Consider the following 57,671-nt stretch of genomic DNA (forward strand, 5'->3'; position numbering starts at 1 on the left):
TGAGAGTAGCACACTGCCAGGCTCCCATTAGAAGAAAGGCTACCTATTTAGGTAGCCTTTTTTTATGCCTGCGATTTACCTAACGAAGCGCCTTTATCGTTACCTGCATAGGTAGCCTTCCTCCTAAAGCCCAGCTTCGCTGTGCAAACCCACAAGAGAAACCATACCCATCGGGGTGTCATGCAATGCCTGTCCATGTAATCAGTGGCTAGGTGTCACACATCCCTGTGGCTTCATCCAGCCCGACATCCATGTCGGTCGTGCGCTCGGGCGGAGCTTCGCTCCTAAAACATCCTCGCTTACCCCCATGTGAGAGTAAAAAGTAATGGCAAAGAAATGTCATCCCCACAACGCATACAACTACCGTCATCCCCACAGTGCTCTTGGGTGGGGACCTCGTTAGCTGTTATCGAGGAGTTAAAAACACGTAGGCTCTTTGTATTAAACGGTACAAAACCTAAAATGAACTCATCCCTGATAACGCACCCAGCCACCGTCATCCCCACAGTGCTCTTGGGTGGGGACCTCATTAGCTGTTATCGAGTAGTTAAAAGAACCGTCATCCCCACAGTGCTCTTGGGTGGGGACCTCATTAGCTGTTATCGAGTAGTTAAAAGAACCGTCATCCCCACAATGCTCTTGGGTGGGGACCTCATTAGCTATTATCGACGCGTTAAAAAAATGCTTTTTAAAGCCACTGATAGCTAAAAAGTATTAATGAAATTTTACGATATTTATAAAAAAATCAGTATGTAACCGTTTATACTGTTCTCAATTGGTGACTAACTATGTATGCAAAAAATCATAGTTATTCCAAACTATTGAATATTTTATTTAAAATGTATATAAATTTGGTCTAGATCGTAATTTAATCATTGAGATCGTTTTTTGGATACATTATTATCCACCACTAGGTGTCATATTTTTTAAGGAATGATGATGAGAAAAAGTTTGATTGGATTAGCAGTAGCAGCATCTGTTGCATCTGTTAGCCTACAAGCGCAAGAACAAGCTGGCGGAGCCGGTTCTGCTGGTGCTGCTAAGGGCGGCGTAACTGCTGGTCTAGTAACTGCCGGTGTAGTTGGCGCCGTAATCGTTGGAGCTGTTGTTTCTAACAGTAGCGGTTCAGCCCCAGCGCGTCCAGTACCACCACCACCGCCACCACCACCGCCACCACCACCAGAGTGTAACGGTGATGATGCGTTGGTTGATGGTGTTTGTATCGGTACTACCGTTACAGTAACAACTTCTGGTCCTGGTACGGTTACTGTTCCAGTTACCTTTACTTACTTGCCTACCAACTAAGTAAGCCGATGTTTTTGAAAGCCGCCTAAATTTGGCGGCTTTTTTATTGGATGTTCATTTCAAGCGGGTCCTTATGAAGCTCTCTAAAGGCTGTTTTCTACTATTTACTATTTCTGTTTTACTGATATCGGCGTGCTCCTCAACGCAACAAGCGTATTTACAAAATGTTGAGATGTATTTTGATAATGATATTGATATCAGCCTTTCTGATGACGAGGTGCGACAATCACCTGTCGATTTGGTCTATGTAAGAAATGGCGATAGGCCCATAGCAACAATGGCATTAGCCTTTATTGAAGAGGGCCGTTACAAATGGCTATCAAAAGATAAGGCAATGTTTATCACTGAAAATGGCCGCTTAGTGCGTACCCATGGTCTAGAGCATAATCTTATTTATGTCAGCAACCTTAGCGCAGACCCCTTGAAATCATTATCAGAAGGGAACGATTTGTCTAGCTGGACTCGCGTGATTGATACCGAACATCAAGACTATGGGGTTGAATTGTCATCACTATTTTCTGCTACATCTGACGAAATTATTTCTATACACAGTCACAACTTCAAGGTGAGCAAATACGTCGAATCTATCAATTACCATAGTGCCAAACACAGTAACGCCAGTTGGATTAATACCTATTGGATACATCAAGCGTCGGGTCAACTTCTAAAATCAACGCAAAAGGTGTCAGCCTTAAGCGAGACGGTCGAGATAACCTACGTTAGTCGTGCTTTAAGACTGGTGGAGCAGTAATATGATCAGTCGATTAATAAAAATTCTATTAACCATCAATATTATGGTGCTCTCGATGTCTAGCAACGCAGCCGTCGAGGTGACACTGAATGAAACTGATTATTCGTTTGGTGTAAATCCTAGGCTAAGTGACGTACTTGCACCAGTAGCATTTGAAGAGGACTGGTATTGGCCTGCCAGCAGGCTGTTTAAACGCTCGTCAAACGCATCAGAAGCAATGCGCAGCCAAGTAATAGCCTTACTTGCAGAGAACGGCATAAGTGAAAGTAAGTATAAAGCGACCTACCAAAGCATTATTAATCAAATTAAAAACTGGCAACTTGCAGATCGAATAACTATCACTATTGATTATGAGTTAGCTCGGATATCTGCAAAACACAATCCGCGTGTTGAAAGTGGTCAGTATCAGCTGATATTGTCTAAAAGACCAAGCACGTTACATGTATTTGGTGCAGTGGAAACACCGGTTGAGATAATCTATCAAAATAACACCTGTATTGAAGATGTGGTGTCCCAAATGAAATTAGCTGAACATGCAGATCCCAGTTTTGTTTATCTGATTTCCCCTCAAGGAAAGGTACAAAAAACGCCGGTAGCCTACTGGAATAAAACATGTGTCTTAGCCATGCCCGGTTCCATGGTGTATGTGCCACTACAAGAAAGTGCTTTTTTTCCATCAAATAACGACGTTAATCAAAAAGTAGCGGAACTCGCAGTAAATAGGATAGCAATACCATGAGGTCTTTCGGTTTTCTAACTCAGCTAATTTTGTTATCGAGTTTTTACACTGCACTTGTCCAAAGCACTGAAAGTGAGGTTGCTATCGATGATGATAATGGCAATTTGTCACAAACGGTGAGAGGGGGGGTAGGCTTAATCCAAACGCCCACAGCACGCATGGCCAAAGAGGGCTCGTTTACGGTTAATTATAATGATATTGATCAATACCGTTTCTGGACTGCCAGTCTTCAACTGTTCCCTTGGATGGAATCCACGGTTCGCTATACGGACGTTCGCACGCGACTTTACAGTCAATCGGAAAGCTTTAGTGGCAATCAAACGTTAAAAGACAAAGGTATTGACGTTAAATTTAGACTCCTACAAGAAAGTTATTACTTACCTGAGGTATCTGTTGGATTTATGGATATAGGCGGCACCGGGTTCTTTAGCAGCGAGTTTATTAACTTTAGTAAAGGGGTTGGTCCGCTTGATTTTCATATCGGACTCGGCTCTGGTTATTTGGGTGCCGGCGGTAATATAAGCAATCCATTATGTGAGCTAAAAGACTCCTTTTGTGAACGTCCTGGCGGGTTTACTGGGCGCGGTGGCAAGGTAGACTACAACGAATTCTTTAAAGGGCCAGCGTCCATATTCGGAGGCATTGAGTATCAAACGCCGATTGAAGGCCTAACTCTAAAGCTTGAATATGACGGCAACGATTATGTGAACGACAGAGCCGGACAGCTCAAGCAAGATAGTAAATGGAATTTTGGGGCGGTGTATAAATATAATGACTGGGATTTTAATCTCAATTATCAACGTGGCAATACCATCGGTTTTGGTGTGTCATATAATTTTAATATGCACACGGTTAAACAGGTTAAATTTGACCGTCCTCCGCGCCCAATCGAAAACGCCACACCTGCAGAGTCCATTGAAACCTTGAATCGAGACCGTTTATATGCGGATTTAGCTAATGAAGGTAGCTTCTTAATCAATGCGACTCATCAAGAAGGTGATGAAATGACATTCTACGGTACGCAATTAGGGTATCGAGATCATGACGAAGCCACGCAAAGGGTTGGCCGTATTCTAGCTTCCGAATTACCTGAGTCGATTAGTACCTATAAAATAGTCGAAAACGTAGCTCATACGCCTATGGTGGAAACTACTATCGATGCGCAAGAGTTCAAAGTTGCCGCAGCTTATGAGCAGCTTGAAACCGATATCAAGTCCAGCTATGAGCGCCAAGATCCTTCTGAGCAAACAATGGATAACTACAAACCCAAAGAGCTATCAGGATTTTTGTTTGGAGCAGAGGCATTTTGGATCCAAACCTTTGGTAACCCAGAAGACTTTTATCTTTATCAGGGCGGCGCATTTGTAAACACCGGTTATGCGTTTAATCCAAACTTCTCAGTACGTGGGGGTCTAAAAGTAACTCTTTTAGAGAATTTTGATAAATTTAACTTTTTGGTTGATAACGAACAAACCGCATTGCCCCGAGTCCGTACTCAAGTGCGCGAATATGTTACGCGTGGAGCGGTAACCTTGGAAAATGCCTATGTGCATTGGTTTAATCGAATTGCGCCAAATTTGTACGCGCAAGCTTATGGCGGCTATTTAGAAACCATGTTTGGTGGGGTCGGCGGAGAAGTGCTGTACCGTCCTGTTGATAGTAGTTTGTCCTTTGGACTCGATTTGAATTATGTAAAACAGCGTGATTTTGATAGTGAAACCGCATTCTTTGATTACACCGCGTTTACCGGTCATGCCAGCGTCTATTGGCAACCCGAATTCTTACCCGATATGCAACTCACCATTAATGCCGGTCAGTTTCTTGCCAAAGACAAGGGCGTAAATATTGATTTTGCTAAGCGATTCGAAAGCGGCATTATTGTTGGCGCTTACGCGGCGTTTACCAATGTATCGGCTGAAGAATACGGCGAAGGTAGCTTCACTAAAGGCTTCTATATTTCGATTCCGTTTGACTTGTTTTCGTTCGCACCAGCCAAAGGGCGGGGACGTATTCCATGGATCCCAATCGGACGTGACGGTGGGCAGATGTTACAACGTCCAGTTAAATTAAGGAGTTTGACCGAGATCCGTTCGCCGTTTTATGACTAATTAGCCCGAGTTAAGGTTACTTTCAGTTATTCCTTGGGTTAGCCTATGCGTTGCTAGGTTAACCCTGTGACTGATTAAGGATTAAATGTGCAACCATTTCAGTTTGCCTCTGTACCTTCGATTATTTTTGGTCAGTCTGTGGCGGACGCAATAAGCAATTTCTGCCAAATACGTCAGATATCCCGAGTATTGCTAATAACGGACGCTAATATCGTTGGGTTAGGACTCGCTTCAGCACTATTAGCCCAGCTAGAAAGTATCAATGTCTCGGTTGTTGTTTTCGCCGATGTCGAGGCGGACCCATGTGAAACGACGGTGCTTAGAGCGACTGAAACAGCAACAGTCCATAAAGCGCAATTGGTTGTAGGGTTTGGTGGAGGCAGCTCCATGGATGTGGCTAAGGTTGTGGCGGTGCTATCTTTGTCATCGTGCGAGCAGACATTAGCGAATTTGTACGGTGTCGATAATGTGCTGGGTGGTCGATTACCGCTTATCCTTGTTCCAACTACGGCAGGTACTGGTTCAGAAGTGACTCCTATTTCGATTATTACAACTGGGGGCACGACTAAAGCAGGTATTGTTTCTAATAAGTTGCTAGCGGATGCCGCCATTCTCGATCCACAACTTACTATTGGTTTACCTCCTGCCATTAGCGCAGCGACCGGCATTGATGCCATGGTGCATGCTATCGAAGCGTTTACTAGTCGCATCAAGAAGAATCCTATATCTGATGGCTTAGCGCTAAACGCTCTTACGAAACTGTCAAAAAATATCAGAACGGTTGTTCTAAAAGGTGATGATCTTTCGGCAAGAGGTGCAATGTTGCTTGGTTCACTGCTTGCAGGACAAGCTTTTGCCAATGCGCCTGTCGGTGGTGTGCACGCCTTAGCTTATCCGCTCGGTGGTCATTTCCATATTCCGCATGGTTTGAGTAATGCGTTGATGCTGCCTCATGTGTTGTCCTTCAATTTAGACTCCGCAGTAGATTTATACGCTCAACTTGCTGATGTGGTATGCGATGATTTAGAACGAAATTTCACTCGCCAACAAAAAGCGCAACACTTGATCCATCACTTGCGTAGCTTGATCGTTGACTTAGGATTGCCCACCCGTCTCCGTGAGTGTGGCGTTGGGTTGGATAGTCTGCCGCAACTAGCAAAAGATGCGATGGCGCAACAACGTTTACTAATTAACAATCCAATAGAAATCGATTATCAAGCTGCATTGTCGATCTACCAAAAAGCATTCTAGGAGAGGTAATGCAAGACAAATTAACGCGTTCTGATTTTTCTGTGTTTTATACAATGGAAACCCGTTGGAGTGACAATGATATCTATGGCCATGTAAATAATGTCGAATACTATGGTTACTTCGACAGTGCAGTGAATCGCTATCTCATCGAGCAAGGTCAACTACAAATCCACATCGCTAATGTGGTTGGTTTTGTGGTCGAGTCTAAATGTCAGTACTTCTCGCCTATTGCCTACCCTGAGACAATTGATATTGGGCTGCGAGTCTCTCGGTTAAGTCAACGCTCTGTGACCTATGAGCTTGGTATTTTTCAGCAAGACAGTGAAATACCTAGCGCACAGGGATATTTTGTTCACGTATTTGTGAATAGAAACACCAATCAAGCTGTGGCGATCCCCGATATCATTCGTCAGGCGCTTGAGGCGATTAAGAGTAATCGCTAAAGCGGATTAATGAAAGTCTCTTGAATGCGTATTAAGGGCTTCCAACAGATGACTCAAATCAGTAATACGCCCTGCAATGATATGGGTAACACCAGCATCTCCCCGCTCTAAAATGCCGCTCACCTTGACTATTTTTGACTTCAGAAACGCTTTCTTTTGCGCTCGTGCAGTTGCCTGCCACACCACAACATTACTACAACCCGTATCGTCTTCTAGGGTCATGAAGGTAACGCCCGCTGCAGTACCAGGTGCCTGACGACCTATGACTAAACCAATAACCGTCACCACTGATTTATGCTGCTTCTGGTGCAATTGACTGGCTGGTGTATATCTTCCGAGTTGATTAGCTTGGCGCAAAAGCTGAATGGGATGATGCGATAATGACAGGCTAGTCGCGGCATAATCTTCCATCATTACATCGACCTTTGAGGGCGATTTTTCATAAGAGAATGACTGTTCCTGTTCTTTTAGTAAGGGTAAGTCGGTTTCAGACTCCATTAAAGCCCAGCGTGCTTTATATCGGTTATCCGCCAGTTGAAATAACGCACTAGCACTGGCTAGCGCTTCTAACTGATCCCGTGCGATACCTACATTTTTCAACTCTACCATTGAGTGATAACCACAAGCGGGGCGATTGTTCACTATGTTTTCGGCACTAGGCACAGACAGGCCTTTTATCATGCGCAAACCCAAGCGTATGGCAAAACCACCTGGGACTTTTTCCATAAGGTGATCATAGTCAGAGCGATTAACGCAAATAGGTAAAATGTCGATTTGATGACGTTTGGCATCCTGTACTAGTTGCGCAGGAGGGTAAAAGCCCATCGGCCAGCTGTTAAGTAATCCCACATAAAACGCGGCAGGGTAATAATACTTTAGCCAAGATGAGACATAGGCCAGTACGGCAAAGGATGCCGAATGGGATTCTGGAAAGCCATACTCACCAAAACCGCATATTTGATTGAAGATACGCTCTGCATATTCTTGGGTATAGCCGCGCGCCAACATGCCGCTGATCAGTTTGTCTTGGAATTGCATTAACTGACCATTTTTTTTCCAACTGGCCATGGCTCTGCGAAGTTGATCCGCTTCACCGCCGCTAAATCCGGCTGCAACCATGGCCAATTGGATCACCTGCTCTTGGAATATCGGGACACCCATAGTCCGACTTAACACGTTCGCGACTTCTTCTGAGGGATAGGAGATCGGCTCCTTGCCGTCTCGGCGGCGCAAAAATGGATGTACCATGTCGCCTTGGATGGGACCAGGTCGGACGATGGCGATCTGGATCACCAAATCATAATACGTTTGTGGTTTTAAACGCGGTAGCATGCTCATTTGCGCCCGTGATTCAATCTGGAATACGCCTACGGTATCAGCGCGTTGGATCATGTTATACACCTGCGGGTCGTCTTCAAGCTTGGTGATCTGGGCGATGCTCAGCGCGTGCCCATAATGCTGTTGGATAAGCTGAAATGACTTACGAATTGCCGTGAGCATGCCCAGTGCCAGTACATCCACTTTCAATAACCCCAGACTCTCCAAATCGTCTTTATCCCACTGGATCACGCTTCTATCTTTCATCGCGGCATTTTCAATTGGCACCATTTGATACAGTGGACCAGAGGAGATAATAAAGCCCCCCACGTGTTGAGACAGGTGCCTCGGGAAGCCCATGATCTCGTTGGTCAAAGAGATAAATTGCTGTCCTTTTTCAGATGCCGGATCCAGTCCAAGCTCAGCAATTTGCGCCTGCCAGTTCAAACCGCTATCGCGTCGATTGATATTTTTGATAAAAAAATCTAACTGAGTTTCGTTGATTCCTAATGCTTTACCGACTTCTCGTAATGCACTTTTAAAACGGTAACTGGTGACCGTTGCCGCAATAGCAGTGCGTTCGCGACCATATTTGTTGTAGATGTACTGGATCACCTCTTCGCGCCGCTGATGTTCAAAGTCCACATCAATATCAGGTGGTTCATCTCGCTCTTTGGATATAAAACGCTCAAATAGCACGTTAATTTGACGAGGATCCACTGAGGTAATTTCAAGGCAATAACAGACCACAGAATTGGCGGCTGAGCCGCGCCCTTGATATAAAATTTGCTGACGCTGTGCGAATTGGACAATGTCGAATATGGTTAAAAAGAAGAATTCATATTGTTGTTCGGCAATAAGTATTAATTCTTTTTCGATAATCGCTCTGATCGGTGCTTTGATGCCTTCAGGAAAACGCTTCTTAATCCCTAATTCCACTAATTCGCGCAAATAGCCTGTTGGTGTTTTCCCTTTAGGGATCAGCTCCGCCGGATATTCGTACTTCAGCTCCCGCATATTAAAGGTGCATTGCTGTGCAATACTGACCGCTTCATCGACATACTGGCGTTTAAACAGTCGATTCAGTTTGTCTTGACTACGTAAACAGCGCTCGGCATTGGGCTGCAAGGCTCTGCCTAGCTGGGCAACAGTGGTGCGATGTTTAATGGCGGTTAATAGGTGTTGTAGTGGTTGGCGATTAGCACTATGCATCAATGCACCACCGCAGGCTGTGATAGGAAGTTCGAACAGGTTACTGAGTTTTTGACAATGGCTAAGGTAAGCCTGTTCATTGGCCACCAGATGTCGCTGCAGCCCTATCCATAAACGGCCAGCATAGTGTTTTTTTAACCAAAGCGCCCATTCCTCATCAGCTTCTTTTTCACCTATGGGTAGCCATAGCATTAAGCAATGTTTGACGGTTTTCAGATCCCACTGAGCTAAACTATATTGTCCTTTGGGGGAGCGGCGTCGGGCGTTGGTAATGATCCGGCACAGTTCTCCATAAGCGGTGCGATTTGGGCAAATCAACACACATCTAAGCGTATCGCCAAGCTCAAAGTAGCTACCTACGATAAGCTTGATGGGCAGAGCATGATCTTTGATTTCGGTATATGCCCTTACCACACCGGCAACCGAACATTCATCGGTAATTGCAATCGCTTGATAACCTAGAAAATGCGCTTGTCTTACCATCTCTTGAGGGTGAGACGCACCTGTCAAAAAGCTAAAATTGGTTTGGCAGAAAAGTTCAGCGTAAGCCATTCATCCCCCTTAACTAAACAAACCGTGCACAAACCATTTTTTATTGGGGGTTCGGAAGATCCACAGCCACTGCTGTTGGGAGTTTTGCGCAATAAAATAGTCTCGAGTCATGGCCTGATTATCCCACCAACCTGTGCTGATCCGTTCCGGCCCATGTATCACGGTGACCTTTTCGGTTAAGGGTTGGGCGGTATTTAACAAAAAACTCGGACGCAGTGCTTGTAATCGAAAATCGATTGGCTGATGTTGTGATTGGGGGAGTTGATAGTGGTTAACTTTATCAGGACGAAAATCGTCTGTTAAACAAACTTGTTTCACCGCTTGCTCTCCCAGTCGAGCTTGCAATATAGAGATAAGCTGCAAGTAAGAAAGGGCGCCTTTACGAGCAGAGAATAAATCGGCCTTATCTGGGCAGCGCTCCTGCGTGCTGCCTGTGGTTAGGGTTAACGCAAATACCGGAGCTTGGAGTTTAAGTTGGGCTAGCTTAAGTTCAATCAGCTGCAGCCACTTGGCTGCTTGATACTCGTCTTGTGCAGAACCTACTTCCAGAGTTAATGAGTCAGCGTCACGCTGGTGTAAGGTAAAGATAATTTTCTGGGTGAGCCGGTCACGTACTTTTAAGAATTGTTCAAGCGCCTGTAACTGATGCTTCATAGGGGGTAACAGACTATCGGTATAGCTGATTTCATACAGCAGCTCTAGGTAATGTTGGAAGCGCGACTGAGGGTGAAAAAACGCGATAGGGTGGTGGAACTCACCACTAAGACGTCCTAAATAAGTAACCAGTTCAATATCGAATCGTTTGGCGATGTCTTTTAGCGAAATTGCCATCAGATCGGCGATGGTGTGAATACCCACACGATTCAGTTTACTCACCGTTTTAGCCGATAACTCGGAATCACTGAGCTGACGCACACCAATTTGATGTTGCAGCATCGGGAGATGATCACTGATCTGGTCCCATTGGGTTCTAGCTAACATCCGTGCTGCATAAGGTGATTGGCCAGTAGCGTAATGATAACTGACCCTAAAATGGCTGAGCTGCCCTTTCAACACCCGCCAATATGCGGCTAAGCCGCCGTAGAGGGTTAACATGTTATGGATCCGTAACAGCAGTCCATCCGGGGGAAACAAGCAGATATCTGAGGTGACCAAATACAAATGCTCGGCAATCTCGGTCAGCTTTTTTTGCTCAACATCAGCACGGTAGGCTACTACTTGTAAATGCTGATCCAGTGCAGCTGCGGTTCCCAAGCCCATGCCTTTTTGAATACCAGCGGCTAGCGCTAACTGGTTCAACTGGATCACGGTGTTGGACTTTGCGTGTAAAATAACGATAGGCTTAGCACCTTGGTGAGCATCATTGTCCTTAGCTAAATCATCGGTCGTTGGCGCTAATGCACCAAGGTCACACAAACTGTCTAGCTGCAAGTTTGGAAAATGCAGATAAAGCCACAGCGACTGCATCGCTAACTCACTTTAGATTGAGGAAGCTGAATGACGTTATCGGCATGACGGACACGCGTCAGTGTGGGCCAGGCCTTTGTCATATCGACTTGGAAAGGATTATCAGGCCAACCTCCTTTACGTTTGGTGATTTGTACCGACAAACCTTGCGCGTGGGGACTCAATTTCATGGCTAAATTGACCGGTAGCGACATGCTCAGCTGACGCTTGTGTCGGAACAGTAGATGTAATGCATCACCTTGCTCTGCCGCCAGTTGTAAACGCTTCGCTTGGGCGACCTCGAGTTGTTGATGCCACAACAACACACTATGACAACAGCCGCTTTTCAGGCATTGTTCGGCACTCCACAATGCATGCTCTGGGGTCTCGGGCTGTATGATCAGTATGTGCTCTAAAGACAAGCCTGCTTGAGCAAACATCTCACCATTGATTTGCATGGGAGCGGCAATGAACACGAGTTGCCGCTGAGTCTGTTGTTGTCTGGCTCGCAAAGCGGGCAATAGCAGACGAATTTCGCCAATACCCACAGCGCTATCTATATCGATAACGCCTTGCTGAGGGAACCCTCCATGCAGCGCCACATCCAGCTCTTGATAGCCGGTGCTGTCGGTATTGGCGATGGCATTTTGCTGATTTGCCTGCCATACCAATCGCTTATTTTTCAATTGTTCAAGTAAGGTATTCATAGTTAAATTTATACTGTGTTTATATACAGTATATTGATCAATTTAGCAGATGCAAGTGTTGCGCTGAGCTGAGATTATTCAGATTGATCATACTAAAGAGGCTTAAAGCAGTGCTTTAGTCTATATTTCAATGAGTTCGGGTTAGTGAAACGTCCTTAACTTAAGGTAAAATTTAGTCTAACAAATGTCATTATAAAACAGAGTAGAGAATGATGAATTACTGGTTATTCAAAACGGAGCCAGACGCCTTTAGTGTCGATGATCTGGCCAACCGCCCCGGCCAAACTGAACATTGGGATGGGATCCGTAATTATCAGGCGCGTAATTTCTTACGGGATAAAGTGCAAGTCGGTGATGCGGTCTTTATTTATCATTCGAGCTGTAAAGAGGTTGGTATAGCAGGATTGGCTGAAGTGGTAAAAGCAGGCTATCCCGATCACTCCCAGTTTGATCCAGAAAGCAAATACTATGATCCTAAGTCATCTGTGGATGCGCCGCGCTGGTACATGGTGGATGTAAAGCTAACCCGCAAATTCAAGCAGGTACTGACGCTCAAGACAATTAAACAAATGCAGCAAATCACTGACATTGGCTTAGTCAAAAAAGGTCATCGACTGTCGATTATGCCAGTTGAAGAACAAGAATTCTTATATCTATTAGAGCAATGTGATGGATTGTAGCTATCTCAACTAGAGTACACCTCAATGCCCAGAGTTCGCGCTAATATCGGGCTCTGCTGAAGTTCTTTGTCGGGTATGCTCAGAGGTGAGGTTATGACAGGCAGTGACAAACCCACCAATTGTATTCTTGCACCAAGGAATGCGGATATCAGAAGGCTGTTTGGCAATATACTGGCTGATCTGTGGCATTTCCATTTCGGTTTTTTTTAACGCCTTTGTGATCACTTCCTCTACGGTGAAACGCTTCTCACAACATTGCATGATCACGTTCTCAACTTGACCAACAATAAAACTGGCAAATTTATGATCTTCAGAACTGATAAGTGCGTGCTTTTGTAAATATTCTAAACGCATTAAATACATATTCTGTAGTTGGCCAGAGGCAATGATTAAAGCATTCAACGAAAAGCGGTGCTGGCTATCTAATGATTTAACTCTGAGCTTGAGTTTACTTAACTCAGCTTGCATAGATTGCCTACTTACCATTAAGTAAATCAATATCAGAACTAAAAAACCAATTATCCCAAATTCGATCATCAAATCACTCTTATGGTAGGAAGAAATACAACTTTTGCACAGTAGCTACTGAGCCTGCTGCTCTATAAACAAGGCAATATTTTCGCGTAATACCGATAAAGGAATAGAGCCATATTCCAACACAGCGTCATGGAATTCACGTACATCAAATTTGTCGCCTAATGCGTTTTGCGCCTGAGCCCGCAATTTCTTTATTTCTATTTCGCCAATCTTGTAAGACAAGGCTTGAGCTGGCCAAGAAATATAGCGATCAATCTCAGTAGTGACATTGTGTTCAGATAAAGCGGTATTCTCGAGCATATAGTCCATGGCTTTTTGTCTCGACCAGCCTTTCAAATGCATACCGGTGTCGACCACAAGACGACAGGCTCGCCACATTTCATAACTAAGACGACCAAATTCATCATAAGGAGTCTCATAAATACCCACTTCTTTACCTAAAAATTCGGAGTACAACCCCCAGCCTTCACCAAATGCTGAGATATAGGTATAGCGACGCACGTTCGGCAGATCGTCCATCTCTCGTGCCAGCGAAATTTGCAAATGATGGCCCGGTACAGCTTCATGAAGCGTCAACGCAGGTATGGCGTACAAAGGACGCTTATCTAACGCATAGGTATTAACCCAATAGTAACCAGGCTGGTCGTCACGACTTGGCGAGATATAGCGCCCTGTGGTGTATTTAGGTGCGATACTATTGGGCACAGGTGCAACGCCATAAGGTGTTCTGGGTAATTTCTTAAATAATTTAGGCAATTGCGCATCCATCTTTTTAGCAATAAAAGAAGCATGCTTTAACAGCTCTTCAGGCGTAGTTGCATAAAATTGCGGATCGGTGCGCAAAAACTGAATGAAGGCATTGATATCCCCTTCGAATTTCAATTCATCCACTATTTTTTGCATCTCACTGCGGATCCGAGCGACTTCCTGTAATCCTATATCGTGGATCTCATCCGCCGACAAATCGGTCGTGGTATAATATTTCGCTCTATTTTGATAATACAGAGCACCCTGCGGCCAAGTCTTGGAGGCGATATCAGCCTTGGCATTAGGAATATAGTCGTTGGTTAGAAAGTCATAAAACTGGCGATAAGCTGTGAAAACCTGATCCTTGATGATCGTTTTGGCTTGACGTGTCAGTTGTTCTTGTTGCTCTTCATCTATAGACAGTGACGACAATTTTTGGAATGGCCCGAAAAATACGCTGTCCTCGACGGCACCGGAGAAATAACCTTCCACTGACTTCTCAAACCCTTGCATCACTACTTTAGGTTGCACCATGCCTACTTGCATGCCCTTTTTCATCCAGCCGATTTGTTGCTTGAATAAGGTCGGGATTTTTTGCAAGCGAGATAAATAATTCTGATAGTCAGTTAAATTGCGGAATTTCGCAGACTTTGGCAATCCTGCAATACTGCTGTGAAATCCATACTCCGATGTCAAAGGAACATAATGGGCATTGAATTTATATTCATCCACATCATTCTGTGTGCGGTATAGCTGCATCAATAAATTGATTTGTTGCGTTCTGGGTAAAGCCGACTTATCGATGGCATTCAAACGTGCTAGAAACCCTTCAAACTGTGCATTTCTTTGCTCCAGCGCCTGTGCAGACATGTCAGTCAACTGGTCATCGTAGTCGTGCAAGCCTTGAGACGTGGCAAAGGTTGGGTAGCTTTTTAACTCGAACTGCCAAATTTCTTCCATCAAATCATTAAGCTTTTGCTCTTCTGAGGCGAACGAAACCGTGGCGACGATACTAAAAATACCAATAACAAAGGAACGAGTAAGTGCACGCATATTAAGATTCTTCTTATTTTTAAGACCATCACAGCTTAAGGTAAAATAGCGTTACAACACAACTATCTACAAAACTACCCTTGCAACTGGTCATTCAGTGAAAACGCTAACTTTTAGGTGTATAGATTGGGCTAGGGAAAGCGGTCACTTTGTCAGATAGCTGAGAAATTTTTGCCGTTCCCTGCTTTTTAACTTCATCGATACGTAAAACAGAATGCATCGGAACGTAGGTGCTTGTCACATCAGCAAACTCTGATTTCAATTTTTCATGACTGGGGTCCAATACCAAACTGGTGTGGGTATCCCATACGAAATCGCCAATTTCAATAAAGCCAAATAGACTACCCTGACTAACTTCTCTTACATACAATTCGTAGCGCTCGCCATTACTGACAAACTGCACTCTAAATAAGTGTTTATTGTCCGCCATACATCTTGCTCAAACTCATATCAAAGGGGCTCAGATTTTAACGATAACAGATACAAACGCCAAGCCATTTCACCGTTTAACGTAAATGACATGGCTTTACGCCAAAAATGGTTAATTAGAATAGACATTCCTTTATTCTAGCTGACCGCTGAGATGATTAAGGTTAAATGCTCAGTGGGCCAAGTAATGCCCTGGTTGCAAGAGTCAGCTCGTCAGTGTCACCTGCTAAAATGCCATTTACAGCAAAGCCTTGAACATAACTACAAAGCTGCAGGCCCGTGGATTCAATATTGATATCACGTCTAACCTGTCCAGATTGTTGTGCTTTTTCCAAACAGCCAATAAAGTCTATCTGTAATCTGTCTAAATAATGACGACCAATATCACGAATTTTTTGATCATCAAAGCCAAGCTCGGTAATGATGTTGATCAGTAGGCATCCTCGACCTTTCACTAGCTTAACGTATTCATCAAAAAATCCCTGAATAGAAGGCATGCCTTGATTATGTTCTAAGTGAACAAAGGCTTTGGATAGATGTTTTTCTTGATAATACGCTAGCACAACATACAGAAATTTCTGTTTTGAACCGAACTCGAGATAAAATCCACGTCGATTAAAATCGGTTCGGGCAATGATTTCATCCATGATAGCGCCGTGGTAGCCATGCTCTAAAAACACGGCAATGGCCTGCTCTAGTACTTCTTCAACATTGTACAAAGCTTTGCGAGGCATGCTTTCTCCCTATTGATTACGAACTGTGCGTAATCGGTAAAGTGTCTTCAAAGAACACATATTCTTACAGGTTAGCTGAGTATATTTTTGTGTCAAGCTGGAAAACCGTGGCGTAATCGCATAATGTGAGCTGCTTCCTTAGCCGCGACACTCCTGAATTGCCAGAAAAAAGGCAACTGACAGAATTTGGAACATCACCATGAACAAAACCTTGCTACTTTTCCCTTTACTGTGCGTGAGTATTTTAGCCGCATGCCAGTACACACCATCAAACACCAAGGCAACCGGCGCTTATGCCCCAACTGCCGATGTAAACAGAGTGCAAGCGCACTTGTATTTCCTCGCCGATGATTTATTAGAGGGGCGAGATACCGGCTCAACAGGACATGAAATTGCCTCTAAATATATTGAGTCAGCATTCAAACAGTATGGGCTTGAACCTGCAGGAGAAGGCGGGAGTTATTTTCAGCGCATCACATTCAGGCAGGCTTTTCTGGATCAAAACTCACCTAGCATGGTGATAAAAACCGCCGCTGGTGAGAGAACTTATCAGTACCCAAAAGACTATTTAGTGTCTCCGAATGCCGCTCTTGAACAGTCGCATGTGAAGGGTCAACTTGTGTTTGCAGGTTACGGAATTACCGCGCCAGAGCTTAACCATGATGACTATGCTGGGCTAGATGTTAAAGGCAAAGTCGTGGTTATTTTGTCCGGTAAGCCGACTTCTTTTCCTAGTGAAGAAGGGGCTCATTTTGGTTCAGGAAATGAAAAAAGAAAACATGCAATACGAAACGGAGCAGTGGGTTTTATTACCATTAGCACCCCCTTATCTGAAAAAGTTCGACCTTATCAGAATTCACTTAACTATCTGCATGTCCCCACTGTGCGCTTCCTTGATAAAAGCGGCAATCCCGTTGATGCTTCGCCCGAATTAGGAACCACCGCGCAGTTGCATAAAGACGTCGCCGCGACCTTGTTTGAAGGGGCACCTAAGAGTCTGCAAGAAATCTATACGTTACTCGAAAACAATCAAACCCCGAAAGGATTTGAGTTAGCCGCGAGTATTGAACTAAGCAGTACCAGTAGATTTGAGCAAGTTACCAGTCCCAATGTTGTGGGAGTAATAGAGGGCTCGGATCCCAAATTAAAAAACCAGTATGTAGTGTATAGCGCTCATTCTGATCACATTGGATTTGCCAAAACCGTTAAACAAGACAAAATCAACAATGGCGCTATGGATAATGCTAGTGGCACAGCCGTAATGCTCGAAACTGCCCGAATGTTTAGTTTGCTTGACGTTAAACCAAAGCGATCGATTATGTTTCTGGCGGTTACCGGTGAAGAAAAAGGCTTGTTAGGTTCGAAGTATTTCGCCCAAAACCCCACAGTGCCAATTCAAGATATTGTCGCCAACGTGAATCTAGATATGCCGATTTTGACTTATGAGTTTGGTGATGTTATTGCCTTTGGCGCAAACCACAGCGATATGCAAACGTCGGTTGCTGCAGCTGCAAACAATGTCGGAATTGAATTGAGCCCAGATCCTTGGCCTGAGCTAGCCTTGTTTACTCGCTCTGATCATTATAGCTTTGTGCAACAAGGAGTTCCGTCGGTATTTTTAGTGCCAGGGTTAACCTCAGCAGATCCAAATGTCGATGGCAGTAAAAAATTCAGCGGCTTTCTTGCTACTCACTATCACAAACCTACAGATGATTTGAATCAGACCTTCAATTGGCAGGCGGCAAAGAAATTCACTGAAGTCAATTTTCAAATCGGCCTGACCTTGGGTAATCAACCGCAACGCTCAAAATGGAACCAAGGTGACTTCTTTGGTGATGTTTTTGGGCAACGCTAGGATAGTGTCATCTCGGTAGTGCTCTTACCCATAACGTCATCCCGGCGACGCTTTTAAGTGCGCCCACGCAGTGCGGGATCTTCCAGACTCCTGTTGGTAGCTAACGACGGAGGGCTTTTAAGGAGATCCCCGATAAGAGCACTCGGGGATGACGGTGTGTTGTCATCCCGGCGGCGCTCTTTGGCCGGGATCTTCCAGACTCCTGTTTGCAGCTAACTACAGAGGACTATTAAGGAGATCCCCGATAAGAGCACTCGGGGATGACAATGTTTAAGACCTCGGGGATGACGGTGTTTAAGCACTCGGGGATGACGGTGTGTTGTCATCCCGGCGACGCTCTTTGGCCGGGATCTTCCAGACTCCTGTTTGCAGCTAACTACAGAGGACTATTAAGGAGATCCCCGATAAGAGACCTCGGGGATGACGGTGTGTTGTCATCCCGGTAGTGCTCTTACCCATAACGTCATCCCGGCGGCGCTCTTTGGCCGGGATCTTCCAGACTCCTGTTGGTAGTTAACGACGGAGGACTTTTAAGGAGCCCCCCGATAAGACACCTCGGGGATGACGGTGTTTAAGACCTCGGGGATGACGAAAAGTGTTGTCATCCCGGCAGTGCTCTTAAGGCCGGGATCTTCCAGACTCCTGTTTGCAGCTAACTACAGAGGACTATTAAGGAGATCCCCGATAAGAGACCTCGGGGATGACGGTGTTTAAGACCTCGGGGATGACAGTGTTTAAGCACTCGGGGATGACGGAGTTTAAGCACTCGGCGATGACGAAAAGTGTTGTCATCCCGGTAGGGCTCTTACCCATAACGTCATCCCGGCAGTGCTCTTAAGGCCGGGATCTTCCAGACTTCTGTTTGCAGCTAACTACAGAGGACTTTTAAGGAGATCCCCGATAAGAGCACTCGGGGATGACAATGTTTAAGACCTCGGGGATGACAGTGTTTGATACCTCGGGGGTGACGGTGTCTAAGCACTCGGCGATGACGAAATTTTTACTTCCGCAGATGACGGATATTAAGCGAAAAACTGCTTTGCAATAAACTGCCAGCTTTCTTTAAACTGCTCAGTAGGACGTCGCGTAAATCCACTACGAATAAACAAATTAATTCTACCGTCGGTGTAACAAATCAGCATATTAGCGATCACACCTTCATCAGCAGGTAAGGCTTTCCCTTCTCGCAGTTTACGTTCACGTAAAACCTGTTTGAGCTGAGTTTCTAAACGTTCAAATATCTGCGCTACTCTGCCGCGCAGTCTCTCTTGCTCACCCATCAGAGCGTCACCATTTAGGATCCGCGTGATCCCAGGGTTCTTTTCAGAAAAACCTAGGATGAGATGTAAAATGAGTTGTATGCGCACGGCACTGTCTTTTTCTTCACTGATGATTTTGTTGATCCGTGAAAATAAAGTTTCTTCAATAAACTCTATTAAGCCTTCAAACATTCTCGCTTTGCTTGGAAAATGTCGGTACAAGGCTGCCTCAGATACGCCAACCTCAGCAGCTAATTTTGCCGTTGTGATACGCTGCCCTGGGTTTGATTCCAGCATACTCGCTAAGCATTGTAATATTTGTGCGCGGCGGTTAGGGCGTTTTGTGGTAGGCATTATTGATGTCTCCCTGTCTTTAAGACCATCATTCTATTTGAGTCGTGTTTATGCATGTTTTTGTGTCAATTGTTCTGAAATTAGCTGCATTAATTGCAGCGCGAGTTGATACTTATCGGCAATTTCCAAGGTTTTTTCACCTTTTGCCCAAAAAACGCTAAGCGCATTCTGATCGCTATTAAAACCAATTCGGTCATCTGACACGTCATTAGCTGCAATCATATCTAAATTTTTGCGCGTTAACTTGTCTTTGGCGTAGAAACTCACATCTTGTGTCTCTGCGGCAAATCCAACAGTAAATGGCGCACGTTCAAGTTTAGCAACGTCGGCCAGAATATCAGGGTTTTTAGTAAAAGTAAGCGTTAACTTTTCGTCATGCTTTTTGATTTTTTGTTCGACCACTTGTTCAGGACGATAGTCGGCTACCGCCGCACAACCAATAAAAACAGTAGCATCGTCGATATTACTCATTACTGCGTCGCGCATTTGCTCAGCGCTTTGGACATTGATAAGGGTGACGCCGCTGGGGGCACAGACTGTTACAGGACCACTCACCAGGGTCACTCGGGCTCCCATCGCTAATGCTGCTTCGGCAAGGGCATAGCCCATTTTGCCAGAGCTGTGGTTACTGATGTATCTCACAGGATCAATTGCTTCTCGTGTCGGTCCTGCGGTGATCACGACATGCTCATTGGTTAAACTTAAGGAAGCTGGTGGACGAGTAATAATATCGGCTAAACCTTGTGGCTCTGGCATTCGCCCCGGACCAATATCTCCACAGGCTTGTTCTCCTGAGTCAGGAGAAATAATGGTCACACCGTGACGTTGCAACAATGCAAGGTTGGCCTGTGTCGCAGGGGCTTGCCACATCTGTTGATTCATCGCTGGAGCTATGAAGATTTTTGCTGTGGTGGCCAAACATAAGGTTGAGAGTAAATCGTCAGCTAAACCGTGTGCCATCTTAGCAATGAAGTTAGCGGTGGCAGGAGCTATCAATATGGTATCAGCCCATTTAGCCAATTCAATATGGCCCATGGCGGCTTCCGCCGCAGGATCCAGTAGGTCATTAGATACCGGATTGCCAGACACCGCTTGTAGCGCTAAAGGGCTAACAAAGTGCTCAGCAGAAGCAGTGGTTACCACTCGAACCTGTGCACCTTTAGCGGTCAACTTTCTGACTAAATCTGGTGTTTTGTAAGCAGCTATGCCACCGGTAACACCAAGCAAAATTTTTTGTTTATTTACACTCATATTCTCTTATTCATCACGCATGCCGATGGAGTTTTACCTCTAGAAACCCTGATAAGTCGAGTTTTCGGCTTTGAACTTAGTTAATATTGGCCTGATCAGCAATCATTTGCTAGGTTTAATTAATCGATTAACCAGACTTAGATCATAAAATTACCATTATTCAGGCAAGGATGCATGAAACTATCACAATGGCCCAAAATGGAGCGACCAAGAGAAAAACTCCTATCGCAGGGCAGCGCCTCGCTTTCTGATGCTGAACTTCTCGCGATTTTTTTACGCACTGGCGTCAACGGTTGCAGTGCGGTGGATTTAGCCAGAGCCATACTTAATCAATATGGTTCATTGCGGCATCTACTCAGTGCGACAAAAAGTGACTTCTGCAAAGGCAAAGGACTAGGCGAAGTCAAATACGTACAACTTCAAGCTACCTTGGAATTGGCTCGACGATATTTTGCTCAAACCTTATCGAAAACTCACACCTTTGGCAGTGCAGAAAAAACCAAGCAGTTTTTAACGAGTCAACTGAGAGACGAGATGAACGAAGTCTTTGCGGTATTGTTTCTGGACAGCCAACACCGTTTGATCCGTTTCAAAAAGCTATTTTTCGGTACCATCAATGCCGCGAGCGTGCATCCACGTGTTGTGCTTCAACAAGCACTGAAGTGCAATGCAGCCGCAATCATATTGAGTCACAATCACCCTTCTGGGGTTGCAGAGCCGAGTCATGCCGATAAGCACATTACGCGGCGTATTGTGCAAACATTGGAGTTAATTGATGTAACTGTTTTGGATCATATTGTGGTCGGCGACGGTGAATGTGTGTCTTTTGCCGAGCGGGGATTGATGTGAACACACGATACTCATAGGTTCAATATTGATTTGATCGAGACGCAGTCGCGAACAATCTAATCTCAAAAATTAGACACGCTAGACTATTTATAAAACCACATTTTCGTCCTCATCAACATTCTAATATGGCGCTAACGTATTGAAATGTAGATAATATAATCTTCGCGATAGGTAAAGTGTTGGGCCATTTACCATGAGATCTTTTCTGACAAAAACCTTGATCCTAGGGTCTATATACTGTATAAAGTGCGCCCTCTTGTCACTACCGCTATGCGTTTAGTGTGATTTATTGCTTTTCTAAAAGATAGCAAAGCAGATTGTTAAAAGTTGTTCTGGAGACAAATACGATGTCCAAAGTATGTCAAGTAACTGGCAAGCGTCCAGCGGTAGGTAACAACCGCTCTCACGCGAAAAACGCGACCCGTCGTCGCTTTTTGCCAAACCTTCAAACCCACCGTTTTTGGGTTGAAAGTGAAAATCGTTTCGTTAAATTGCGCTTAACGCCGAAAGGCATGCGTATCATCGACAAAAACGGCATAGATTCAGTATTAACTGATATGCGTGCCCGTGGCGAGAAAGTTTAAGGAGCTCTATCATGCGTGATAAAATCAAATTAGTATCATCAGCGGGTACGGGCTACTACTACACCACTGATAAAAATAAACGTAACATGCCTGGCAAAATGGAGATCAAAAAGTTTGATCCTAAAATTCGTCAGCACGTGATGTTTAAAGAAGCCAAAATCAAGTAACAAATTCTTGTTTTTGTCTCCCGAAAAGCCCGGTTTTAGCCGGGCTTTTTGCGTTATTCAATTGTACAGCCGTTTAGTGACTATCAACCAATGGCTTTTCTAGTATGATATAGATAATTTCAACAACCTATAATTCCCCTATGATCCGCATGTCCCGTAAAGCTTGGAATAATGTCCTTATCTTCAGCGTGTTGATAATGATCCTATTGTTCAATACCACCAATAATATTTTGACTGGCTCGTTAGACGAGGATGCCCCCGTGCCTTTGCTACCTGATGGCGCGATATTGATGACGCTGCAAATGCCCGACCTGACATTAGAGCGAATAGGGCAGGGCTGGCGCACGTCTAAGCCTTCTGCACTCTCAGAGTCTCAATTGCAAGCGTTGACACAGCGTTGGCAAACTAGCCAAATGGTAAAATATCAAGAAGGTACCCCAAAAGACATGCCCTTGGTGGTGATTGCTTGGTTGGCGGGTGAAAATAGCGGACGTGTCTATCAATTGTATGGTGCTGGGGAACATACGTTGGTGCTTTATGAGCAACAATTATTTAAAATTTCCAATGTTGCTGTGGAACAATTTATCGCTGCCGGGAAGTCTTGATGCCAGAGTTACCAGAAGTCGAAGTGAGCCGCTTAGGGATCACGCCTTTGATGTTAGGCAAGAAGATCGAAAAAGTAGTAGTGCGTAATCGTCAATTGCGTTGGCCTGTGCCTCAAGAAGTGCATCTAACCGAAGGGCTAACGATAGACAGCATTCGGCGTCGTGCTAAGTATCTACTAATCGACACCCCTGCCGGAAGTATCATTCTGCACTTAGGCATGTCCGGACGACTTTGTGTGGTGCCCACTACAACCCCTTTACAAAAACATGATCACATTGATATTCAACTTAGCAACGGTAGCTGTTTGCGACTCAATGATGCACGGCGTTTCGGTGCTTGTCTGTGGTTAGATAAATCAGAACCGTCACATCCCTTGTTCAACGCCTTAGGGCCTGAACCGCTGACCGACGAATTTGACGGAGAACGTTTATTCTCGTTATCTCGCAACAAACAAGTGGCAGTGAAAAATTTCATTATGGACAATAAAATTGTGGTCGGTGTAGGGAATATTTATGCCAATGAATCGCTTTTCATTGCCGGTATTGATCCACGAAGAGCTGCTGGAAAAGTCAGTAAAAAACGCTACTTAGCACTGGCGCCAATTATTAAGCAAGTGCTTGCCAAAGCCATCGCTCAAGGCGGAACGACGTTGAAGGATTTCGCTCAGGCAGATGGAAAACCGGGGTATTTTGCTCAAGAGTTATTGGTTTACGGTAGAGCCAAGCAGCCCTGCGTAAAATGTGAATCGGAAATTAAGTCCGTCACTATTGGTCAACGCAATACCTTCTTTTGCCCCGAGTGCCAGTCATAAGGTGTCATCCCGGCAGGGCTCTTTCATATCAGTCATCCCGGTGGGGCTCTTTCATATCAGTCATCCCGGTAGGGTTCTTTCATATCGGTCATCCCGGTAGGGTTCTTTCATCTCAGTCATCCCGGTAGGGCTCTTTCATATCAGTCATCCCGGTAGGGCTTTTAAGCCGGGATCTTCCAGACGCCTGCTTGTAATTAACTACGGAGGAGGTTTGAGGAGATCCCCGATAACAACATTCGGGGATGACGGTAGTGAAGCATTCGGGGATGACAGTAGTGAAACATTCGGGGATGACGGTAGTGAAACATTCGGGGATGACAGTGTGTTGTCATCCCGGTAGGGCTCTTTCATATCAGTCATCCCGGTAGGGCTCTTAAGCCGGGATCTTCCAGACGCCTGCTTGTAATTAACTACGGAGGAGGTTTGAGGAGATCCCCGATAACAACATTCGGGGATGACAGTGTGTTGTCATCCCGGTAAGGCTCTTTCATATCAGTCATCCCGACAGGGTTCTTTCATATCAGTCATCCCGACAGGGTTCTTTCATATCAGTCATCCCGGTAGGGCTCTTAAGCCGGGATCTTCCATACGCCTGATTGTAATTAACTACGGAGGAGGATTGAGGAGATCCCCGATAACAACATTCGGGGATGACAGTAGTGAAACATTCGGGGATGACGGTAGTGAAACATTCGGGGATGACAGTGTGTTGTCATCCCGGTACGGCTCTTTCATATCAGTCATCCCGACAGGGTTCTTTCATATCAGTCATCCCGGTAGGGCTCTTAAGCCGGGATCTTCCAGACGCCTGTTTGTAATTAACTACGGAGGAGGATTGAGGAGATCCCCGATAACAACATTCGGGGATGACGGTAGTGAAGCATTCGGGGATGACAGTAGTGAAACATTCGGGGATGACAGTAGTGAAACATTCGGGGATGACAGTGTGTTGTCATCCCGTTAGGGCTCTTTCATATCAGTCATCCCGACAGGGTTCTTTCATATCAGTCATCCCGGTAGGGCTCTTAAGCCGGGATCTTCCAGACGCCTGCTTGTAATTAACTACGGAGGAGGATTGAGGAGATCCCCGATAACAACATTCGGGGATGACGGTAGTGAAGCATTCGGGGATGACAGTAGTGAAACATTCGGGGATGACAGTGTGTTGTCATCCCGTTAGGGCTCTTTCATATCAGTCATCCCGACAGGGCTCTTAAGCCGGGATCTTCCAGACGCCTGATTGTAATTAACTACGGAGGAGGTTTGAGGAGATCCCCGATAACAACATTCGGGGATGACAGTTTGTTGTCATCCCGGTAGGGCTCTTAAGCCGGGATCTTCCAGACGCCTGATTGTAATTAACTACGGAGGAGGATTGAGGAGATCCCCGATAACAACATTCGGGGATGACGGTAGTGAAGCATTCGGGGATGACAGTTTGTTGTCATCCCGGTAGGGCTCTTAAGCCGGGATCTTCTAAACTCCCACTCGTACTAATCTTTATGAAATTTTTCGCGCAGGGCTTTTTGCACCACTGGGTGACAAAAACCATCAACTTGACCACGGTGCATGGCCACTTCTTTAACCAAAGTGGAAGAAATAAACGAATTTTCTTCAGCGGGCGTTAAAAACACACTTTCCAGTTTAGGATTCAATCGACGGTTCATATTGGCGAGTTGAAACTCATATTCGAAATCGGATACTGCGCGTAATCCTCTAATTAAAATAGTGGCATTCAAAGTGTCGGCAAAATCTGCCAGTAAGCCTGTAAAGCCAATAACTTCAACATTGTCTAAATCTGCAGTGACCTGCTTTATTAGATCCACTCGCTCGTCTAGGGTGAACAAGGGCTTCTTACTTGGATTGGAGGCGATACACACGGTTACCGATGAAAACATTTTTGCCGCTCGTTCAATCAGATCGGCGTGCCCATTAGTGATAGGATCAAATGTGCCCGGGTAAATGGCTTTTTTATGCATATAACGACTCAGCGCAGTTCTATAATAAGGTCACACAGCTTATAATAGACCCGTGAAGAATACCAATCAGCATACTCGGCAACATAAATTTTTTAATCCGTGATGCGCTTTTGCAATTATCGAAGTGGAATAAAATAGGTAAAAGGATTTTTTAATGGGCTATCTAACTAATAAAATTAACAGGGAGACCTACTGAGTGCTTAGTCGTGTAGTTCATTGTTGTATCCTCATCGTCTCAGTATTATCTTTCAATGCCAAGAGCTCCCCTTGGATTGGAACAACCGATCCGCAACTTCATTATGATGTTCAAATATTGACAGATCATGGGTATTTACACGCTGTCGCCAATACCTTTCCGATCCCATGGAAAGGTATTTCATCGCAAATTAAAGCGCTAAACCCCGCTGAGATGCCTGAGGTTGCCGCAGTGTCAGCTCGTCGTTTGAGTCATTATCTGATCTTGCAAAAACGCAATGAAACTCTTGCTACAGTCACTGCTTATGGCGCTAATGAGCGCAGTCGGTTTGCCAGTTTTGACGGCCAGCAAGGTGAAAAAGGGCGATTAAACTTCAGCACCGAAACGCGGTTTGAGCGATTAGCGATGAAAATATCGGTCAATTTTGAGCCTGGCGGCGAAAAAAACTATGACCAGAGTTTTGTGGCCTATCAATTTGGTAATTGGAATCTACGGTTAGGCTCTATTGACCAGTGGTGGGGACCGGCCCATGCCAACAGCCTGATCTTATCGAATAATGCTCGGCCTATCCCCACTTTGGCACTATCTCGCTCCAGTACCGTTACGTCATCATCACCCTGGTTATCGTTCTTAGGGCCTTGGTACGCGACGGCGCAAGTGGGTCAGTTAGAAGACAGCCGAGACGTGCCTGATGCAAAAATTTGGGCAAGCCGATTTAGTGCCAATCCCATCGAGGGGTTAGAGCTTGGTTTGTCATGGTTGGCAGTATGGGGCGGAGATGGACAGCCGGACCGCTTCAGTGATTTTTTCAAGGTGCTAACTTTCCATAAACGCTGCTCAGATGGCCAAGATAATTGTGACCAGTCGCGCCAAACTCATGTTGGTAGTCACCTCGCTGGTCTTGATTTTAAATACACTTTCAGCGCCATGAACCACCCGGTGAGTGTTTATGGACAATTTGTTGATGAGGGCGACTCAAGTGAATTTAACGTTAGCAACAATGCCAGTAGCATCGGCGTGTCTTCTTATCTGATGGGCGCAAAAGTTTACTTAGAAGCAAGTGATACGAATGTGTCTTGTGATAATGCCATAGTGGATGTGACTAATTGTTTTTACGAAAGTGGTACTTATTCATCTGGCTATCGTTACTACACTCGTGAATTAGGTGATAACAGCGAAAGTGACGCTAAGATGCTCTCATTAGGTTACTTAAAACATTTCGCTAACGGTGACGTAATAGAGGCAGCCATTCGTCGTATTGATATTGATGATGGCAACCTAAGTAGTGAAAGTCAGTTTGGATTGACGGAGAAGATCACCCAAATTAGCGGCTACTACCAGACCGTTTGGGGCAACTGGCAGCTCAAATTTGGTGGCGTGCTTGACTCCAGTAAAGTTAACCAGCAAGGTACAGATCACGACGTTTCGATCTTTACTGAGCTAAAATACAGTCTCCAATAGGTGAATCTGACTATGCCACGACGCAAAATTTCATGTTTTTTGATTGTTAAGGATGAAGCCGATCGCATAGAGGCGAGTTTAAAACCGCTTGCTGGTTGGGTTGATCAACTGATTGTGCTCGATTCTGGCAGCACCGATGGCACCGTTGAAATCGCAGAAAAATACGCTGATAAAGTATATCAAACTGACTGGCCTGGCTATGGCCCACAGCGCAACCGCGCATTGGCCTATTGTGAGCACGATTGGGTGCTTTCCCTTGACGCAGACGAAGTTGTAACTGATGAGTTAAAACGTGATGTAGACCAAGCACTTTCTGACCCAGACCTAAAAGCTAATTTTATTAAATTTCCGTGGCACACATATTTATTCGGTAAACCACTCAAATATGGACGATATTCTACTCCCCAGGGTAAGCTATTCTTGAAGACTGGCGCAAAATTTAAAGACAGAAGTGTGCACGAAACGCTTTTAATGCCAGAGTTCAGATCAATAACCCTCAAGGGACCACTTCTCCATTATTCATGGAGAGATTATCAGCACGTCATGGATAAGCATCTGAAATACGGGGTCTTAGGTGCAAAAGACAAAGCTGAAAACGGAAAAAAAGGGTCGATTGTTTACGCTTTTTTTAGATCTTTCGTTGATTTTTTCCAACAATATATTTTACGTTTAGGCTTTCTTGATGGGCAACGTGGCCTACTGATGGCCGTTATACTGAGTCAGTATGCGTTTCACAAATATGCAGCGCTATGGACTTTTACTGCCGAAAGTAGCCCGAATAAGATAGGCCAGACAGATAATGAAAAATAACCTGCAAGTTTTTGAATCACTCAATACTTTTTTTGATCATGTTTACGTTTTAACGCTAGACGATGCTACCGACCGTCAAGAGAACATAAAGCAGGTTCTAGAGGGCTTAAACTGGTCTTTTTTTAAGGCTACAGATAAGCGAAACCTCAAACCTGAGACGTTTGAGCAAGATAATATTTACGATGATACCTTACACAAAAACACTAAACGCACAACACGTTCCATGAAGACGGGTGAGGTCGCCTGTTCACTGTCACATGTCAGAATGTATCAAGACATGTTAGATAATAACTATAAAAGAATATTGATTCTTGAAGACGATGTTTTGCCTGAGTACGACGAATTGAAAAACTTTAATGCAATAATTAAAGAGCTTCCTGACAATTGGGAGGTATTGATGATGGGATATTATGGAGAGAAACCACCAACGTTTAAATACCGTTTACAGCAATCCGTTTATCGACTATTCCATCATTTGCATCTATTCAATTGGCATAAAGTTCCAATGAAGTGGATTGATGAAATTTGCCTTTCAGATTACTCACCTAATCTGTACGAGATTGGCAAAGTTTTGGGAACTCACGCATACGCTATTAATCAATCTGCAGCTAAAAAATTCATCGAGTATCAAACACCAGTGATTCTGCAAGCAGACAGAATATTCAATTATTATAAATCGGAAAACGAACTGCATGCTTTTGCGTTGAAAAAAACAATGTTTACTTTGTCGGAGTTGAGTAAAGAGTCTTCTATTCAGTAAAAACGGCTCGGATTAAAATCGAACCGTTTTATTTGTCTAGTCCTTAATATTCTTCACCTGGGCTCGGAGGGGGTGAAGGAAACGTTGAGGGAGGTCCTGATCCATCACTCCCCCTGGAGTGACCCCGTGAGCAATAATAAATTGCTTAGTCTGACCTTCGATAGCCACTAAATTTCCGTTATTGCTTGGTGAGCCAAAACCTCCATACCCTAAAACTAGAAACTCACTATTTCTGTATATTTTACCACCGAACTCAACGTGACACTCGCCATTAATAACCTCACCAGGAACTCTCCTCCATGTATTGTCTGCACATGGGATATGGTTGTTTGAATAAACAATCCCATTAACTCGAAAATTGTTCCCCTCTTTTTGCGCTAAGTCGTAGGTTCCTGCGACTGCTCCATAAGAACTTGACATAGTCAGTGCTGAAACAAGTGAAAAAATGCTTAATATTTTGAGTTTCATATTCTTCCTTAACCGTTACAAAATAAATTAGTACCAACCGTGTGGGTACTTTATTACTCTATGGTGGGAAAATAATTTGGTCAATAAAGAGTGGGTGGAACTGCAAAATAGTTAAAAATGAAAGAGTGATATTAACTCTTGTATCCTTTGATAACCTGAACCCAATCCACCGATTGAAAGTTGTAATCAATACATTTTTGCTGTTCTTTGCGCAAAGACCGCAACAATCTATCCAAATTATCTTGCTTCCAGCTGTCACCCGCTTTCACTGAACATTTATCAAAATCGATTAGCCAAACCTTGTTGTTTTTGTCGAGCATGATGTTGTGGATATTTAAGTCGTGATGATAAATCTGCTGCTGGTGGAAGCGAGCAATGGTAGTGCCAATTTGCTGCCACACGTCATCTGGTAGCGCGCGTTCTAGCAAGATATGGTGAATATCGGTGGCGTCGGGGATTTTTACTGTGATCAGATCAGCTTGGTAATAAAAGCCATTTTTCACCACTCTAGACGCGGCCGGAATGGGAGCGGGTAAGCCTAGCTCTTGCAGGTGTTGCAGTAATTTACGTTCTTGCTCTGCGCGGGTTTTTGCCAAGCCAGTGTAAAGATATTGATCACTAAGCAGCTTGCCAATCATACCGCCACGGCGATAATGGCGAAGTACAAATTGGCGATCATTGTGCTGAAAAAAATAGGTCGTACCTCGACCCACTGATGTGCCGATAAGCGCACCTTTGGACTGCCAATACTGGCCGTCAAAATAATTATGAGTCTGGCCCTTAATTAAATCCGGCAACAGGTCGTTATCGACCCATATAAATTGGTTTTTATCACTAAATTCGTGTTGGTTTGCCATTTATCAATGCTTGGCCACTTGTTAATTGGTCTAAAGTGTAATGAAATTAACCGCATATTGCAGCCCAACACGAAAACTTATCTATTGAATACTTTACCGTCAAACATTTCTAAGCTCTGTATTTTACGACTTTCTGCGATTGGCGATGTCTGTCATGCCGCGGCTATGGTTGAACGCATTGTTACTCACGCACCGCATATTCAAGTAACCTGGATTGTCGGCAAGGTCGAATATCAACTGCTTAAAGGCATGCCAAACGTGCGCTTTATCGTGTTTGATAAGCGTCAAGGCAAACAAGCTGAAGTGCAGTTGCTCAACGACTTGGACAATGAAAAGTTTGATGCTTTGTTACTAATGCAGGTTGCGTTTCGGGCCAACTGGGTATCTCGACTTATTCAAGCAAAAGTAAAAATTGGCTTTGACTGGCAACGCAGCAAAGAAATGCATTGGTTATTTGCCAATAAGCGTATTGCGCCTCGGGCTCATGCTCACGTGCTAGAGGGTTTTATGGGCTTTGCCGATGCCTTAGGCGTGCCAAAAGTGGATAAACCGAGCTGGTCTATTCCAATGTCAAAAGAAGACATTGAATTCGCCGATGCGCTGCACCACCGTCTTGGCAAATACGTGGTGATCAGTCCCGCTGCCAGTAAAGCCGAGCGCAATTGGTCATCGGAAGGTTATGCGCAAGCGGCAGACTACGCTAGAACAAAAGGCTATCAGGTTGTGTTGTGCGGCGGTCCAAGTGCGCTTGATAAACAGTTAGGGCAGGAGATCACAGAGTCAGCGGAGCAGATTGATGAAAACCTGATTGGTAAAACCTCGCTCAAACAAATGCTGGCGGTTTTGCAGCGAGCTAGCTTGGTGATCGCGCCTGATACGGGACCCGCTCACATGGCCACCACTGTGGGTACGCCGGTGATTGGCCTTTACGCTCACAGTAATCCTAGACGCACTGGTCCTTACAATAATCTGCAAAATGTGGTGTCAGTGTACGATCAGGTGATCAAACGTCAAACAGGAAAAGATTGGCAAGAATTGCCTTGGGGTAAGCGTGCTAAAGGTGACACCCTGATGTCACAAATCAGCATAGAGGATGTGACTGCGCAGATGGATGCCTTACTTGAATGAAGCGAATTCCCATTCAAACAGCAACATTATTTGTCTAAGCCGACAGCGTGCAATGTTTTTTGAATGGCGCCACGGTTTTGTTCGATAACCTGCGCACCGGCTTTTCCCGCTGAGCGTCTTTGCTCATCATCGGATAACCATTCACTGACGTATTTGGCTACGTCTTCGGCATTGTCTACCAACACCAAATTACCTTCTTGCTCCAATACATCGCAGATACCTGGATTATTGTATCGGTGCGGTCCCATCATCACGGGCACGCCCTCGGCGGCAGGCTCTAATGCATTGTGACCACCACGGTCGGCGATACTGCCGCCGACAAAAGCGATGCTGGCAAAGGAATAAAGTCCTCCTAACACGCCCATTTCATCAACCAGAACCATTTCTACCGGATTTCTCGGCGGCTTGTTTCGTGAGCTTTTAACGACCCCTAATCCACTGCGCTTTATTAAAGAATAAACCTTCTCAAACCTTTGAGGATGCCGTGGCACGATGATCCACACGATATCAGGGAAGCGTAGGCTGAGTATTTTCGCCGCTTCAATAATCACCTCCTCTTCGGGATCATGGGTACTACCAGCCACGATGATAGGACGCGAATCAATATTCAGCTGTGTAATCAATTGCTGGGCTTTGTCATTGTTGGCCTGCGCGAGTTCAAATTTAACGTTGCCTGTCATCTCAAGTTGCGCAGGGGTAACCCCTAATTGTAAATAGTTGTCATGGTCACGGGCAGCTTGAGCGCACACTTTGGTCAGGTTGCGTAACATTGGGTGAACTAACCATCTGAGTTTAAGATAACTGTGAGCAGAACTGTCCGTCATGCGACCATTGACCAGATAGGCCGGAATGCCAAAACGTTGACACTGACGAAGCATATTTGGCCAAAGCTCTACTTCCACAATCAAGACTTTTTGTGGCTGCACTCGTTTTAACAAACGCGACATAAACCAACTCATATCGAGTGGCAGATAAAGATGTTGAACGTTATCTGGCATGCTTTGTTTTACGTTTGCCGCGCCAGTTGGTGTGGTAGTGGTAACCGTAATCGATGTGGCAGGTGAGTGTTGTCTGATATTGCGAATTAAACTGGCTGCCACATTGACTTCACCGACCGAAACACAATGGATCAAAAGCTGGCTTTTTTGGATCGGCTTAAGATAAAGACTAAAGCGTGAAAGCCGATGTAAATCGAAATGCTCTCGGCGTAACAAAAACATCACCAGCCAGTGCACCAAAAATAACGGCGTGGCCACTAATATCAATAATGAATAACCTATCAGCGCCAGTGTCTCGCGCGCAGAGTATTGGCTGTTAGTTGTGTTGATTGATGATTGTGACATTGAGGTAAATATTATACCCTTGTTGTTCGGGTTGCATTGGCTAATACCATACCCTTTTTCTTGGGCCGGGTAAAAATATCAGTTTAATCAGCCATTATAATTGAATTGTTTGCGCAAGTTTATGAAACATAAGCTAATATTATTTTTCAGGCATATTCGTTGTAGACTCTCTAGGGGAATGGATTGATAAGTAGGCTGTCCAGAGTTGCGTTTTTATTACTGTTTTTGAGCATGAACTTCGCTCACGCTGACGGTAAATCAGTGACCGTACTCATTCATAATGACGTAAAAACAACGGAGTTAACCTCTGCGCAGCTACGTAAGATTTTTTCAATGCGACAAACCCTTTGGCCGGACGGCACCCCGATTGTCGTTTTTGTCCTCCCCTCTCAACATCCAGCCCATCAAGCTTTGTGCAAAGACATGCTAAAAATGTTTCCTTATCAGGTTGAGCGTATCTGGAATAAGTTGGCTTATTCTGGCCTAGGGGAGAAACCCATTGAAGTTAGTAGCGAGCAAGAAATGCTAGAGCGGCTAAGAACGACGCCCGGCGCCATAGGCTATGTCATGGAGAATACAGATTTTGATAATGCCCAATCACTTAAAATTACAGGAGGATAAGCAATGAAAATGCCTCCATATTTGCTTGTTCTGAGTTTGTTAATGGTGACTAAGGTCATGGCAGGCGAAAAGGTAAACTGGCGCGGCTTTGTTGCTCAAGGGGTAATTCAGGCCGAACACTCGAATTATATTGAGGATGATGGCGGCGTGTCGGTTAAATTGACCGAAATTGGTTTAAATGCATCCTATACCCTGGATACAAACTTACGCGTAGCGGGGCAGGTCGTGTATTTAAATGGCGGCAATCGATACCCAGAAGGTGTCAGGATTGATTATTTGTTTCTCGATTGGAGCGCGGTAAATACCCTTGATTGGCAGGTCAATATGCACCTTGGTAGGGTCAAAAACTACCACTGGTTGTACTCATCTACTCGCGATGTACCTCACACTCGCCCCACCATAGTGCTGCCACAATCAATCTACTTTGATAACTTTAGAGATGTGGCTTTAGGTGTTGATGGGCTCGCGGTGGTGGCGAATACTAATAACGATTTTGGTGATTGGGAATTTAACTGGAGTTACGGTAAATCGACTATTAGTGAAGAGCAAACTAAAAATCTAGTGGGACAGATATCGACCGGTGATCTTGACCAGCGCTTTGTGCATCAGGCTAATTTTGTATGGCATGATCAGAAATTACGATTGGGGGCAGGTCTACTAGATTCCGGGTTTGAGTACACCCAAGGACCATCCGATCCCTTCTTTGATGGCAACGCTGAAGTACAACGGCTGATGATACGTGCAATTTATGAAACCGAAAGTTGGCAATTGGCGGCTGAAATATTTCGCGAAAGAACCATGTACGATGATCTGGTCTTCCCTGGCTTTAGCAATGACTCCACAGGTGAGGGCGGGTTTGTACAAGGCCAGTATTATATTAACCCCGAGCTAACCTTGACCGCTCGACTCGATATATTTGATGTGAATCGAAAAGACCGAGACGGGCGCATACGAGAACAACAATCGGGTGGTACCGCCCCAGCGTATTTCGGGTTTCAGGACCAAGCAACCTTTGGTGTTAGTTGGGATTTTGCTAAAAACTGGCGTGTTCAGGCCGAAGTGCACAGAGTCAAAGGTACAGGGAGGTTGGCGCCAGTATTTATCCCCAACACAGTATTAAATGATAGAAAATACTGGAGTATTTGGGGTCTTCAATTAGCCCATTGGTTTTAACCATGAAACGGTTTTTAAGCCTTCCTAAAAAAGTTGTACTGCTGTTACTGGTGTTACTTTTAGCATTGAGTGCGGCGATGTCTACCTTGTGGTTGCAAAAAACCAATGAAGATTTTTTGCTGGCACAAAAAGAAATACGCCAGCAAAACCAAGGGCAATTTTTGCTATTGAATCAGATGTTTCGAAATCGAATCGAATCATGGGTAGAGTTGTTAGTGCAGTTGCATCAAAACGAACCTAATCAGATCTCTGCGCTGGCCAAAACACTCGAATCAAAGTACGACTTTTTGCAATTCAATCTGCAGGTAGAAGGGTTGTGGCTGTTCGAAAGCGACGGAACCTTGGCATTTAAATCCCAAGACGATACCCCCCCTCACATTCTCTCTGATGTCAAAAAGGCGTTTGATCAGCAAAGCTCAATTAAAAGTACCTATTGTGACAATACTTGTACCGAGGTGATGTCGATTCCAATACTCGAAAACAACGGCAGCATGTCGGTTTTTTCGTTAAGTATTGGTCTGATCGATACCTTGGCATTTTTGAATCAATCGACACAGGCCACCCTTGCCGTGGTTCATTCGCCAGCAAGAGCAGAGATTTATAAAGCTAAAAATCTCTATATCCGAGGACCGCTCGCTAAGCGACAACACGAATTTGTCAGCCATCTGATTGAGTCCTTTCCTGATGACCTCACCTTAAACACGCTGTTGTTAGAAGGCACCCAATTGGACGTCGATCAACAAACGTACTTTGTTGCTTTAATACCAATGACAACCGCCAATAGCGATAGTGATTATGTGCTTTCTGCTCACGACATTACGCCTATAATTTTGGCGCATCGGTCGTATCAAAAACGTATTATTATCACTGCTGCAGCGGTGTTTGTTGGCGCATTATTACTGTTTTATATAATGACCAATAGTATTCGTAAAAGGTTAGTGCTGTTAGCTTCCCGACTCCCCCTATTAGCGCAGCGGGATTACAGTCAATTTGCCCAACAGAATCAGGTCGCTAAACACTATTTTCGTGATGAATTAGATACCCTAAATGATTCGGCACAAGAATTGGCAGACCGACTCGCACTTTTGGATCAAGAAGTCTTGACCAAAACCTCTGAGTTGGAACGCATGGCGATGTATGACCACCTCACTCAGCTTCCCAATCGTAATATGTTATTGCTCAGATTGAAGCAAGCCGTAGCAAAACTACAGCGTCGAAAGGGACTTGTGGTGCTATTACTGTTTGATTTAGATGACTTTAAAAAAGTAAACGACAGTCATGGTCACAGCGTAGGTGATGATCTGTTAAGTGAAGCGGCTGTGCGATTTCAAAGCGTGGTGCGCACTTCAGATTTAGCTTGCCGCTTAGGTGGTGATGAATTTGCCATTATGCTTGAGGACATCGACAGCATTGACGGAGCGATTAAAGTTGCCGATAAATTGTTGGAGCGTTTCCGTTCACCCATCAACGTTGGCCGCTTACGCTTTTATGTCTCTACCAGCATTGGTCTTGCATTTACCGAGTCATCTGAAACCGATGTGGCGGAGTTGATCCGCTGCTCGGACATTGCCATGTATCAAGCCAAGAGCCTAGGCGGCAACAGTTATCAGATTTTTGATGAAAGCATGTCGCAGCGAGCAATTGATAAAGTGGCATTGGAGGATGAAGCTAGAGGAGCGCTGGTAAATGACAACTTTAGCTTTGCTTTGCAACCACAAATCGAATTAGACACTGGCAAGTTGGTGGGGTTTGAAGCACTGTTACGTTGGGAACACCCCGAACGCGGGTTTGTCTCACCCGGCTACTTTATCCCTATTTTAGAAAGTACAGAGTTTATGCTGACGTTAGGGTACTGGTGTATTGAAAGTGCCTTTAAGTTACTCAAAAAATTCAATACCTATGGCTATCCTAATTTAAAAATTGCCATTAATTTGGCGGGTATCCAGTTTTTAGACCCAGATCTGATCCCTTACCTAGAAGAAAAAATCAAAGATACTAAGCTCAAACCTGAACTGCTAGAGCTTGAGTTAACCGAGCGCACATTGGTCTCAGATGTAGAAAAAACCACTGCTATCATGCAGCAATTAATAGACAAAGGATTTATCATATCCATTGATGACTTCGGTACCGGATATTCTTCTTTAAGCTACCTTAAACGAATGCCAGCGCACTATATTAAAATTGATCAGGCGTTCATTGATGGGATGGTCAATAACGATGCAGACAAACAAATCGTCAATTCCACGGTAGCCATGGTGCAGAATCTAAACATGCAGGTTATTGCTGAAGGGATAGAACAGCAAATACAGGTTGATATGTTAAAAGACATTGGCTGCGATATGGCACAAGGCTACTTTATTGCTCGGCCAATCCCTGAAGCCATCTTATTTGACGAGCTCGAAAAGTATTGCAGTGACGGTATCTGGCAATACCCTAAACCCGGTAATTAGTGGCATCATTTTCTGTGTAATTAAATCATTACACCAATATTAATGGCATTATTGGGCACTCATTAGCTTACAAACGTATTCTGAATACGCATTTTCTTTTATCATATAGGCAAATTCCCATTCAGAGGTCATCATGAGCCAGGCTTTTTATCACCACCTTTCAGCACAAATTGAGCAAGTAAAACAAGACGGACTATATAAATCAGAGCGGGTTATCACCTCTGCGCAAAAGGCCGATATAGACGTTCGTAACGGCGGCCATGTACTGAATTTCTGTGCGAATAACTATTTAGGCTTGGCAAATGACCCAAGACTTATCGACGCGGCCAAAGCTGGGCTAGATGAGCATGGATTCGGTATGGCGTCGGTGCGCTTTATTTGCGGTACACAAGATATTCATAAAGCCCTTGAAGAAAAAATTAGTCACTTTTTAGGAATGCAGGATACGATTTTATATCCGTCTTGCTTCGATGCGAACGGCGGTCTATTTGAAACCATCATGGGCCCAGAAGATGCGATTATTTCCGATGCCCTAAACCATGCCAGCATCATTGATGGCGTGCGCTTGTGTAAAGCAAAGCGTTATCGCTACGCAAACAATGACCTGGTTGAGTTAGAAAAACAATTACAACAAGCGGTAGCCGATGGTGCGAGATTTAAATTGATTGCCACTGACGGTGTGTTTTCCATGGATGGCGTGATAGCTAACCTAAAAGGTATTTGTGATTTGGCCGAGCAGTACGACGCCATGGTCATGGTAGACGATTGCCATGCCACTGGCTTTGTCGGTGAAAATGGTCGTGGAAGCCATGAATACAACGACGTCATGGGGCGAGTAGATATTATTACCGGAACCCTAGGTAAAGCCCTAGGTGGCGCTTCTGGAGGCTACACCTCTGGTAAAAAAGAAGTGATTGAGTGGTTACGTCAGCGTTCACGTCCGTATTTATTTTCTAACTCGGTGGCTCCGCCTATTGTCGCTGCGTCACTAAAAGTGTTTGAAATGCTTGAAAACGGCCACGATTTGCGCGCCCGACTTAATCGTAATTCTGTGCATTTTAGAACGCGAATGGAAGAAGCCGGTTTTACCTTATCAGGTAAGGATCATGCCATCATTCCGGTGATGTTAGGCGATGCGAAATTGGCCAGTGAAATGGCGGACAAAATGCTCGAAAAAGGTATTTATGTAGTGGGCTTCTCATTCCCAGTTGTGCCTAAAGGACAAGCTCGCATTCGAACCCAAATGTCAGCAGCGCATAGCCTTGAACAAGTTGATCAAGCCATAGACGCGTTTATTGAAGTTGGCAAAGAATTGAAGGTTATTTAATGAAATCCTTAGCAAAATTATATCCAGAAAAAGGCATTTGGCTAACCGATTCAGAAATGCCCGCTGTTGGCCACAATGATCTGTTAATTAAAATTAAGAAAACCGCTATTTGCGGCACTGACATGCATATTTATCAGTGGGACGACTGGTCTCAGCAAACCATTCCTGTGCCTATGGTTGTAGGCCACGAATACGTGGGAACCGTCGTTGATATGGGACAAGAAGTCCGCGGATTTAACAAAGGCGACCGCGTTTCAGGTGAAGGCCATCTCACTTGTGGCCATTGTCGCAATTGTCGGGCGGGTAGGCGGCACCTTTGTCGCAATACTGAAGGCGTCGGGGTAAATCGCCCCGGGGCATTTGCTGAGTACTTGGTGATCCCCGCTTTTAATGCATTTAAAATCCCAGATAATATTTCTGACGACCTTGCATCTATCTTCGACCCTTTCGGTAATGCAGTGCATACGGCCCTGTCATTTGACCTTGTGGGAGAAGACGTGTTGATCACTGGCGCTGGCCCAATCGGTATCATGGCCGCCGCCGTGGCAAAACATGCCGGTGCACGCTATGTGGTGATCACCGATATCAATGAATATCGATTAGAGTTAGCGACCAAGATGGGGGCTACCCGCGCAGTGAATGTGTCAAACCAAGATCTCGGTCAAGTGATGGACGAATTGGGGATGACGGAAGGTTTTGATGTCGGCATGGAAATGTCCGGTGTCCCAGCTGCATTTCGAGATATGCTAGCGAAAATGAATAATGGCGGAAAAATTGCCATGCTCGGAATTCCTCCAAAGGATGTTGCAATTGATTGGAATAAGGTCATTTTTAAAGGCCTAACCATCAAAGGCATCTATGGGCGTGAGATGTTTGAGACTTGGTATAAGATGGCAAGTCTGATCCAATCTGGATTAGACTTAACCCCTATTATCACGCATCAATTTAACATCGACGACTTTCAACAAGGGTTTGATAAAATGGGCTCTGGACAATCAGGTAAAGTCATATTGAACTGGTAGTTCGAAAGTAACCTGACAATAGATCACAATAAAGGAAAGGTATTTGGAACAGTTTGAACATATTTCAGTAGAGCAAACCCATGAACTATTGAAACAAAACAAGGCGCGGCTGGTGGATATTCGGGATGAGCAATCATTTGAGGCTGCCCACGTTGAGGGCGCGGTCCATTTAACCAACGGTACCTTACAACAATTTATGTCACAAACGGATTTTGAAACACCCGTTATTGTCTGTTGTTATCATGGCATTAGTAGTCAGCAAGCTGCCCAGTTCCTCATTCATCAAGGCTTTGATGAAGTGTATAGCATGGATGGCGGTTTTGAAGCTTGGCGAAGCGCACTGCCCTTTGTATCTTCGTCCTCTGATTAAGTAGTGACTAACCAGCTTGAGCTAATCGCGTTTAATCAGCAAAACGCCGCAACCGCACTGATTGTTTATTTACAAAGTCAGAACATTGCAGCGCAGCTGGTAAAACGCACCAAACAACAGGACTTTTTGGTGGTGCTTAACGACGCCACTGATAGAGATTCTGCGGTGGCGATAACGAAACACTTTGTTGCTCACCCATCAGACCCTAAATATCAACTGGCGGGAAGCTCGATCGTTGCGCCGCTTTTCGGTATTCAAGCTTTTAAACAAACGCCCTTTACGTGGTTTATTGTGCTGTTGTGTGCAGTGGTTTACGTCATGCAAAACGCAGGTCTGCAGGTGTGGGTGGAACAACAGTTTCGAATATTGCCGTTACATGTGATTGCTCATTATGGACAGTGGTGGCGTGTTATTTCACCTTCGCTGATCCATTTTTCTGAACTACATATCATTCTAAACTTGTTAGTGTGGTGGCAAATAGGGCGTCTAATTGAGTTTCGACTCGGCAGCGTTTCGCTGATCACAGTGTTTTTATTGACTTCAATTATCTCAAATATCGCCCAATTACAGGTTTCTGGAACTGGCTTTGGTGGCTTATCTGGCGTGGTTTATGGCGTGATTGGCTTTGCCTGGTTTTGCGGTCTATTGCGCCCCATGTTAGGGATCAAATTGCCGGGCCATTTTGTCGCATTTGCAATTGCTTGGCTGGTCCTAGGCTATACTGACGTATTGTGGATTAAACTTGCCAACACCGCACATACCGGCGGGTTAATTGCGGGGGGCTTAGCTGCGTTATGTCTTGTTTGGTTTGTAAAACCCAAACAACGTTAGCCGCCCTGAACCAGAAACTTGGTGATAATAATGTCTTTGATCATCGGATTGCCGGTTTCTCTTTGCATTAATTCACGGACCCGCTCTAGGCTTGTGCGCCGAAAATCTTCTCGACCAGTCAAGGATTTTACTTTGTCTTTAGGCTGGCGACCCAAAATCTCGATGATGGTTGCGCGCAGCAACGGCGAATGATGATCAATCGCCTCCAAATAGTCAGCATTCTCAATCATCAACTCAATCGTGACTCTTACGAACCCCAGAGACTTTGAACTCGATCCCAAAAAGTTAGTGACTATGTCAGGCTCAAGTCCATAGTAGGCAAACGAAGGCTGAGTTTGACTACGCGCACTTGGCACATGGAGGGCTAAGGTAACGAATATAATGAGTAGGGTTAAAATTGCTTTCATAGAACTCAAGACACCTTAAAAGTAATCATGTTTAAGTTTACCAAATCGCTACAATAAGCTTAACGCACTTTGGATTTTTTGATAACGCCTAAACATCCATTTAGTTACTGCGTTTATCTGTTTATATCATGGAACTGAGCGATAAGGTTTAGTTAATTCTAACTCGTTGACTAGCAATCGCTTTTGCAACGCCCTCGCACTTGGTATTATATCCACTGGTAAACAAGGACTTGTCGTAACTTTGACTCATTCAATCAAATTCCCAGTCACTATTCCGCCGCTATGGCAATCGCCAGATGATCTTGCCGTTGCTGATCCTTACCTGCGAAACTGGTTATTAGATACAGGCTCGTTAACTGAACGATTACAATCCCATTGTGCACAATTTGACCTGAAGGTAATAGGTCAACGGCCAATGCAGCCAGAGCTTGAGGAAATTAGTCAGTTAACCCAGCCTAATGATAGTCAAAAAGAGAATAAATGGCAGATTCGAGAAGTTATACTCTCTGGTAATGGCCAACCCTGGGTATTCGCTCGTTCAGTTCTACCCCAAACATTATGTGACATGGATTTGGCTGAATTAGGTAACCGCCCGCTGGGGCAAATTATATTTAATGATCAACGTTTTAGTCGTCGACCATTTCAGCTTTTACAAATACCTGCTCAGCATGTGTTTCAGCAGCAATTAGATATTCGCCAACAACAGTCACTGTGGGGCAGGCGATCAATGTTTGACTTCAATGGCATGCAACTTATGGTAGCTGAAGTATTCCTACCTCACTGTCCTGCCTATCGACAGCAAGAAAGGTAAATGAAGATTAAATCAAAACTTATCGCTTATTTTCAGTTAATGCGTGCAGACAAGCCTATCGGTATTTACTTACTGCTGTGGCCAACGCTCTGGGCCCTGCTTATTGCCTCACAAGGTACTCCGCCATTGCACATTCTGGCAGTGTTTGTGGCAGGGGTAGTGATCATGCGAAGCGCGGGTTGTGTGATCAATGATTATGCCGACCGCCACGTTGATGGCCAAGTTGAGCGTACGAAGAACAGACCGATAGTTTCTGGTCAAGTGTCAGAAAAAGAAGCATTATTCTTATTTATACTATTAATATCATTAGCTTTTATACTAGTGCTGGTGCTCAATTTAGAGACTATTATATTGTCTTTCGGAGCCTTGGTATTAGCGACCATCTATCCTTTTGCAAAGCGCTATACTCACCTACCGCAGGTAGTACTTGGCGCTGCGTTTAGCTGGTCTATTCCGATGGCATTTATGGCGATCAATGGCTCGCTTCATTGGCTAACTTGGGTATTGTATGCGGCAAATTTATGCTGGACCATCGCTTACGACACCCAATATGCCATGGTTGATCGTGATGATGATATAAAAATAGGGGTGAAATCAACGGCGATTTTATTCGGTGAGAAAGACAGATTGATCATTGGTATTTTGCAGGCTTTAACTGCAGGTCTGTTGCTGTTGGTGGCAATTGAGTTGCAAATGACTTGGCCTGTTTATCTGTCACTAGCTGGCTGCGTCGGACTCTTTGTTTATCAACAATTTCTGACCTTTGAACGGCATCGTCCAAGCTGTTTTAGTGCATTTCTTAATAACCACTATGCAGGGATGTTGTTTACCCTAGGCCTCGTTATTCACTATTTGCTCGTAAACCCGTAATTAAGAGTCTTTCGTAGTTAATTACCAGCAGGAGTCTGGGAGATCCCGGCTCTAAGAGCGCTACCGGGATGACATTGAAAAGGGAGCACTGCCGGGATGACAGAATATGACCGAGCACCGCCGGGATGACAGGTCACCGTCATCCCCGAGGGCTCGAGCATTGTCATCCCCGAGAAGCTCTTAGTCGGGGATCTCCCTAATAGTCCTTCGTAGTTGAATACAAGCAGGAGTCTGGAAGATCCCGGCCTTAAGAGCACTGCCGGGATGACAGAATATGACCGAGCGCTACCGGGATGACATTGAAAAGGGAGCGCTGCCGGGGTGACAAAATGTCAACGAGCGTCGCAGGGACGATGCTTTATGAAGGTGTGTTACCGTCTTGTTGTCGCTCTAATTCGCTAAGTCTTGCTTCAAGGGCTTCGAGCTTTTCGCGTGTACGAATTAAAACCTGACTTTGAATATCAAATTCCTCACGGCTGACAAAATCAAGCTTACTTAGCTGCGATTGTAAGACTTGTTTGACCTTAGTCTCAGCACCTTCGGCCATATTCTTAACACCTGGAGGTACGGCGTCGGATATTTGCTTGGCAATTTCTTCAAGTTTTTTAGGATCTAACATGGGCAGAGTCTCATTTTGTTTGATTTATTGATTGTAACCTAAAGCCATCATTGAAACAGCAAAGATCTAAGGCATGGATTGCTAGCAATTGTAACGGTTATTTCTTACAATTCCGGCCCACTTCACAAACTCATGACTAATGAAACTCAACGACGGCCAAAATCAAGCAGTAAACTATATTTCCGGACCTTGTCTGGTGCTGGCTGGCGCTGGAAGTGGTAAAACGCGAGTCATTACTAATAAAATCGCTTATTTAGTCCGTGAGTGCGGTATTCCTGCTCGACAGATAGCCGCAGTTACCTTTACCAACAAAGCAGCTCGTGAGATGAAAGAACGAGTAGGGCAGACGTTAGGCAAAAAAGAAGCGCGCGGTTTGAAAGTGAGCACCTTTCACACCATGGGCTTGTCGATTATTAAGTCTGAGTTTCGCAGTATTGGCATCAAAGCCGGCTTTTCACTTTTCGATGACAAAGACACCTTTTCGCTACTCAAAGATCTGACTGAAGAAACCTTAGATGGTGATAAAGAACAATTATTCTTATTGCAGTCTTGCATTTCTAATTGGAAAAATGACCTCATCCTGCCAGAACAATTGCAAAAGCAGGCCCTTTCCCCCGGCGAAGTTGAGTTTGCAAAGTTTTACTTAGATTATCAAACCCATTTGCGCGCATACAACGCCTTGGACTTTGACGATTTGATCTTAATGCCAACCTTGTTACTAAAGTCTAACGAAACGGTACGTACCAAGTGGCAAAATAAAATCAAATACTTATTGGTAGATGAGTATCAAGATACCAATACCAGCCAATATGAACTCGTTCGTCTTTTGGTGGGAGAGCGCGCACGATTCACCGTGGTAGGTGATGACGACCAGTCAATCTATTCGTGGCGGGGTGCAAGACCACAGAATTTGGTGCTACTGAAGGAAGATTTTCCAGCGCTCAAGTTGATTAAGTTAGAGCAGAATTACCGTTCTTCAGGTCGGATATTACATTGCGCCAATATACTCATCCAAAACAATCCACACGTGTTCGAGAAGAAGTTATTCTCTGAATTAGGTTATGGCGAAACGCTTAAAATTATTATTGCGAAAAATGAAGAGCATGAAGCGGAGCGTGTGGTAGCAGAATTGCTTGCGCACAAGTTCATGAAAAACACGCAGTATAAAGACTATGCAGTCTTGTATCGCGGAAATCATCAATCTCGCTTGTTCGAGAAACTGTTAATGAGTAACCGCATTCCGTATAAAATAAGTGGCGGAATGTCGTTCTTTGGGCGTGCTGAGGTAAAAGACATCATGGCGTATTTGCGCTTATTGGTGAATCAAGATGATGACAACGCCTTACTGCGCGTGATCAACACACCCACACGGGGCATTGGTCGGGTGACATTGGAAAAGTTGGGGAGCTTTGCTAATCAGCTTGGGTGCTCTATTTTTGAAGCGGCTTGTCACCCGCAACTTCACAGTGTGATCACAGGCAAAGCACAACAGCATATTAGTCATTTTACTCGGTGGATAGTCGAGCTATCGGATAACGCCACTCGTGGAGACGGAATTAGCGCAATTCGAGATATGATCAAGGCGATGCAGTACGAAGAGTGGCTTTATGAATCTAGTACCAGCCCCAAAGCGGCTGAAATGGCGATGGCCAATATCAGTACTTTATTTGGTTGGATCAGCGATATGCTGGAAGGTAACGAGCTTGACCCGCCAATGACGCTGCAAGAAGTCGTGAATCGTTTGATTTTAAGAGACATGATGGAGCGCAGTGAAGAAGAAGAGGGCGCCGATCAAGTGCAGCTTATGACATTGCATGCATCCAAAGGTCTGGAGTTTCCTTATGTGTTTATGGTCGGTATGGAAGAAGGCTTATTGCCCCATCAAAGCAGTATTGATGAAAACAATATCGAAGAGGAGCGCCGCCTAACCTACGTTGGCATTACCCGAGCACAGCAAGAGTTATTCTTTACTTTGTGTAAAGAGCGACGTCAGTATGGTGAAGTTATTCAGCCAGAGCCTAGCCGATTTCTTTATGAGTTGCCCCAAGATGATGTTGAGTGGGAGCATAAGAAAGTAAAAGACAGTGCCGAAGTGAGACAACAAAAGGGTAAAACGGGGATCGCCAATCTACGAAACATTCTGTCTTCGGGGAAGTGAGTCTCGGTTCATAATGGTTTTCATTGACATGGGCGGTTCTAAAAACAGACCTTGTCCATAGTGACATCCAGCATCAAACAGCGCCTGATATTGGTCTTTGTTTTCGATTCCCTCTGCGATTAATTTAAACGACAATTGATCACTGATGGCCAGCACCGATTGAATCAGGCTGTAGTTGCGTTTTGAGCGCGTGACCGATCTAACAAATCGATGATCTATCTTCACAAAATCAAAGGGATATGAGTACAAATAGCTCAGCGATGCCAACCCACTACCAAAATTATCTAAGACCAATATAACGCCAATTCGTTTGAGCTTTTTAATCGCTGGCAACATGAATTGAGCTCGTCTATTTAATTCATTTTCGTCTATTTCAAAAACCAAATTTGAAGGTTCGATATCAGCGGCTTTGACCCTATCAATAAGCTGATTGACAAACTTACTTTGCGATAGATGATTGATAGACAGATTAATCGCTATCTTTTGTTCTGATTGCGCACCACTCAATGACTTCCAATGGCTTAACACTTTAAGCGCCTGATCCAACATATAGTTGTCGACTTCTAACGTGAGTCCGCTGTTTTGCGCTATCTTCCAGAACTGTTCACGTTTAATTTTGCCCAACGTGGGATGAACCCAACGCACAAAAAACTCGTGGTAAAGGTAAGTGTCTTGATTGAAATCGAGCACTGACTGAACGTGACAGTCAAAGCTTTCAGCTTTTAGTGTGCGGCGTAATTCATTTTCCAGTTCAAGCTCTTCAAGTAACTTCTGACGCATGCTGGTATCAAATAATACATATCGACCTCGGCCAAGGGATTTAGCTTGATACATGGCAGCATCTGCATCGCGTATTAATTCATCTGCCGACTGGTAGCCAGCGTCGACATTGGCGATACCAATACTGGCGCCGGAGTACATTTCTTTGCCTTCTAACGTAAATGGCTGGGCAATGGAATAAATAATACGATTAGCGACTTCTTCAACATCAGTAAAGTCATCAAAGCTGTCCAACAAAATGACAAACTCATCACCACCTAAACGTGCAAGCAGATCATGGGCACGGATACATTTCGCGATGCGCGAGGCCACTTCGATTAGGAACATGTCTCCAGCGTGGTGACCTAAACTGTCGTTAATCTGCTTAAAGCGATCTAAATCGATAAACAGCACCGCAAAGTTATGCTCTGGGTAGCGATTTTTATTCGCCACGGCCAACTCTAAGCGGCTATTAAACATCACTCGGTTTGGCAGGTTTGTTAGCGCGTCATGATGAGCGTCATGGATCAATTTTAGCTCAATCTCTTTGCGCTCTTCTATTTGTTTCTTGAGGTAGACATTGGTTTTGTGCAACTCATCGGTGCGCTCTCGCACTTTCTTACTTAGTTGCAGGTTATATTTTTGAATAGCTTCTGCGGCTCGCTTCCTCTCAATTGCTACTGCAATGTGATGGGAAACAAACTTCATTAATTCCAGATCTCTAAAGCTGTATTTTGCGGTTTCACCGTAGGTTTGAACGGCTATCACTCCGGAAATCACTCCTTCGACAATCAAAGGCGAACCAATCCATGAGTTAGAATGCTTGATCATGTTCTCTGCGGTTTGCTTATCCAGTTCATTGTCATCAGCAAGCTCTTTGACGCGAGATGCATCAATCAGTTCAGCTCTACCTGAACGCAAAACGTATTCTGTCAGTCCGTGTCCCAATGGACGGGATTCAATCGTGCTATCAATTTCATCGCTGTAGTAGGGGAATTCGAGGTAATCTTGCTTGTCGTTGAGCATGGCGACGTAGCAGTTTGGTGCGCTCAATAATCGAGCCAAGATGTCATGCAAACTGGCATAGAAGTCGGACATTTCGCCTTCGATGGATGCTGCAATCTCGGAAATTTCAAACAGCGCCTGTTGTAATGACTCTACTTTCTGACGTTCTAGTATTTCGTCTTGAAGCTCATCGTTTATTTCACGTAACTGCTTGGTACGTTCACGAATTGTTTGTTCGGTTAACTCTCGGCTTTTAACTCTGTCGAGTGCATTGACAATATGTTGTGACACGAAAATCAATAGGTCGAGATCATCTTGTGCGTAGCGGACGTCTTTATCGTAGCTTTGGACCACCATTGCGCCAATTACTCGATTGCCACGTTTTAGAGGGACACCGATTAAATCAATGGGTATTTTGCCGAACGATTTAAAACCGAGTTTTTTGCCTTGTTCTAAGAAGGTTTCTTCAGTAAGAACCAGTGGATTGCCACTGCGAAGAATATAGCCGGTTATCCCACCCATCAAATCGCTGGCGGGGAGCTCTTTTAAAACGCCTTCGTCGAATTCGTCTACAAAATAGGGGAATTTGACAATCTTTTCATCGTTTTCATAAAGCGCAACGAAAAAGTTTTGTGCATTCATGAATTCACCCACGATTTCATGAATGGCATTGTATAGCCTAGACAACTCGCTGATCGAACCAGCCAGTTCAGATATGTCAAAAAGCGCTCGTTGAATTTGTTCAGAGCGCTTGTATTTTTCGGTCAACTGTTGAAGTTGAGGAACTAGCTCTCTGAGTTCCTCTTCTGTCAACGTTCCCGCGCTAATCTTGTTAGTCAAATAAGTGGCCTATGGCTAATTATTGTAACCTTCATAGTATAGCTGGCCATCTAAATATCTTTCGTCATATGCTCTATTGCGGCTTTAATGTCATCTTCAGAACAATCCATACAACCGCCCATTGGAGGCATTGCGTTAATGCCTTTGATTGCATTTTGCCAAACCGTATCAAATCCTTGCTCGAGTCTTGGAGCCCACTCAGCGGCAACGTTGATCTTAGGTGCGCTTAAGGCGCCTGTGCCATGACAGGCGAAACAAGCACTTTGGTATATGTCAGCACCTGATCGAGGGCCTGCTGATGCGCTTTCCGCCTGAGCTCCAGCAATATGAACTGAGCCAACTGGCTTGATCCGTTCAATTAATTCGTCATCTGACGTGTTTTGCGCGTACGCGGCAAACATCAACATACTTCCAACTACAACGCTTAACAACGCTTTTACTTTCACAATTCTCTCCAACTGCTCTTTGTTTTACTTAGTATTTTTGCAAGGATATCAAATTATAACGAGTTATTGATACTGAACAACTAAATACTGCATATTAAATACGCTAGCTAAGATAAGCACTATAAAACGTACGACCAACTTCAGTCCACAAAATAAATCTAAGTGATCCTCTTGCAACCTTAACTAATACACCTATATTGAGCAAATGATCAGCGAATAAGCGTATTTTTTGCATTGTAAAAGAAGCAAATTGGCAGCGGCTAACGGTTAGTTTGACTAGACTGCCAGTGTTATTAATCAAAATACGTTGCGATTGTGATTTTGTAGTTTGTCCATTTTGGAGTCACCAATGTTAAGAATATTGTTATTTCTTGGAACTAATATCGCCATTATTGCGTTACTGAGTATTACCTTCAGTTTATTAGGTATTGGCGGCTTGTTGGCCGAAAACGGTGTTGATTTAGATCTTCAAGCCTTGCTTGTGTATTCGTTGGTTATTGGATTTAGTGGCGCCTTTATCTCGCTGTTTCTATCCAAGTTCATGGCCAAGCGGTCAATGAAGGTACATGTTATCAAACAACCCACTGATGCGACGCAGCAATGGCTGGTCGACACGGTAAAGCGCCAAGCCGAGATGGCTGGAATAGGTATGCCAGAAGTTGGCCTATTTAATAGTCCTTCGCCCAATGCGTTTGCAACTGGCTGGAATCGAAACAATGCCCTAGTAGCCGTGAGTACAGGCTTGCTCCACAATATGCGCAAGAATGAAGTTGAAGCGGTACTTGCCCATGAAGTGAGCCACGTTGCAAATGGCGACATGGTCACCATGACCTTGATCCAAGGTGTGGTGAACACATTTGTGATTTTCTTATCCCGAGTCATTGGCCATGTGGTCGACCGTGTTGTGTTTAAAGTGGAGCGTGGACACGGCCCGGCATTTTGGATTGTCTCTATCATTGCTGAAATTATCTTAGGATTCTTAGCGATGATGTTAGTCATGTGGTTTTCTCGGTATCGCGAATTCAGAGCTGATGAAGGCGGAGCGCGTTTGGCTGGATCTGCCAATATGATATCGGCATTGGCCAAACTGAAAAGTTTTCAAGGCACACCAGACATGCCTGATGAAATGGCGGCTTTTGCTATTAACGCAGGTAAAATACAAAAGCTGTTCTCTAGCCATCCACCTTTAGAAAAGAGAATCGAAAACTTACAAAACCGAGCGTTTGACTAAACTACGGTAAATATCTTTAAGCCAAGAACAGTAGATTTTACCCGATCACTTTCATAGCCAAGGTCGGACTGATAATCAGCCAAACGAGTTTAGCGAAATTAAAATGCAAAACTCGTTTGCACTTTTTCTCGCAGTTTTCGTCTTGTTCCTTTATTTCTGGCTAGCTGACGTAAATTGTCGAGTCTCGAAAGTAATTGATTAAAACTCTCATCGCTTTGAGCCTGTTCAAAAGATTGTCGATGCAATTGCTCTTGATGGTTTTGGCGCATAGCTTCAGACACAATGGTTTGCTGCAGCATGAGTAAATCGTTAGTCATAACATTCCCCTTACACTGTTTGTATATACAGTATAGTGGCGAATGAAAAATATACAAGTTTATTTGTATGTTTATACAGTGGTTGTGTGTAGTTAACTACGGAGTACGAACCCCTGTCATCCCGGCAGTGCTCATTCAATTCACGTCATCCCGGCAGTGCTTTTGGGCCGGGATCTCCTAGACGCCAGTGTATAGTTAGCTACGAAGGACTATTACGGAGATCCCCGATCAAGAGACCTCGGGGATGACGAAGTGTGCTGTCATCCCGGCAGTGCTTTTGGGCCGGGATCTTCTACACGCCTGTGTATAGTTAGCTACGGAGTACGAACCCCTGTCATCCCGGCAGAGCCCTTGGGCCGGGATCTTCTAGACGCCAGTTTGTAGTTAACTACGGAGTACGATTGAGGAGATCCCCGATAAAGAGACCTCGGGGATGACGAAGTGTGCTGTCATCCCGGCAGTGCCCATTCAATTCACGTCATCCCGGCAGAGCTCTTGGGCCGGGATCTTCTAGACGCCAGTGTATAGTTAGCTACGGAGTATGATTGAAGAGATCCCCGATAAAGAGACCTCGGGGATGACGAAGTGTGCTGTCATCCCGGCAGAGCCCTTGGGCCGGGATCTTCTAGACGCCAGTGTATAGTTAGCTACGGAGGATTGTTACCGAGATCCCCGATCAAGAGACCTCGGGGATGACAGGGTTCGAGACCTCGGGGATGACTAGGTTACCCGTTAACGCTTAACCATAAATAGTCCAGCGATGGCCGCTAATAGCATTGGCCACAATGTAATCATTGCATTATACGCTATCGCAGCTGCGAGCACCTTTTCGGGTTGCCATCCCAGTGGCAGTAGGGCAAGAGCAAATACGGCTTGGATTGTACCGATAAACCCTGGGGCGGTTGGCAACATTAACCCCAATGCAGAACAAAACAGAACCAATACCGCGACCGGCCAACTAACGTCCAACCCCAAAGAAATGAGTACATAATAAATAGACGCCGTCATTAACATCCACATCAGAAGGCTTTGTATGACAATCGCCACAATTCGTGCTCTCAATTGCGTTAATAAGCTAAAAAACTCTGTCATTGCTTGGCTGAGTTTCACGCGCCATTTCGTAACATCAGTGTCTAAATGACGATCATCTAAATAGTGTAAAATTGGGCGATGGAAACGCAACAATATCCATAACACACAGACCGCAGCCACAAGTATAAACCCGACCATTAACAGCGCCTGTTGCATGTCCAATGTAAGCAAAAGGCTGCCTAAAGCGGCCATAAGCATGAGCAATGCGATAGATGCCAGATCAAACAGCTTTTCAATACCAATACCTGAGAGTGACGAAGCCAGTGGGATCTTGTGGCGTTTTTTGAGCACTATTGAGCGAATCGTTTCACCCATTTGCATCGGCACAAAAATTGAGCCGACATAACCTAGTAACACTAATGAGAATAGTTGCGAAAAAGGGACTTTGGTTGGGCTAACTAGCAACTCGGCCCACCGATAGGCTTTGACCACAAAAAACAACAGGTACAAAACCAAAGCAATAGCAAAAGTGAGTAACTTCGTTTGTTCCGTTAAAACGGCAATGACATCGGCTAAGGCCACATTGCGAAAAGACCAAGTCAGTAATAGTCCCCCAATTAGGAGCCCGACTATAACTAAAATGATCGCTTTGCCGCGCTTATTCAATGTTGTGTCTTTATGATATAGGTATCTGAGGTATCAGTTGATTCAAACTGAAGTAAGCTGTTGTTTTTAAGTCTCATTAATATTTCATTGCTTCGCTCTTTTGGGCCACCAAAGAATTCTTCAAAAACGATAATTCTACCGTGATTTTTTAAGGTTTTACGCACAATCACGGAAAGGGGCATGCCACTAAAATCTCGACCTCTCGTGTTAACTTGTATTTTTTCGAGCCTGGCTGACAACAGTCCAAGCGCAATCACATTGCGGTCAAACAACGAAATATTGACCACTTGAGCAGCAGCCAAATAGCGTAATGCCTCTGTCATACTGGCATCACCGGCAATGATCACTAAATCTTCAGGACGGCTATTTTCAATGATCCATTTGCCTTTTGCTTGATGAAAATCATGTTTAGCATCATGCACCATCGCCATGCCGCCTAGGCTATTTTGAATAAGCAGTAAAATCACACAGCTGACGATTATCGTTTTATGATCCTGAATGAGTGGCTCAATCACCACTAGAGCAACCATCAACATGATTGCTGGAAATACCATTATCCAAGCTTCAATGCCGCCCGGATTTAAGCGGCCGATAATAGCCCCATTGATCACTAGCCAGCCCAGTATCACCCAGCCCGAGCGCGTCATACGAAGCTGTTTGAGTAACCGACATCCGCGCCACACTAGCCAACACACAATGCTTATCAGGGCTAGTTGCAAAACCATAAGGGGATACACTAACCAGCCAAGGTGGCGGGCCATAAAGATCTCTTCTTGTAACACATTCTGAGGAAAGACTTTCTGCACGACATCGGTAATAAACGGCAGTGAAAAAATCCAGTTGGCAGAGGTAAAGTCATGACCAATGGCAAAGATTGCGCGGATCACTGAGACAATAACGGTTTTTATCGACAGCGAGGGCACCATAAATTCTTCGGAACGCTGTGACAAAAACGCGGCAAATTCAGTTGGGCTGAATGTATTAGGCCAATACAACCAATAACCGACCAAATAGCCTATCACCACCACTAAGGTTGCACTAACGCCGTACACCAATAACGATTTCCAAGCGGTTTTCGTCAACAATAAAAAGGGAAAAGCAAATAGCAGTGGGATCACCGCAGGTTGGTAGAATAGTATGGTCAAGCCAGACAATATTCCCACTGCGCAAGCAAGGGCGGTTTTTTCAATGGACGCGTTATGCAACAAATGAAACACCAATAAGCACAACATAATAGCGGGGATATACACTTCCGCCTCAACCGCATAGCGCCAAAAACCATAACTAAACCCAAGTAGGCAAACGGTGATTAGCGCAGTAGTGGGCCTAAGCTTAAGATTGATAATGATGATACGAAACAGCAAATACAGACTGAGTGATGCGCAAACAGCGGAAAATAATCGCATGCTCGTCAGGGCAGAGATGTCGACATTGAATGGCTGCATCACGGTGTTAGTTAGTAAATAAAGACCTCGCATCAACATGTGGTAAAGCATCAAACGCGGATCAGAGACGTGAGAATAGGCAAAGTTTTCCGCCCGATAGGCAAAGGCGAACACATCATCAGTCTCACTCAGATTACCTGCAGCGGTTAATAGGTAAAACACGCTGACTAACAGTAAAAACAACCACACAGCACCGTTTTTAAACGCACTAAAATCATCGAACCAGTGTTTTAACATTGGCTTTAAAGCAAACTCCGACTGATTCATGAGGCGTCCATTGATGTAGGATTCGATTTCGCAAACTCGGTTGTGAATTGCGCTAAACCGCTTAATGAATAGTCTTTTTGTAAACAGTCAAACACAGCATGCATAAACTCAATTTTGTCTTTGCTGGAGCGTTTCATGCCCGGTAAATACTCTAAATCAAACCCATCATCAGCACCGATAAAGTCAGTGGCATGCAGCAAAAACGATGGCGTCACCGAAAATAGCTTGTAGCCAAGCAACACCATTTTAAAGTAGCTTAATGCGACCCAAGGTGAGCGGTCGGCCACGAAGTTTAAATAGGTGCCATGACAAGGAAAACGCAATAGCGCAGAGGTTGTTACTGGGATTTCTAACAAGGGCGGTGTGGTAGCCGTTAAATAATGAGGCGACAATTTAAGCCAAGCATTGGGTAAGGTGCCAAATTTATCTTTAGCAATTTGCTTGTCGCCATCCGATTGCTGAGTTCTTGATTGTTGGTATCTTCTGGCCAGCGCGCCTAAGCTACTTGGAAAGGTTGACGCATCATATTGATACTCCAGTTGCTGCAGGCTATTTAACAAGGCATCAGAGATGCCAAATGCTGGACCACGAAATCCTACTGGTGTTTGTCCTGTAGCCTCGCTGATAGCGTGATGGGCTTGCTCAAGCTCATGCGCTATTTGTGCTTCATTATTTTGATGAAAGTCTTCTTTGTGGTGGTACGAATGATTGGCTATTTCATGACCCGCTTTAACCAGTTCATTCAACAGTGCTCTGGTGTTCGCATTTTCGGTATCTTTGCCTACCACAAAGAAGGTGATTTGCAGTTGCCGTTGTTCAAGAAATTGCATAACCCGTGGTAGCGCGATATCTAAAAAAGAACGGTAATTACGCCAGTCTGGCACACCAAAGCTGCGTTGGTAGCACCATAAATTATCTAAATCCAAAGAGACAGTACCAGTACGCATGTTAAGCCGGCCCTGACTCGTTTATCGATTGCAAAAATGTCTGTGCACCTTCATTGGCCAGCTTAACGGTTTCTTGAACACTCAATGAGGCGTTTTTGATCTGTGCCGAATTGAGTATGTGCAGCCCATTAATCGAGGTATGTATTGCAGGAAGGTTTTGAGAATAATGTAGAGTTGACAACGCCACGACTTGTCGACTACGAGATACTTTAACGGCTAATACATCGTCACGAGTGAGAAACGGATACATGCTTAAAAAGGCACTGACAAACTGTTCTTCAATTTGTTTATCCGTCATATCAAAAAGCGGGTCATCTGCTGGCACGTACTTCGGCAAATACACTAAATGAGGATGTTCGGCATCGGCAAATTCCACCAGTGAACTCATCTCAATCACCGCGGTAAAAGGCACTTTATCATCGGTAATGTAGGTTAAATACGCGCCACCGACGGACTTTTTCAACATGATTGATGGGCAAATAATGCCTTGGTAAACCAAACTATTGTGCTGTGCTTTTTCTGCTTCGGTAAGCTGTGGGCATATTGTCGCAACGTGTTGGCTTGGACAGGTCATGATCACCTGATCAAAATCATATTCGTGGCTGTGGGTTTTGACTTTCAACCCATTCGTTTGATTTTGAGTTACTGATAAGACTGCGGCTGAGGTAATGATCTGCGCGCCATTTGCGCTGAGCTTTTCAACCAGCTTATTGATAATGCGCTCATACCCACCGGGTACATAGCCAAACATTTCGGTTTTTAAGCCGCCTCTTCTGGCGGCATAAAAGCGGCGGATAACGGCCCAAATAAAGGCAGCTGACACCTTTTTATAGTTGTTGCCTAATTTTGCCCGCAACAGAGGACGCCACACATTTTGGTAGGCTTTTGAGCCCGATAACTTGGTTAGCCATTGTTTCGCAGTGAGTTTTTCAAGCTCACTACCTTGTTCAAGCCTAGAAGCATAAATAATGGTTAAACCTAAGCGTACTTTATCAATCAACCCTAAGACGGGCAGCTTTAAATAGTCGAATGCATTATTTAGCGGATACATCCCTTTGCCCGTATAGAAGTGGGTTTTGGTGACTTTCCAATTAATTTCGTGTTCGAGATCTAACTCTGCTAATAATGCACGAAGGTCAGCGTCTGACAGCATAGTCACGTGATAATATTTATCCCAATGCAAATCACCAATCTTAATGCTCTCGGTTAAGCCCCCTAAATTAGCCGCGCCTTCGAGTATCGAGACTTTGACGTTTTGCTTGCTCAGTTGATAGGCAAGGGTCAAACCCAGCATGCCGCCGCCCACTACGGTAATGTGCGGTTGCTGCTCAGCAATGGGGTTATTCAACTCGTTGTTCATCTTTATCAACTAAATCCTTTGTGGTTGATTTTCCAAACAGTCTCATTCGCGCAATTCTTGCCACCAATCGCAAATGATCCAGCATGGTTTTGATCACGTTAATTTTGGAGGCACCGAGTAAGCGTACCTCCAGCATGGCCGGGAACTCCACAATCTTAAACCCTGCCAAATCAATTTTTGCCAGTATCTCAGTGACACCACAAAAGCCTTTATTAGTGACCTGCAGACCTTTAATCGTATGTCGGCGATAAAGTCGGAAGCAGCTGGTATAACTGGTCAGCTTATTGTGCAGTACTAAGCTGTGCAGAAATGCAGCCCCTTTAGACATCGATTGCCGCCAGTAAGCCACATTTTGCATCGACCCTTGATTGTGCATCGGCGAGGCGGAAACAACATCAACGTCATCCGTTAGCAACGAATACATATCGATGAGTTGCTCTGGTGAGAAGGTACAATCCGCGTCAATTACCGCAAGCAGTTCAGTATCGACTTTGGCAAATCCCGTGAGAATCGCAGCTGCAATACCCTGGTTGCGTTGGTGTTGTAAAATACGCGTTTGCTTGTTTTCCCCGAACAAAGATTGCAAACATTGCATGGTGTTGTCAGTGCTGCCGTCATCGATAAAGATATAGTGTAAGTTGAACAGCCCTTGTGAAGATTGTTCAAATCGCTGCAATGTGTTCTTCAAATAAGCAAGTGTTTGCTCTTCGTTGTAACACGGGATCACGACAGTGAGATCGGCTTGTTTGGAAAGCACCGGTGAACGGCTAGCGTCGATATTTTGTTGTTCAGTTGCAGAAACATTAGCAGGTTCGGGCAAGTCTAAATGTTGTTGGATAGAGGTGAAGCTGTATTCTTGCAAGTAATGCTGAATCTTATCTTGCATGGTTGCAAGGTTGCGGTAATGTCTAATTTTTTGCAGCATACTGGCGGCTGAGATAACCGGTTGATTCGGGTCAAGCTCCCAAATATGGAAATAAGAGACTAAGGGTTCTTGATGCGAACTCACCCATTTTTGGATCCATTTATGAAATGGCCAAAGTGGAAATTGTCGCCAGTAATTCCCGCCTGCAATGGGCATTGACCATTTCCAGATAGAGCCAGAAGAGACAGGAACCTCATAAATGCTCGAGTTTGCTAATGCATGTTTATGGATAACGCCATACTCGGGTTGACTGGCAAATTGGAAACCATGTCGGCACAAGCTTGAATCGTATTCGAAACCCATGTCGGCTAATTCTTGTAACAGCCATAATTGCGATGGTTTTAGCCAACCTCGAGCAATCCGAAACCCTTGCACCTGTTTTCCAAGTGCGCGCTCGACAGCTTCTTTTGAGCGTTTTATGTCTTTAACGAATTCCGCTTTAGGGATACTTTCAAGATTATGATGAAAATAGCCCTGACAGGCAATTTCATGGCCTTTGCTGGCGATAATTTTAATTATTTCGGGGTGATAGTCGGCAATCCAGCCGCACACAAAAAACGTCGCTGTGCTGTTGGTTCTTTCTAATAGCGCCAAAGCGACATCGACATTTCGTTTCAGTCTTGATTCGAAACGCCCCCAATAATCATTCGGGATCAAGTGTTGGAAGGACCCTACTTGATAATAGTCTTCAATGACAATGGTAAGAATGTGCTTAGCTTGTACCAAATTTGTAGGCTCGTCCAATGATTAAAAACCGCAGTATTGTCTTCGTTTTAAGACAATACTGACGCCACAATGCAACTTGTTATTTACTCAGACTAAATCGGATCGCAACTAAACTCAAATACTAAGGGGATTAAATTGAGCACAGCTCTATCGGCTCGAGAATTATTCTTCTCCAAGACCAGCAAAAGTAGATGTTCTAACAACCCGGTAGTGCCCTCCATTTATTGTCATCCCGGTAGTGCCCTCCATTTATTGTCATCCCGGTAATGCTCTCCATTTATTGTCATCCCGGTGGTG

Annotated in this window: 51 protein-coding genes; 28 read left to right on the forward strand and 23 right to left on the reverse strand. The window is 44.6% G+C overall.

Translation table 11 applies throughout. The annotated features are described in order from the left end of the window. Positions 1-939 precede the first annotated feature (939 nt). The 6 genes from ABD036_RS08525 (at position 940) to ABD036_RS08550 (ending at position 6,597) form a co-directional block, all read left to right on the forward strand. Complete coding sequence (locus ABD036_RS08525) at positions 940-1,305, forward strand: hypothetical protein (protein WP_343858706.1); 366 nt, start codon at positions 940-942, stop codon at positions 1,303-1,305. Between the two features lie 73 nt (positions 1,306-1,378). Beyond that, positions 1,379-2,056, forward strand: a complete 678-nt coding sequence (locus ABD036_RS08530) for a YjbF family lipoprotein (protein ID WP_343858708.1) — start codon at positions 1,379-1,381, stop codon at positions 2,054-2,056. Between the two features lies 1 nt (position 2,057). Then, complete coding sequence (locus ABD036_RS08535) at positions 2,058-2,795, forward strand: capsule biosynthesis GfcC family protein (RefSeq protein WP_343858710.1); 738 nt, start codon at positions 2,058-2,060, stop codon at positions 2,793-2,795. Beyond that, positions 2,792-4,903, forward strand: coding sequence for a YjbH domain-containing protein (locus ABD036_RS08540; RefSeq protein ID WP_343858713.1), 2,112 nt, complete (start codon positions 2,792-2,794; stop codon positions 4,901-4,903). Before ABD036_RS08535 ends, ABD036_RS08540 begins: the two co-directional genes overlap by 4 nt. 87 nt (positions 4,904-4,990) lie before the next feature. Continuing rightward, positions 4,991-6,154 carry an iron-containing alcohol dehydrogenase gene (locus ABD036_RS08545; protein ID WP_343858716.1) on the forward strand — a complete coding sequence of 388 codons (1,164 nt, stop codon included), beginning with the start codon at positions 4,991-4,993 and terminating at the stop codon, positions 6,152-6,154. 8 nt (positions 6,155-6,162) lie between these two features. Then, positions 6,163-6,597, forward strand: a complete 435-nt coding sequence (locus ABD036_RS08550; protein WP_343858718.1) for an acyl-CoA thioesterase — start codon at positions 6,163-6,165, stop codon at positions 6,595-6,597. 6 nt (positions 6,598-6,603) lie between these two features. On the opposite strand, the gene ABD036_RS08555 is transcribed toward ABD036_RS08550, so the two are convergent. The 3 genes from ABD036_RS08555 to imuA are packed head-to-tail and all read right to left on the reverse strand — an operon-like array spanning position 6,604 to position 11,831. Next, on the reverse strand, positions 6,604-9,678 hold the full coding sequence (locus ABD036_RS08555; protein ID WP_343858721.1) for an error-prone DNA polymerase: 3,075 nt from the start codon (positions 9,676-9,678) through the stop codon (positions 6,604-6,606). A 9-nt stretch (positions 9,679-9,687) separates the two neighbouring features. Continuing rightward, positions 9,688-11,145 carry a Y-family DNA polymerase gene (locus ABD036_RS08560; RefSeq protein ID WP_343858724.1) on the reverse strand — a complete coding sequence of 486 codons (1,458 nt, stop codon included), beginning with the start codon at positions 11,143-11,145 and terminating at the stop codon, positions 9,688-9,690. Positions 11,146-11,147: 2 nt separating this feature from the next. Further along, positions 11,148-11,831, reverse strand: coding sequence for a translesion DNA synthesis-associated protein ImuA (gene imuA / locus ABD036_RS08565; protein ID WP_343858726.1), 684 nt, complete (start codon positions 11,829-11,831; stop codon positions 11,148-11,150). Between the two features lie 212 nt (positions 11,832-12,043). Here imuA and ABD036_RS08570 point away from each other — a divergent pair, with 212 nt between their 5' ends. Further along, positions 12,044-12,511, forward strand: a complete 468-nt coding sequence (locus ABD036_RS08570) for an EVE domain-containing protein (protein WP_343859294.1) — start codon at positions 12,044-12,046, stop codon at positions 12,509-12,511. A gap of 21 nt (positions 12,512-12,532) precedes the next feature. Here the strand turns inward: ABD036_RS08570 and ABD036_RS08575 are convergent, their stop codons facing one another. The 4 genes from ABD036_RS08575 to ABD036_RS08590 form a co-directional block, all read right to left on the reverse strand. After that, positions 12,533-12,979, reverse strand: a complete 447-nt coding sequence (locus ABD036_RS08575) for a hypothetical protein (RefSeq protein WP_343858728.1) — start codon at positions 12,977-12,979, stop codon at positions 12,533-12,535. A gap of 114 nt (positions 12,980-13,093) precedes the next feature. Further along, positions 13,094-14,848, reverse strand: coding sequence for a DUF885 domain-containing protein (locus tag ABD036_RS08580; RefSeq protein WP_343858730.1), 1,755 nt, complete (start codon positions 14,846-14,848; stop codon positions 13,094-13,096). A gap of 106 nt (positions 14,849-14,954) precedes the next feature. After that, positions 14,955-15,278 carry a DUF1820 family protein gene (locus ABD036_RS08585; RefSeq protein WP_343858733.1) on the reverse strand — a complete coding sequence of 108 codons (324 nt, stop codon included), beginning with the start codon at positions 15,276-15,278 and terminating at the stop codon, positions 14,955-14,957. Positions 15,279-15,441: 163 nt separating this feature from the next. Then, positions 15,442-16,011, reverse strand: a complete 570-nt coding sequence (locus ABD036_RS08590; RefSeq protein WP_343858735.1) for a TetR/AcrR family transcriptional regulator — start codon at positions 16,009-16,011, stop codon at positions 15,442-15,444. A 199-nt stretch (positions 16,012-16,210) separates the two neighbouring features. On the opposite strand from ABD036_RS08590, the gene ABD036_RS08595 reads away from it, so the two are divergent. Beyond that, the gene (locus ABD036_RS08595; RefSeq protein ID WP_343858738.1) at positions 16,211-17,866 is read left to right on the forward strand and encodes a M28 family metallopeptidase; all 1,656 of its coding nucleotides are present in this window, start codon (positions 16,211-16,213) and stop codon (positions 17,864-17,866) included. 1,022 nt (positions 17,867-18,888) lie between these two features. On the opposite strand, the gene slmA is transcribed toward ABD036_RS08595, so the two are convergent. Then, positions 18,889-19,479 (reverse strand): nucleoid occlusion factor SlmA, encoded by a 591-nt coding sequence (gene slmA / locus ABD036_RS08600; protein WP_343858740.1) that lies wholly within the window; start codon positions 19,477-19,479, stop codon positions 18,889-18,891. Between the two features lie 48 nt (positions 19,480-19,527). Further along, positions 19,528-20,730, reverse strand: coding sequence for a bifunctional phosphopantothenoylcysteine decarboxylase/phosphopantothenate--cysteine ligase CoaBC (gene coaBC / locus ABD036_RS08605; RefSeq protein ID WP_343858742.1), 1,203 nt, complete (start codon positions 20,728-20,730; stop codon positions 19,528-19,530). A 174-nt stretch (positions 20,731-20,904) separates the two neighbouring features. Here coaBC and radC point away from each other — a divergent pair, with 174 nt between their 5' ends. The 5 genes from radC (at position 20,905) to mutM (ending at position 23,747) form a co-directional block, all read left to right on the forward strand. Continuing rightward, positions 20,905-21,579, forward strand: coding sequence for a RadC family protein (gene radC, locus ABD036_RS08610; protein WP_343858744.1), 675 nt, complete (start codon positions 20,905-20,907; stop codon positions 21,577-21,579). 347 nt (positions 21,580-21,926) lie between these two features. Next, entirely contained in the window at positions 21,927-22,163 is a 237-nt protein-coding gene (gene rpmB / locus ABD036_RS08615) for a 50S ribosomal protein L28 (protein ID WP_343858746.1), read from the forward strand. An 11-nt stretch (positions 22,164-22,174) separates the two neighbouring features. Then, on the forward strand, positions 22,175-22,330 hold the full coding sequence (rpmG, locus tag ABD036_RS08620; RefSeq protein ID WP_216049366.1) for a 50S ribosomal protein L33: 156 nt from the start codon (positions 22,175-22,177) through the stop codon (positions 22,328-22,330). A 149-nt stretch (positions 22,331-22,479) separates the two neighbouring features. After that, positions 22,480-22,935, forward strand: a complete 456-nt coding sequence (locus tag ABD036_RS08625) for a hypothetical protein (RefSeq protein ID WP_343858752.1) — start codon at positions 22,480-22,482, stop codon at positions 22,933-22,935. Then, entirely contained in the window at positions 22,935-23,747 is an 813-nt protein-coding gene (gene mutM / locus ABD036_RS08630) for a bifunctional DNA-formamidopyrimidine glycosylase/DNA-(apurinic or apyrimidinic site) lyase (protein WP_343858754.1), read from the forward strand. The genes ABD036_RS08625 and mutM overlap by 1 nt, the downstream gene beginning before the upstream one ends. Positions 23,748-25,240: 1,493 nt before the next feature. Here the strand turns inward: mutM and coaD are convergent. After that, positions 25,241-25,726, reverse strand: a complete 486-nt coding sequence (gene coaD / locus ABD036_RS08635) for a pantetheine-phosphate adenylyltransferase (RefSeq protein ID WP_343858756.1) — start codon at positions 25,724-25,726, stop codon at positions 25,241-25,243. 196 nt (positions 25,727-25,922) lie between these two features. Between coaD and ABD036_RS08640 the strand changes: the two genes are divergently transcribed. The 3 genes from ABD036_RS08640 to ABD036_RS08650 are packed head-to-tail and all read left to right on the forward strand — an operon-like array spanning position 25,923 to position 28,953. After that, positions 25,923-27,383 carry a capsule assembly Wzi family protein gene (locus ABD036_RS08640; RefSeq protein ID WP_343858758.1) on the forward strand — a complete coding sequence of 487 codons (1,461 nt, stop codon included), beginning with the start codon at positions 25,923-25,925 and terminating at the stop codon, positions 27,381-27,383. Between the two features lie 12 nt (positions 27,384-27,395). Further along, positions 27,396-28,193 carry a glycosyltransferase family 2 protein gene (locus ABD036_RS08645; protein ID WP_343858760.1) on the forward strand — a complete coding sequence of 266 codons (798 nt, stop codon included), beginning with the start codon at positions 27,396-27,398 and terminating at the stop codon, positions 28,191-28,193. Then, positions 28,183-28,953, forward strand: coding sequence for a glycosyltransferase family 25 protein (locus ABD036_RS08650; RefSeq protein WP_343858763.1), 771 nt, complete (start codon positions 28,183-28,185; stop codon positions 28,951-28,953). The genes ABD036_RS08645 and ABD036_RS08650 overlap by 11 nt, the downstream gene beginning before the upstream one ends. A 36-nt stretch (positions 28,954-28,989) precedes the next feature. Here the strand turns inward: ABD036_RS08650 and ABD036_RS08655 are convergent, their stop codons facing one another. Beyond that, complete coding sequence (locus tag ABD036_RS08655) at positions 28,990-29,421, reverse strand: hypothetical protein (protein WP_343858765.1); 432 nt, start codon at positions 29,419-29,421, stop codon at positions 28,990-28,992. Between the two features lie 131 nt (positions 29,422-29,552). Continuing rightward, on the reverse strand, positions 29,553-30,278 hold the full coding sequence (locus ABD036_RS08660) for a 3-deoxy-D-manno-octulosonic acid kinase (RefSeq protein WP_343858767.1): 726 nt from the start codon (positions 30,276-30,278) through the stop codon (positions 29,553-29,555). Between the two features lie 84 nt (positions 30,279-30,362). On the opposite strand from ABD036_RS08660, the gene ABD036_RS08665 reads away from it, so the two are divergent. Then, positions 30,363-31,406, forward strand: coding sequence for a glycosyltransferase family 9 protein (locus tag ABD036_RS08665; RefSeq protein ID WP_343858769.1), 1,044 nt, complete (start codon positions 30,363-30,365; stop codon positions 31,404-31,406). 26 nt (positions 31,407-31,432) lie between these two features. Here the strand turns inward: ABD036_RS08665 and ABD036_RS08670 are convergent, their stop codons facing one another. Continuing rightward, on the reverse strand, positions 31,433-32,749 hold the full coding sequence (locus ABD036_RS08670) for a 3-deoxy-D-manno-octulosonic acid transferase (protein WP_343858772.1): 1,317 nt from the start codon (positions 32,747-32,749) through the stop codon (positions 31,433-31,435). A gap of 183 nt (positions 32,750-32,932) precedes the next feature. Between ABD036_RS08670 and ABD036_RS08675 the strand changes: the two genes are divergently transcribed. The 7 genes from ABD036_RS08675 to ABD036_RS08705 all read left to right on the forward strand — a co-directional run bounded on the left by ABD036_RS08675 (position 32,933) and on the right by ABD036_RS08705 (position 40,543). Next, positions 32,933-33,370, forward strand: coding sequence for a substrate-binding domain-containing protein (locus ABD036_RS08675; protein ID WP_343858774.1), 438 nt, complete (start codon positions 32,933-32,935; stop codon positions 33,368-33,370). A gap of 3 nt (positions 33,371-33,373) precedes the next feature. Further along, a complete protein-coding gene (locus ABD036_RS08680; protein ID WP_343858776.1) occupies positions 33,374-34,543 on the forward strand; it encodes a TonB-dependent receptor in 1,170 nt (389 codons plus the stop codon). Positions 34,544-34,545: 2 nt separating this feature from the next. After that, entirely contained in the window at positions 34,546-36,993 is a 2,448-nt protein-coding gene (locus ABD036_RS08685; RefSeq protein WP_343858778.1) for a putative bifunctional diguanylate cyclase/phosphodiesterase, read from the forward strand. A gap of 133 nt (positions 36,994-37,126) precedes the next feature. Beyond that, a complete protein-coding gene (locus tag ABD036_RS08690) occupies positions 37,127-38,320 on the forward strand; it encodes a glycine C-acetyltransferase (protein ID WP_343858780.1) in 1,194 nt (397 codons plus the stop codon). Beyond that, on the forward strand, positions 38,320-39,342 hold the full coding sequence (gene tdh, locus ABD036_RS08695; RefSeq protein WP_343858782.1) for an L-threonine 3-dehydrogenase: 1,023 nt from the start codon (positions 38,320-38,322) through the stop codon (positions 39,340-39,342). Before ABD036_RS08690 ends, tdh begins: the two co-directional genes overlap by 1 nt. 43 nt (positions 39,343-39,385) lie before the next feature. Further along, positions 39,386-39,712, forward strand: a complete 327-nt coding sequence (gene glpE / locus ABD036_RS08700) for a thiosulfate sulfurtransferase GlpE (protein WP_343858784.1) — start codon at positions 39,386-39,388, stop codon at positions 39,710-39,712. Between the two features lie 3 nt (positions 39,713-39,715). Further along, positions 39,716-40,543, forward strand: coding sequence for a rhomboid family intramembrane serine protease (locus tag ABD036_RS08705; protein WP_343858786.1), 828 nt, complete (start codon positions 39,716-39,718; stop codon positions 40,541-40,543). Here the strand turns inward: ABD036_RS08705 and ABD036_RS08710 are convergent. Beyond that, entirely contained in the window at positions 40,540-40,959 is a 420-nt protein-coding gene (locus ABD036_RS08710) for a flagellar basal body-associated protein FliL (RefSeq protein ID WP_425542564.1), read from the reverse strand. The genes ABD036_RS08705 and ABD036_RS08710 overlap by 4 nt on opposite strands. Positions 40,960-41,191: 232 nt before the next feature. Between ABD036_RS08710 and ABD036_RS08715 the strand changes: the two genes are divergently transcribed. Together ABD036_RS08715 and ubiA are read left to right on the forward strand one after the other, a co-directional pair. Then, the gene (locus tag ABD036_RS08715; protein ID WP_343858791.1) at positions 41,192-41,761 is read left to right on the forward strand and encodes a chorismate--pyruvate lyase family protein; all 570 of its coding nucleotides are present in this window, start codon (positions 41,192-41,194) and stop codon (positions 41,759-41,761) included. Continuing rightward, a complete protein-coding gene (gene ubiA, locus ABD036_RS08720; protein ID WP_343858794.1) occupies positions 41,762-42,631 on the forward strand; it encodes a 4-hydroxybenzoate octaprenyltransferase in 870 nt (289 codons plus the stop codon). It abuts the gene before it with no gap. A gap of 358 nt (positions 42,632-42,989) precedes the next feature. Here the strand turns inward: ubiA and ubiK are convergent, their stop codons facing one another. After that, positions 42,990-43,250, reverse strand: a complete 261-nt coding sequence (gene ubiK, locus ABD036_RS08725) for a ubiquinone biosynthesis accessory factor UbiK (RefSeq protein WP_343858796.1) — start codon at positions 43,248-43,250, stop codon at positions 42,990-42,992. Positions 43,251-43,389: 139 nt separating this feature from the next. Between ubiK and rep the strand changes: the two genes are divergently transcribed. Continuing rightward, entirely contained in the window at positions 43,390-45,408 is a 2,019-nt protein-coding gene (gene rep / locus ABD036_RS08730) for a DNA helicase Rep (RefSeq protein WP_343858798.1), read from the forward strand. Here the strand turns inward: rep and ABD036_RS08735 are convergent. Continuing rightward, the gene (locus tag ABD036_RS08735) at positions 45,379-48,012 is read right to left on the reverse strand and encodes a sensor domain-containing phosphodiesterase (RefSeq protein ID WP_343858801.1); all 2,634 of its coding nucleotides are present in this window, start codon (positions 48,010-48,012) and stop codon (positions 45,379-45,381) included. The genes rep and ABD036_RS08735 overlap by 30 nt on opposite strands. Before the next feature lie 50 nt (positions 48,013-48,062). Next, positions 48,063-48,458 (reverse strand): c-type cytochrome, encoded by a 396-nt coding sequence (locus ABD036_RS08740; RefSeq protein WP_343858803.1) that lies wholly within the window; start codon positions 48,456-48,458, stop codon positions 48,063-48,065. A 349-nt stretch (positions 48,459-48,807) separates the two neighbouring features. Between ABD036_RS08740 and htpX the strand changes: the two genes are divergently transcribed. Beyond that, positions 48,808-49,689 (forward strand): protease HtpX, encoded by an 882-nt coding sequence (gene htpX, locus ABD036_RS08745; protein WP_343858806.1) that lies wholly within the window; start codon positions 48,808-48,810, stop codon positions 49,687-49,689. A 98-nt stretch (positions 49,690-49,787) separates the two neighbouring features. Here htpX and ABD036_RS08750 read toward each other — a convergent pair whose 3' ends face one another. The 6 genes from ABD036_RS08750 to ABD036_RS08775 all read right to left on the reverse strand — a co-directional run bounded on the left by ABD036_RS08750 (position 49,788) and on the right by ABD036_RS08775 (position 57,392). Further along, on the reverse strand, positions 49,788-50,006 hold the full coding sequence (locus tag ABD036_RS08750; RefSeq protein WP_343858809.1) for a hypothetical protein: 219 nt from the start codon (positions 50,004-50,006) through the stop codon (positions 49,788-49,790). Positions 50,007-50,738: 732 nt separating this feature from the next. Then, positions 50,739-51,704: a lysylphosphatidylglycerol synthase transmembrane domain-containing protein gene (locus ABD036_RS08755; protein WP_343858812.1), complete on the reverse strand. Its 966-nt coding sequence runs from the start codon at positions 51,702-51,704 to the stop codon at positions 50,739-50,741. Further along, positions 51,701-53,416: a hypothetical protein gene (locus ABD036_RS08760; RefSeq protein WP_343858814.1), complete on the reverse strand. Its 1,716-nt coding sequence runs from the start codon at positions 53,414-53,416 to the stop codon at positions 51,701-51,703. Before ABD036_RS08760 ends, ABD036_RS08755 begins: the two co-directional genes overlap by 4 nt. Further along, on the reverse strand, positions 53,413-54,363 hold the full coding sequence (locus tag ABD036_RS08765; protein WP_343858817.1) for a polysaccharide deacetylase family protein: 951 nt from the start codon (positions 54,361-54,363) through the stop codon (positions 53,413-53,415). Before ABD036_RS08765 ends, ABD036_RS08760 begins: the two co-directional genes overlap by 4 nt. Position 54,364: 1 nt before the next feature. After that, positions 54,365-55,723, reverse strand: coding sequence for an NAD(P)/FAD-dependent oxidoreductase (locus tag ABD036_RS08770; protein WP_343858819.1), 1,359 nt, complete (start codon positions 55,721-55,723; stop codon positions 54,365-54,367). Next, entirely contained in the window at positions 55,704-57,392 is a 1,689-nt protein-coding gene (locus ABD036_RS08775) for a glycosyltransferase (RefSeq protein ID WP_343858821.1), read from the reverse strand. Before ABD036_RS08775 ends, ABD036_RS08770 begins: the two co-directional genes overlap by 20 nt. Positions 57,393-57,671: the final 279 nt, after the last annotated feature.

It is taken from the genome of Aliiglaciecola litoralis, assembly GCF_039523355.1.
In the GTDB taxonomy this organism is placed as follows: domain Bacteria; phylum Pseudomonadota; class Gammaproteobacteria; order Enterobacterales; family Alteromonadaceae; genus Aliiglaciecola; species Aliiglaciecola litoralis.

Bases quoted from the DNA above. Each gene is read 5' to 3' on its own strand.
- ABD036_RS08525 (WP_343858706.1), top strand. From the start codon at position 940: ATGAGAAAAAGTTTGATTGGATTAGCAGTAGCAGCATCTGTTGCATCT.
- ABD036_RS08530 (WP_343858708.1), top strand. From the start codon at position 1,379: ATGAAGCTCTCTAAAGGCTGTTTTCTACTATTTACTATTTCTGTTTTA.
- ABD036_RS08535 (WP_343858710.1), top strand. From the start codon at position 2,058: ATGATCAGTCGATTAATAAAAATTCTATTAACCATCAATATTATGGTG.
- ABD036_RS08540 (WP_343858713.1), top strand. From the start codon at position 2,792: ATGAGGTCTTTCGGTTTTCTAACTCAGCTAATTTTGTTATCGAGTTTT.
- ABD036_RS08550 (WP_343858718.1), top strand. From the start codon at position 6,163: ATGCAAGACAAATTAACGCGTTCTGATTTTTCTGTGTTTTATACAATG.
- ABD036_RS08555 (WP_343858721.1), bottom strand. From the start codon at position 9,678: ATGGCTTACGCTGAACTTTTCTGCCAAACCAATTTTAGCTTTTTGACA.
- ABD036_RS08560 (WP_343858724.1), bottom strand. From the start codon at position 11,145: ATGCAGTCGCTGTGGCTTTATCTGCATTTTCCAAACTTGCAGCTAGAC.
- imuA (WP_343858726.1), bottom strand. From the start codon at position 11,831: ATGAATACCTTACTTGAACAATTGAAAAATAAGCGATTGGTATGGCAG.
- ABD036_RS08570 (WP_343859294.1), top strand. From the start codon at position 12,044: ATGAATTACTGGTTATTCAAAACGGAGCCAGACGCCTTTAGTGTCGAT.
- ABD036_RS08575 (WP_343858728.1), bottom strand. From the start codon at position 12,979: ATGCAAGCTGAGTTAAGTAAACTCAAGCTCAGAGTTAAATCATTAGAT.
- ABD036_RS08580 (WP_343858730.1), bottom strand. From the start codon at position 14,848: ATGCGTGCACTTACTCGTTCCTTTGTTATTGGTATTTTTAGTATCGTC.
- ABD036_RS08585 (WP_343858733.1), bottom strand. From the start codon at position 15,278: ATGGCGGACAATAAACACTTATTTAGAGTGCAGTTTGTCAGTAATGGC.
- ABD036_RS08590 (WP_343858735.1), bottom strand. From the start codon at position 16,011: ATGCCTCGCAAAGCTTTGTACAATGTTGAAGAAGTACTAGAGCAGGCC.
- ABD036_RS08595 (WP_343858738.1), top strand. From the start codon at position 16,211: ATGAACAAAACCTTGCTACTTTTCCCTTTACTGTGCGTGAGTATTTTA.
- slmA (WP_343858740.1), bottom strand. From the start codon at position 19,479: ATGCCTACCACAAAACGCCCTAACCGCCGCGCACAAATATTACAATGC.
- coaBC (WP_343858742.1), bottom strand. From the start codon at position 20,730: ATGAGTGTAAATAAACAAAAAATTTTGCTTGGTGTTACCGGTGGCATA.
- radC (WP_343858744.1), top strand. From the start codon at position 20,905: ATGAAACTATCACAATGGCCCAAAATGGAGCGACCAAGAGAAAAACTC.
- rpmB (WP_343858746.1), top strand. From the start codon at position 21,927: ATGTCCAAAGTATGTCAAGTAACTGGCAAGCGTCCAGCGGTAGGTAAC.
- rpmG (WP_216049366.1), top strand. From the start codon at position 22,175: ATGCGTGATAAAATCAAATTAGTATCATCAGCGGGTACGGGCTACTAC.
- ABD036_RS08625 (WP_343858752.1), top strand. From the start codon at position 22,480: ATGTCCCGTAAAGCTTGGAATAATGTCCTTATCTTCAGCGTGTTGATA.
- mutM (WP_343858754.1), top strand. From the start codon at position 22,935: ATGCCAGAGTTACCAGAAGTCGAAGTGAGCCGCTTAGGGATCACGCCT.
- coaD (WP_343858756.1), bottom strand. From the start codon at position 25,726: ATGCATAAAAAAGCCATTTACCCGGGCACATTTGATCCTATCACTAAT.
- ABD036_RS08645 (WP_343858760.1), top strand. From the start codon at position 27,396: ATGCCACGACGCAAAATTTCATGTTTTTTGATTGTTAAGGATGAAGCC.
- ABD036_RS08650 (WP_343858763.1), top strand. From the start codon at position 28,183: ATGAAAAATAACCTGCAAGTTTTTGAATCACTCAATACTTTTTTTGAT.
- ABD036_RS08655 (WP_343858765.1), bottom strand. From the start codon at position 29,421: ATGAAACTCAAAATATTAAGCATTTTTTCACTTGTTTCAGCACTGACT.
- ABD036_RS08660 (WP_343858767.1), bottom strand. From the start codon at position 30,278: ATGGCAAACCAACACGAATTTAGTGATAAAAACCAATTTATATGGGTC.
- ABD036_RS08670 (WP_343858772.1), bottom strand. From the start codon at position 32,749: ATGTCACAATCATCAATCAACACAACTAACAGCCAATACTCTGCGCGC.
- ABD036_RS08680 (WP_343858776.1), top strand. From the start codon at position 33,374: ATGAAAATGCCTCCATATTTGCTTGTTCTGAGTTTGTTAATGGTGACT.
- ABD036_RS08685 (WP_343858778.1), top strand. From the start codon at position 34,546: ATGAAACGGTTTTTAAGCCTTCCTAAAAAAGTTGTACTGCTGTTACTG.
- ABD036_RS08690 (WP_343858780.1), top strand. From the start codon at position 37,127: ATGAGCCAGGCTTTTTATCACCACCTTTCAGCACAAATTGAGCAAGTA.
- tdh (WP_343858782.1), top strand. From the start codon at position 38,320: ATGAAATCCTTAGCAAAATTATATCCAGAAAAAGGCATTTGGCTAACC.
- ubiA (WP_343858794.1), top strand. From the start codon at position 41,762: ATGAAGATTAAATCAAAACTTATCGCTTATTTTCAGTTAATGCGTGCA.
- ubiK (WP_343858796.1), bottom strand. From the start codon at position 43,250: ATGTTAGATCCTAAAAAACTTGAAGAAATTGCCAAGCAAATATCCGAC.
- rep (WP_343858798.1), top strand. From the start codon at position 43,390: ATGAAACTCAACGACGGCCAAAATCAAGCAGTAAACTATATTTCCGGA.
- htpX (WP_343858806.1), top strand. From the start codon at position 48,808: ATGTTAAGAATATTGTTATTTCTTGGAACTAATATCGCCATTATTGCG.
- ABD036_RS08750 (WP_343858809.1), bottom strand. From the start codon at position 50,006: ATGACTAACGATTTACTCATGCTGCAGCAAACCATTGTGTCTGAAGCT.
- ABD036_RS08760 (WP_343858814.1), bottom strand. From the start codon at position 53,416: ATGAATCAGTCGGAGTTTGCTTTAAAGCCAATGTTAAAACACTGGTTC.
- ABD036_RS08765 (WP_343858817.1), bottom strand. From the start codon at position 54,363: ATGCGTACTGGTACTGTCTCTTTGGATTTAGATAATTTATGGTGCTAC.
- ABD036_RS08770 (WP_343858819.1), bottom strand. From the start codon at position 55,723: ATGAACAACGAGTTGAATAACCCCATTGCTGAGCAGCAACCGCACATT.